At 43.1% G+C, this 57,671-nt stretch carries 41 protein-coding genes and 1 pseudogene (1 of these 42 running past the window's edge); 20 read left to right on the top strand and 22 right to left on the bottom strand.

The window, feature by feature from the left end; genetic code table 11:
• From ACO1R6_RS23035 to ACO1R6_RS23025, 3 genes are all read left to right on the top strand, one after another.
• On the top strand, window positions 1-220 hold the 3' portion of the coding sequence (locus ACO1R6_RS23035) for a hypothetical protein (protein WP_486267749.1). The gene continues 26 nt to the left of window position 1, outside the view; only the last 220 of its 246 coding nucleotides appear in the window; the start codon falls outside the window, past its left edge; the stop codon is at window positions 218-220.
• A 328-nt stretch (window positions 221-548) separates the two neighbouring features.
• The gene (locus ACO1R6_RS23030; protein ID WP_486267747.1) at window positions 549-3,125 is read left to right on the top strand and encodes a phosphoenolpyruvate carboxylase; all 2,577 of its coding nucleotides are present in this window, start codon (window positions 549-551) and stop codon (window positions 3,123-3,125) included.
• Between the two features lie 963 nt (window positions 3,126-4,088).
• Entirely contained in the window at window positions 4,089-5,096 is a 1,008-nt protein-coding gene (locus ACO1R6_RS23025) for a hypothetical protein (protein WP_486267745.1), read from the top strand.
• Window positions 5,097-5,439: 343 nt separating this feature from the next.
• Here ACO1R6_RS23025 and ACO1R6_RS23020 read toward each other — a convergent pair whose 3' ends face one another.
• The 4 genes from ACO1R6_RS23020 to ACO1R6_RS23005 all read right to left on the bottom strand — a co-directional run bounded on the left by ACO1R6_RS23020 (window position 5,440) and on the right by ACO1R6_RS23005 (window position 10,858).
• Entirely contained in the window at window positions 5,440-7,215 is a 1,776-nt protein-coding gene (locus ACO1R6_RS23020; protein WP_486267743.1) for a thiamine pyrophosphate-requiring protein, read from the bottom strand.
• Between the two features lie 209 nt (window positions 7,216-7,424).
• Window positions 7,425-7,940 carry an FKBP-type peptidyl-prolyl cis-trans isomerase gene (locus ACO1R6_RS23015; RefSeq protein WP_486267741.1) on the bottom strand — a complete coding sequence of 172 codons (516 nt, stop codon included), beginning with the start codon at window positions 7,938-7,940 and terminating at the stop codon, window positions 7,425-7,427.
• A gap of 240 nt (window positions 7,941-8,180) precedes the next feature.
• Window positions 8,181-10,142, bottom strand: coding sequence for an AAA domain-containing protein (locus ACO1R6_RS23010; RefSeq protein ID WP_486267739.1), 1,962 nt, complete (start codon window positions 10,140-10,142; stop codon window positions 8,181-8,183).
• 164 nt (window positions 10,143-10,306) lie between these two features.
• Window positions 10,307-10,858 carry a hypothetical protein gene (locus ACO1R6_RS23005; protein WP_486267737.1) on the bottom strand — a complete coding sequence of 184 codons (552 nt, stop codon included), beginning with the start codon at window positions 10,856-10,858 and terminating at the stop codon, window positions 10,307-10,309.
• Window positions 10,859-11,156: 298 nt separating this feature from the next.
• Between ACO1R6_RS23005 and ACO1R6_RS23000 the strand changes: the two genes are divergently transcribed.
• Window positions 11,157-11,951 (top strand): thymidylate synthase, encoded by a 795-nt coding sequence (locus ACO1R6_RS23000; protein ID WP_486267735.1) that lies wholly within the window; start codon window positions 11,157-11,159, stop codon window positions 11,949-11,951.
• 8 nt (window positions 11,952-11,959) lie between these two features.
• Entirely contained in the window at window positions 11,960-13,408 is a 1,449-nt protein-coding gene (locus tag ACO1R6_RS22995; RefSeq protein WP_486267734.1) for a hypothetical protein, read from the top strand.
• Between the two features lie 147 nt (window positions 13,409-13,555).
• Here ACO1R6_RS22995 and ACO1R6_RS22990 read toward each other — a convergent pair whose 3' ends face one another.
• The 5 genes from ACO1R6_RS22990 to ACO1R6_RS22970 form a co-directional block, all read right to left on the bottom strand.
• Window positions 13,556-16,498 (bottom strand): FAD-binding and (Fe-S)-binding domain-containing protein, encoded by a 2,943-nt coding sequence (locus ACO1R6_RS22990; RefSeq protein WP_486267732.1) that lies wholly within the window; start codon window positions 16,496-16,498, stop codon window positions 13,556-13,558.
• Between the two features lie 292 nt (window positions 16,499-16,790).
• On the bottom strand, window positions 16,791-17,615 hold the full coding sequence (locus ACO1R6_RS22985; RefSeq protein WP_486267730.1) for an aminotransferase class IV: 825 nt from the start codon (window positions 17,613-17,615) through the stop codon (window positions 16,791-16,793).
• Window positions 17,616-17,848: 233 nt separating this feature from the next.
• Complete coding sequence (locus ACO1R6_RS22980) at window positions 17,849-18,367, bottom strand: hypothetical protein (protein ID WP_486267728.1); 519 nt, start codon at window positions 18,365-18,367, stop codon at window positions 17,849-17,851.
• A gap of 317 nt (window positions 18,368-18,684) precedes the next feature.
• On the bottom strand, window positions 18,685-19,806 hold the full coding sequence (gene dprA / locus ACO1R6_RS22975) for a DNA-processing protein DprA (RefSeq protein ID WP_486267726.1): 1,122 nt from the start codon (window positions 19,804-19,806) through the stop codon (window positions 18,685-18,687).
• Between the two features lie 120 nt (window positions 19,807-19,926).
• A complete protein-coding gene (locus ACO1R6_RS22970) occupies window positions 19,927-20,265 on the bottom strand; it encodes a MerR family transcriptional regulator (protein ID WP_486267724.1) in 339 nt (112 codons plus the stop codon).
• A 212-nt stretch (window positions 20,266-20,477) separates the two neighbouring features.
• Here ACO1R6_RS22970 and alaS point away from each other — a divergent pair, with 212 nt between their 5' ends.
• The 3 genes from alaS to ACO1R6_RS22955 all read left to right on the top strand — a co-directional run bounded on the left by alaS (window position 20,478) and on the right by ACO1R6_RS22955 (window position 26,008).
• A complete protein-coding gene (gene alaS, locus ACO1R6_RS22965; protein WP_486267722.1) occupies window positions 20,478-23,207 on the top strand; it encodes an alanine--tRNA ligase in 2,730 nt (909 codons plus the stop codon).
• Between the two features lie 113 nt (window positions 23,208-23,320).
• Window positions 23,321-24,781 carry an Asp-tRNA(Asn)/Glu-tRNA(Gln) amidotransferase subunit GatB gene (gatB, locus tag ACO1R6_RS22960; RefSeq protein WP_486267720.1) on the top strand — a complete coding sequence of 487 codons (1,461 nt, stop codon included), beginning with the start codon at window positions 23,321-23,323 and terminating at the stop codon, window positions 24,779-24,781.
• 99 nt (window positions 24,782-24,880) lie between these two features.
• A complete protein-coding gene (locus ACO1R6_RS22955) occupies window positions 24,881-26,008 on the top strand; it encodes a redoxin domain-containing protein (protein ID WP_486267718.1) in 1,128 nt (375 codons plus the stop codon).
• A 458-nt stretch (window positions 26,009-26,466) separates the two neighbouring features.
• On the opposite strand, the gene ACO1R6_RS22950 is transcribed toward ACO1R6_RS22955, so the two are convergent.
• From ACO1R6_RS22950 to ACO1R6_RS22940, 3 genes are all read right to left on the bottom strand, one after another.
• Window positions 26,467-27,036: a hypothetical protein gene (locus tag ACO1R6_RS22950; protein ID WP_486267716.1), complete on the bottom strand. Its 570-nt coding sequence runs from the start codon at window positions 27,034-27,036 to the stop codon at window positions 26,467-26,469.
• Window positions 27,037-27,039: 3 nt separating this feature from the next.
• Window positions 27,040-27,564 carry an acyl-CoA thioesterase gene (locus ACO1R6_RS22945; protein WP_486267714.1) on the bottom strand — a complete coding sequence of 175 codons (525 nt, stop codon included), beginning with the start codon at window positions 27,562-27,564 and terminating at the stop codon, window positions 27,040-27,042.
• 184 nt (window positions 27,565-27,748) lie between these two features.
• Entirely contained in the window at window positions 27,749-28,402 is a 654-nt protein-coding gene (locus tag ACO1R6_RS22940) for a protein-L-isoaspartate(D-aspartate) O-methyltransferase (RefSeq protein WP_486267712.1), read from the bottom strand.
• 332 nt (window positions 28,403-28,734) lie between these two features.
• Between ACO1R6_RS22940 and ACO1R6_RS22935 the strand changes: the two genes are divergently transcribed.
• The gene (locus ACO1R6_RS22935; RefSeq protein ID WP_486267710.1) at window positions 28,735-29,319 is read left to right on the top strand and encodes a riboflavin synthase; all 585 of its coding nucleotides are present in this window, start codon (window positions 28,735-28,737) and stop codon (window positions 29,317-29,319) included.
• 101 nt (window positions 29,320-29,420) lie between these two features.
• On the opposite strand, the gene ACO1R6_RS22930 is transcribed toward ACO1R6_RS22935, so the two are convergent.
• From ACO1R6_RS22930 to hemF, 3 genes are all read right to left on the bottom strand, one after another.
• Window positions 29,421-29,687, bottom strand: a complete 267-nt coding sequence (locus tag ACO1R6_RS22930) for a hypothetical protein (protein ID WP_486267708.1) — start codon at window positions 29,685-29,687, stop codon at window positions 29,421-29,423.
• A gap of 120 nt (window positions 29,688-29,807) precedes the next feature.
• Window positions 29,808-30,392: a phosphatase PAP2 family protein gene (locus ACO1R6_RS22925; RefSeq protein WP_486267706.1), complete on the bottom strand. Its 585-nt coding sequence runs from the start codon at window positions 30,390-30,392 to the stop codon at window positions 29,808-29,810.
• Window positions 30,393-30,394: 2 nt separating this feature from the next.
• On the bottom strand, window positions 30,395-31,294 hold the full coding sequence (gene hemF, locus ACO1R6_RS22920) for an oxygen-dependent coproporphyrinogen oxidase (RefSeq protein WP_486267704.1): 900 nt from the start codon (window positions 31,292-31,294) through the stop codon (window positions 30,395-30,397).
• A gap of 441 nt (window positions 31,295-31,735) precedes the next feature.
• Here hemF and ACO1R6_RS22915 point away from each other — a divergent pair, with 441 nt between their 5' ends.
• From ACO1R6_RS22915 to ACO1R6_RS22890, 6 genes are all read left to right on the top strand, one after another.
• Window positions 31,736-32,350 carry an RNA polymerase sigma factor gene (locus tag ACO1R6_RS22915; protein ID WP_486267702.1) on the top strand — a complete coding sequence of 205 codons (615 nt, stop codon included), beginning with the start codon at window positions 31,736-31,738 and terminating at the stop codon, window positions 32,348-32,350.
• Window positions 32,351-32,749: 399 nt separating this feature from the next.
• Window positions 32,750-33,865, top strand: coding sequence for a FecR family protein (locus ACO1R6_RS22910; protein ID WP_486267700.1), 1,116 nt, complete (start codon window positions 32,750-32,752; stop codon window positions 33,863-33,865).
• A gap of 70 nt (window positions 33,866-33,935) precedes the next feature.
• Complete coding sequence (locus tag ACO1R6_RS22905; protein WP_486267698.1) at window positions 33,936-37,259, top strand: SusC/RagA family TonB-linked outer membrane protein; 3,324 nt, start codon at window positions 33,936-33,938, stop codon at window positions 37,257-37,259.
• Window positions 37,260-37,289: 30 nt separating this feature from the next.
• On the top strand, window positions 37,290-38,918 hold the full coding sequence (locus ACO1R6_RS22900) for a RagB/SusD family nutrient uptake outer membrane protein (RefSeq protein ID WP_486267696.1): 1,629 nt from the start codon (window positions 37,290-37,292) through the stop codon (window positions 38,916-38,918).
• Between the two features lie 63 nt (window positions 38,919-38,981).
• Window positions 38,982-40,328 carry a polysaccharide pyruvyl transferase family protein gene (locus ACO1R6_RS22895; RefSeq protein WP_486267694.1) on the top strand — a complete coding sequence of 449 codons (1,347 nt, stop codon included), beginning with the start codon at window positions 38,982-38,984 and terminating at the stop codon, window positions 40,326-40,328.
• Between the two features lie 93 nt (window positions 40,329-40,421).
• The gene (locus ACO1R6_RS22890) at window positions 40,422-41,690 is read left to right on the top strand and encodes a polysaccharide pyruvyl transferase family protein (RefSeq protein ID WP_486267692.1); all 1,269 of its coding nucleotides are present in this window, start codon (window positions 40,422-40,424) and stop codon (window positions 41,688-41,690) included.
• Between the two features lie 120 nt (window positions 41,691-41,810).
• On the opposite strand, the gene tamL is transcribed toward ACO1R6_RS22890, so the two are convergent.
• Window positions 41,811-44,261 (bottom strand): translocation and assembly module lipoprotein TamL, encoded by a 2,451-nt coding sequence (gene tamL / locus ACO1R6_RS22885; protein WP_486267690.1) that lies wholly within the window; start codon window positions 44,259-44,261, stop codon window positions 41,811-41,813.
• Window positions 44,262-44,275: 14 nt separating this feature from the next.
• Here tamL and ACO1R6_RS22880 point away from each other — a divergent pair, with 14 nt between their 5' ends.
• Window positions 44,276-45,028, top strand: coding sequence for a TrmH family RNA methyltransferase (locus tag ACO1R6_RS22880; protein ID WP_486267688.1), 753 nt, complete (start codon window positions 44,276-44,278; stop codon window positions 45,026-45,028).
• Between the two features lie 112 nt (window positions 45,029-45,140).
• On the opposite strand, the gene ACO1R6_RS22875 is transcribed toward ACO1R6_RS22880, so the two are convergent.
• Genes ACO1R6_RS22875 through ACO1R6_RS22865 form a run of 3 tightly spaced genes read right to left on the bottom strand, consistent with a single transcriptional unit; the run spans window position 45,141 to window position 47,630 of the window.
• The gene (locus ACO1R6_RS22875; protein WP_486267686.1) at window positions 45,141-46,247 is read right to left on the bottom strand and encodes an outer membrane beta-barrel protein; all 1,107 of its coding nucleotides are present in this window, start codon (window positions 46,245-46,247) and stop codon (window positions 45,141-45,143) included.
• 13 nt (window positions 46,248-46,260) lie between these two features.
• Complete coding sequence (locus ACO1R6_RS22870; protein WP_486267684.1) at window positions 46,261-47,085, bottom strand: hypothetical protein; 825 nt, start codon at window positions 47,083-47,085, stop codon at window positions 46,261-46,263.
• Between the two features lie 14 nt (window positions 47,086-47,099).
• Window positions 47,100-47,630, bottom strand: coding sequence for an RNA polymerase sigma factor (locus ACO1R6_RS22865; RefSeq protein ID WP_486267682.1), 531 nt, complete (start codon window positions 47,628-47,630; stop codon window positions 47,100-47,102).
• Window positions 47,631-48,007: 377 nt separating this feature from the next.
• On the opposite strand from ACO1R6_RS22865, the gene nrfH reads away from it, so the two are divergent.
• Genes nrfH through ACO1R6_RS22845 form a run of 4 tightly spaced genes read left to right on the top strand, consistent with a single transcriptional unit; the run spans window position 48,008 to window position 54,635 of the window.
• Window positions 48,008-48,661 carry a cytochrome c nitrite reductase small subunit gene (gene nrfH, locus ACO1R6_RS22860; protein WP_486267680.1) on the top strand — a complete coding sequence of 218 codons (654 nt, stop codon included), beginning with the start codon at window positions 48,008-48,010 and terminating at the stop codon, window positions 48,659-48,661.
• A 6-nt stretch (window positions 48,662-48,667) separates the two neighbouring features.
• Window positions 48,668-50,155, top strand: coding sequence for an ammonia-forming cytochrome c nitrite reductase (nrfA, locus tag ACO1R6_RS22855; protein WP_486267678.1), 1,488 nt, complete (start codon window positions 48,668-48,670; stop codon window positions 50,153-50,155).
• 28 nt (window positions 50,156-50,183) lie between these two features.
• A complete protein-coding gene (locus ACO1R6_RS22850) occupies window positions 50,184-51,500 on the top strand; it encodes an alginate export family protein (RefSeq protein WP_486267676.1) in 1,317 nt (438 codons plus the stop codon).
• Between the two features lie 3 nt (window positions 51,501-51,503).
• Window positions 51,504-54,635 carry a cytochrome c biogenesis protein gene (locus ACO1R6_RS22845; RefSeq protein WP_486267674.1) on the top strand — a complete coding sequence of 1,044 codons (3,132 nt, stop codon included), beginning with the start codon at window positions 51,504-51,506 and terminating at the stop codon, window positions 54,633-54,635.
• A gap of 343 nt (window positions 54,636-54,978) precedes the next feature.
• On the opposite strand, the gene ACO1R6_RS22840 is transcribed toward ACO1R6_RS22845, so the two are convergent.
• The 3 genes and pseudogenes from ACO1R6_RS22840 to ACO1R6_RS22830 form a co-directional block, all read right to left on the bottom strand.
• Window positions 54,979-55,338: a CoA-binding protein gene (locus tag ACO1R6_RS22840; protein WP_486267672.1), complete on the bottom strand. Its 360-nt coding sequence runs from the start codon at window positions 55,336-55,338 to the stop codon at window positions 54,979-54,981.
• Between the two features lie 154 nt (window positions 55,339-55,492).
• A complete protein-coding gene (locus ACO1R6_RS22835) occupies window positions 55,493-57,061 on the bottom strand; it encodes an NAD(P)/FAD-dependent oxidoreductase (protein ID WP_486267670.1) in 1,569 nt (522 codons plus the stop codon).
• 398 nt (window positions 57,062-57,459) lie between these two features.
• Window positions 57,460-57,671 (bottom strand): annotated as a pseudogene (locus ACO1R6_RS22830) (tryptophan 2,3-dioxygenase family protein); the annotation flags it as partial.

Here is a 57,671-nt window from a genome sequence, read left to right as displayed (position 1 = left end):
TTACCTGATTCAGCCATCGCACTTGTTTTTAAAACAAGTGGTTAAGATTGTTGAAACAAAACGGTATATTCTGGTTCTGGATTTACGTAAAACTAAAAAGCTCGTAATTCCCGACAATGTTATTACTAATTTTGAATACCGGCTAAATACCCTTAAAACGTTTGCTCATAAAAGCAGCGAATACGATGGTGTAAACTACTTTCTGGTACCTAAAAGTTAGTCTGTTTTCTTCAATACCGCTATTGCCCACTTTGCACCTCTTTGGTATTAGATTAGCTCAAAGCTATTACCCCCTTCATTTCTAATCAGCTACAATGGCTTATTTACTTTTTAGGTTTATCCTGAACAGGTAAATGTTTTGTGCTTATAAATTTACCTTTATAGCCGGCCTGCTTTTATTTAAAGCTTTTAAATAAATCTTAGATTGTAATGCTCTGTAATTTCAGACTTAGGTATAAATCTTTCATTTTTATTTAAAAAATATTTTTATTCCCTTCGTTAATTCTAAGAATAAGGTAGTTTTGTTCCGATAATTATAAATACAGCTCATGAGTGCTTATAATAATAACCCTTTGCAGGTATTCCGGACTTTAGTAGGGTTTAAATACGAGATGTACAATAGCCTCTTCTCGTCGTTGCCTTTTTACCGGATGGAAAAAACCGGGGTGTTCTTATCGTTGTTTTTGTTACATTGCGAAGAAGGCTTGCCCAAAGAAGCCAGTCCCGAAGAAATTATCCAGTCGTTCTTTAAGCAATATACCTCGTACGGCACCGAGAAAGAGCAGATAGATTTGCTTTTCCGGTTTGTGCAGTTTGCCGAGCGCCAGGTAGTACTGTTTGATGCCTTGGAAGATGCTGCTTTTAACCAGATTAACGATATGCAGGGAATTGGTACTTTAAAACACTTAAGTACCAATGTTGTGCATAACCGGGCACAGCCTGCTTTAACCAATAAACTTAAAGATTTTGCGGTACGGTTGGTTTTAACGGCGCATCCCACGCAATTTTATCCCAGCGAAGTTTTAGGTATTATTAATGATTTAGCTAAAGCTTTAACCAACGATAATACCGCGCTGGCCAACTCGTACTTACAGCAATTGGGTAAAACGCCTTTCTTTAAAAAAGAAAAGCCTACGCCTTACGACGAAGCGGTAAACCTCATCTGGTTTCTGGAAAACGTATTTTACAGTGCCGCCGGTCAAATAATTGCTTACCTCAAAAATCAGTTTCCGGGTGCTGTAAGCCTGAATAATCCTTTGATTCGGATGGGTTTTTGGCCGGGCGGCGACCGGGATGGTAACCCGTATGTAAATGCCGAAACTACCCTGCGGGTTTCAGAAGCTTTACGGGGCAGTATTGTAAAATCGTACTATGGAGAAGTTAGACGCCTGAAAAAACGGTTAACCTTTAAAGGCGTAGCGCAAATTCTGGCTGATCTCGAACAACGCCTGTATAACAATTTGTTTGTGCCAGGGTACAAAGCCGATTTGTATAAAGATGAAATAAAAAATACCCTGAATGAGATTAAAGAACTTATAACCAAGTATCATAACGGCTTATTTATAAACCAGGTAGAAAACCTGATAAACAAAGTCGATTTATTTGGTTTATACTTTGCTTCTTTGGATATCCGGCAGGATAGTTCGGTGCATAACCAGTTGCTGGAAACCATGGCCGATAAGACATCTATTCTGCCTAAAAACTACAAAGAACTGAATGAAAACGAAAAAATTGAAGCGCTTCTTAAAATAAATGAACGGGTTGATCCGGCAATTTTTGAAGATTCTTTGCTGCGCGATACCCTGGAAACCATTGGGGTAATTAAAACCATTCAGAAGTGCAATGGCCCCGAAGGTTGTCACCGGTATATTATTAGCCATAGTACCTCGGCCCTTAATGTAATTGAAGTTTACGCCTTGTTTTTACTAAGTGGCTGGAAACTCGACCGGCTGAATATTGATATTGTTCCGCTTTTCGAAACCATAGAAGATTTAAAAAATGCGGCTCCGGTAATGGCGGCATTGTACCAGAACGAAACCTACCGCCGGCACCTGCATAATCGCAGAAATCTTCAGACCATTATGTTGGGCTTCTCTGATGGCACCAAAGATGGTGGGTACCTGATGGCCAACTGGAGTATTTATAAAGCCAAAGAAACCTTAACCGCTATTTCGCAAGAATACGGCATAGAAGTTATATTCTTTGATGGCCGCGGCGGACCACCCGCCAGGGGTGGTGGCAAAACCCACCAGTTTTATGCCTCTATGGGACAAAACATTTCGAATAAAGAAATTCAGTTAACCATCCAGGGGCAAACCATCAGTTCTAATTTCGGAACCGTCGAGTCGGCGCGTTTTAACATAGAACAGTTAATGAATGCCGGTATTACCAATGGGGTATTTAATATCCGGAAAAATACCTTAACGGGTCCGGAAGAAGATTTACTGCAAAGTTTGGCTCAGCAAGCGTACGATGCCTATAATGAGCTTAAAAACCATCCGGATTTTCTAGAATACTTAAACTACGTAAGTCCGTTGCGCTATTATGCCGAAGCAAATATTGGTAGCCGGCCGGCCAAACGTAAATCCGGGCAGTTAAACCTGGATGATTTAAGAGCTGTTCCTTACGTAGGTGCCTGGAGCCAGTTAAAACAAAATGTACCGGGTTATTATGGCGTGGGTACCGCCTTAGAAAAGTTAGAAGCTGCTGGCCAATGGACTGCTGTGAAAAACCTCTACGAAGAATCTTTATTCTTTAAAACCCTGCTGGACAACTGTGAAATGGCCATGAATAAATGCTTTTTCCCGGCTACGGCTTACTTATCTAAGCATCCTCAATACGGTGTGCTCTGGAATATTATGTGCGATGAATACGAACGTACCAAGAAATATTTACTAAAGCTTTCGGGTGCGAATGAATTGATGGCCGATAAGCCCATTGAACAATTATCTATTCAGTTGCGCCAGCGCATAGAATTACCCTTAATTACCATTCAGCAGTATGCCTTGTCTAAAATCCGGGAAATGGAAGAAAAAGGTTTAAATGGCGACGATAAAAAGATATACGAGAAATTAGTTATTCGTTGTTCGTTCGGAATAATAAACGCGGAGCGGAATTCTGCTTAAAGTAAAGGATTACATTATCTAAAAGCTTTGGTTCTTAAATGGGCCAAAGCTTTTTTTATGCTCACGTTTGGGTTTATAAATGAAGAAATATTCAAGATATTCTGTTAAAGGCAATGCAGGTATTGAGGGCAATGCCGGCCAGTACTAGAAATGAAATAATTTGCAATTTGCTCATATTGAGTTAGTTGTAATTTTTAATTACCTTCATTGGGGTTTAAGGAATAAGCTAAAAAAGGTAATTTATTAAAAGCGGTAGGGTAGGGGAGAGGTATACTGCTTTTAATGAAAATAGTTGCAGTGGCTTGTAATAGGTGAAATATTCATCCTGTTCTTTATACAAGTATTATTCTTAAAGCAAGAAAATCCCACAAGATATATGAAGCCGGAAAGAAACATTATCTCTTCCATAATCTTTCCTAAAGCCATATTTCTACTTATACAGTTTATACGAAATCAATGACAATACAAATACCATTATAAATCTACGATAAATTATTAACATATATTATGAAGCATTTATTTATAAGGATTTATAAGATACTTAAGATTGTTACCGTATATAATGATTTAAGAAATAAATTTATAAGATTAATATTTAGAAGATTATAAGGAACTTTCCTTTCTATTTTTAGTTTGTGGATTGTAGAGAGTTATCCATATTTATCTACATTGTGGATAAGTAGTAGTTATCCATAATTGTTATATTAAGTAACACTTTCTTATATTTTAAAATTTATTATCTTATATTTAATTAGCCTTGATAGCTATCTGATTAATAATATGGAAGCCGGAATATGTAATGCTTGTAATGCTCCTGTGCTTGAGCAGGCTGTTTTTTGCTATAATTGTGGGGAGCAGGTAAAATGTACCCAATGCCGCGAATTGCTAATTCCCGGAGCAAAGCATTGTATTTCTTGTGGGGCTGCTGTAACGAGTGTAAAAAAGCCAGAACAGGAGTTAAATTTGAATAAGATCAAATTCCGGGAAAACAAAGATGAAAGATGGTATGAGATTACCTTTACCAATGATGTGGGTAAAGAAATAAAAGAAGTAGTTGCTGATATTCTAAAAAATAAAATTGGACCGGAAGTAAAAGCTGAATCGCTGGAGGAAAATTTAAGTGTACCTCAGGAAGAGAATAAAACATTTAAATTACAGGAAACTTTGCTCCAGAAGCCGCTATCAGCTACCAGCCTGCCAAATGTTAACTCCCCTACTGCTGTAGATTCTCCGGAAGAGATTATTCCCTACCCGCATCTGAATGATTTAGATGTAAGACTAAGTTGTACGGAAAATGAGTGGCTCTTAATATATGCGTTTTATTTTTCTGGCTACGGTAACAATACATTTGCAAAAGAACCGATCTGGCAAATGTATAAAGACAAAAGACTTACCGAAACCAGGTTTAAAAACTTAGGGACCAACTGGAAAAGCTTGTTTAAAAAATATTTAAGCACGGTTAAAGACAACGAGTTTACATTTACTTCCCAAGGCTTGGCTAAAGTAAAAAGTTTATTATTCTCAGAACCAGAAAAACAAAAATTTACCCGTTTGGCCGCCCGGCCCGCGGTGGTAAACGGAAGAGAACCGCTAACACGCCGTAACCCGGTAAATAACCGCAAGGTGATTACCGGCAATCATGCCCCCGATGAATTTGATGTTTACCGAAATAACTTAAAAATTTCATTAGAAGAATTTTTTAATCAAAAGCAGCCGGGTAATAGTAATCCCAACCGGATTGCAACTATTGCTTATTATATTACCAAAATAAATCATCAGGAATATTTTACCGAAGGCAATATTGATTTTGCTTACCGTATTTTAAACTTGGGCGGTAAACCAGCGCATTTAAGGCAAATAATTATTAACCTGAAAAATGAGCGCATTTGGTTTAAAAAGGTTATAGACCAAAATACTACTGCTTGGCGCCTTACCAGGCAAGGTGAGATTTTTGTTGAAGAAAAACTTTAGAAGTTTGGAATTTAGAACGTATATTATATATGAACTTGTTTCGTATTTTCTTAAATGAGCTAACCATTGCCATTAGTGGTGTTATCACCGCCAATCTTTAAACTATTGCCCGACTGCTTGCCGGTGAAAACACGCGGCAAGGGCAAACGTTAATGCTTTTCCCAAAATACTAAACAGTCTCATTTTAAAAACTTTTAATATAAACCAACAGGGCTAATTGTTGAGCATGCCCTGGTGGTTTAATATTAGCCTTTAATTACATTAATTTATCAGGAAAAGTAGCTTGCTGATTTTGCCAGAGTTTACATGAAAAAACCAGTTTAACATAATTAGTAAAATAAAGTTAAATTTTATTTTGCACTTGATCCGTCAAAATTTCTGGTAATTGGGTTCCGGCTGCTTTATCGCCTTTGGCTATGGCCTGGCCTAACTCTTCGGCAAACTGGGCGGCTACCTGTGGAGTAAAAACAACTACTTCCGGATCTGTAACGGCGTCAATTACTATCGGACGATCAGCTTTTAATGCTTCTTCCCAGGCGGCTTTTACTTGTTCTGGCTTTTCTATCCTTATTCCTATAAAGCCCAAAGATTTAGCGTATTCGGCATAATTAAAATCTGGTAATTCTTGCGACTCTTTAAATTTAGGTTCGCCTTGCATCAGGCGTTGTTCCCAAGTAACAAAATTTAAATCGCGGTTATTCAGCACCAGTACAATCAAGCGCGGATCCTCCCACTGTCGCCAGTATTTTTGTACCGTCAGCAATTCGCTGTTGCCTAACATTTGCATTGCCCCGTCGCCGATAAAAGCTAAGGCCAAACGGTTGGGGTAAGCAAATTTGGCGGCAATGGCGTAGGGAAGGGCGCACCCCATGGTTGCCAAAGTGCCCGATACCGAAAATTGCATACCTTGCCGAATGCGCAGGTGCTGGGCGGTCCAGCTGGAAGAAGAACCAGAGTCGGAGGCCAGGAGGCAATCAGAAGGCAGCAGCGGCGAAAGTTCTTCGAACACTAACCGGGGATTCAAAAATTTTACTTTTTGATGCGCCATTTCGGTAACTTGTTGCCACCAGTTTTTTACTTGCTTTTGAATATTTTCTTGCCAACTTCGTTCAGTTTTTCGCTGCAGCAATGGAATAAGTTCCCGCAAGGTTTCGGCGCTATCGCCGGTTAAACTTATTTCCATGGGATAACGGATACTTTGCATGCGACCATCCAGTTCTATTTGTACCCCACGGGCCTGGCCTTCGGGTGGTAAAAATTCAGCGTACGGGAAACTGGAACCAACCATTAATAAGGTATCGCAGTTTTCCATCATTTGGTGCGAAGCCGTAGAACCAAAATAACCAATGTGGCCGGTAACATAAGGCAAATCGTCGGGTAGAGCGGCTTTACCCAAAAAGGCTTTAGCAACACCAGCCCCTAATATATCGGCTACCGTTTTAATTTCTTCGGTGGCATGCAATGCGCCGGCCCCTACCAACATAGCCACTTTTTTACCCGCATTTAATATAGTAGCGGCTTTTTCCAAATCACTTGGGTGCGGAATTACGCGCGGAGCCGCAAAACCAAGCCCAGAATGAATGGTTTGTTCTTCGTGCGGCGGATCCTGGGCGTCTTCAGTTTGTAAATCATTCGGGATAATGATGCAGGTAACGGTGCGTTGCGAAATAGCAATCCGGAATGCCCGGTCAATTAGATGACGGATTTGGGCCGGATCGGTAGCCATTTGAATATATTCGCTGGCTACATCTTTATACAAAGATAATAAATCTATTTCCTGCTGGCTGTTGCCGCCTAAAGCTTTGCGCGCTTTTTGGCCCACCAAGGCTACTACTGGTTGGTGGTCGAGTTTGGCATCGTACAGTCCGTTTAACAAATGAATAGCCCCGGGGCCGGAGGTTGCCAGGCACACGCCCACTTGCTTCGTATATTTGGCGTGGGCACACGCCATTAAAGAAGCTGCTTCTTCGTGTCGAACCTGTACAAACTCAATTTGATTATCAGCCCGGTTTAAGGCACCCATTATGCCGTTAATCCCGTCGCCAGGATACCCGAAAATCCGGTTTACTCCCCACGCATTTAAGCGCTTTACTATATAGTCACTTACGTTTTCTTTCATGCTGGTAAAATATTGCTGAAGTAGTTAAAACGTAATTAGACCAACAGGGTAATAGTTAAAGCTGGTTTTTTTAATGGTTATACCATTCCGGGCTACGTGGGCAGATAGAAAGAAGCAGTTTATATATGCAAAAACCTCCGGCTAAGGAGGTTTTTGCATATATTAATTTTTTTCAGGGCTTAATGAAATAGCTCTATAGCCTAGCCGAATTAATGGTGATGTCCGCCTTCGCCGTGCACGTGGCCGTGAGAAATTTCTTCGGCGGTTGCTTCGCGTACCGAAATAACCTGACCATCAAAAAACATTTTCATACCGGCTAAAGGATGGTTAAAATCCATAATAACTTCGGTTTCGCCAATTTGCATTACCCGGCCTTGCATGTGGTTACCCTCATTATCGGCCATTGGTATGTAATTCCCTTCCTGCAGCATTTCATCATCAATCTTGCCATCTATCTCAAATACATTTTTAGGAATTGGTACCAGGTTTTGCTCATCGTACTCGCCGTAACCTTCTTCGGCCTCCAGGGAAAAAGAAAAAGCTTCGCCTTCTTCTTTGCCGGCTAAAAGTTCTTCAAATTTTTCGGGTAACCCACTCACACCATATAAAAAAACCATTGGGTGGTCACTATCGGCGGTTTCTACGAGGGTTTGTTCCCCATTTTCGTCCAGAACTTTTAGCTCGTAGGTGAGCGAAACCACTTTGTTTTGGCTGATTGCTGTCATATTTATTTTGTTTTAGGTTGTGAGCCAACAGGCTTTAAAGCCGGTAATACGTACAAATTACCCGGATCTAGTTAAAAAAGTTTTAAAAAGCTGGTAAATCTAAAAACTTTATCTGGTTTAAAAAGGATTGTTTCGGGTTAAATTATTTACTAGTTACCTTTAAATACGCTTCCCCGATAAATAGCAAACGGCAGATAATGGCCCTATTAAGCTAATTATCTGCCGTTTGATAAAGGTATTTTATGAAATATTGAGGACTTCCATAAGTTCCCAGGCGCTCCGGTAAGCATTAATACTTTCGGTATAAGCCAGAAAGTCCAGGTAAAACGGATGTTGGGTTAAGGTAGCACTATCGCCAATAACCACTAGCTTTTTCCGGGCGCGGGTCATGGCTACGTTCATGCGCCGGATATCGCTTAAAAAACCAATATCACCGGCATCGTTGCTGCGCACCATACTGATATAAATAATATCCCTTTCCTGACCCTGAAAACTATCTACGGTGCCTACACTCAAAAGCCTTTTGTTTTGCAAATCGTGCAACCAGGGGTTATGTTCTACTTCGTCTTTCAGGTAATTTATCTGTGCCCGATACGGCGAAATAATGCCTACTTTAAGCGGCCTCTCGTTTTCCGGTGAATATTCTTTAAGCAGGTGTTGCAAATGACGAAGTAAAAGATCGGCTTCTTCCGGGTTAGCGGTACTGGCGCCTTCGGCAAAAGATTTTTCGGTGTAACCACAACCGGCAGTGTCTACAAATTCAACGGCTAACTCCGGCGGGAAAACCGGGTTGAAGGCATTTAAATCGGTATTTACCACACTGGCATGGGCCTCTAACTGGCCATTATAAAATTGCTGATTAGAGAACTGCATAATGTGGTGGTGCATGCGGTATTGTGTGCGCAGCATAACGGCTACCTGGGGTTGGCGCTGAATACATTTCTCGAATAGCGTAACTTCTAAACCGCCTTTTTCTGCAACCAATGATTTTACGGTGGGTGGCAACTGGCAATGGTCGCCGGCCAGTACTACCCGGTTAGCGCGGGTTATAGGAATCCAGCAGGCGGGTTCCAGGGCTTGCGCCGCTTCGTCAATAAAAACGGTATCGTAAGTCAGATGCCGGATTACCCGGTTAGCCGAACCCACCAAAGTGCACGTAATTACCTGCACCCGATCGAGTAAATCATCGGTAATATAATGCTCTACTAAATCTGCTTCGGCCAGCAAGGCCCGACTTTGCTCTTTAAACATACGCCGTTGTTCCCGTTCTTCCGGTCCAAACTTGCGTTTGTATTGCCCAGCCATCGATTTATATTCTTCGGCATTTTTACGCAATTCTTTTACCTCTTTGTACGATTTGTGCTCCATAATCTGGGCATCGAGGGTGTGGTGCAGCAAAATATCCGATACCCGCGAAGGATTACCAATCCGGATTACGTTTACGCCCTGCGCCGCTAATTTTTCGGTGAGTAAATCTACGGCCGTGTTACTGGGGGCACAAACCAGTAAGCGCCGCTCGCGCTGCAAAGTGCGTAAAATGGCTTGTACCAGGGTAGTAGTTTTACCCGTGCCCGGCGGACCGTGAATAATGGCTACATCTTTGGCCGATTGAATATTTTTTATGGCCTCATTCTGTGATTCGTTTAATTCCGGAATAGGCTCAAATTTTGCCGACGGATAAAAAACCGCGGGTTGGGCACCATATAAAATATTACGTAATTGCTCCAGGCGGTTCTCAGAAGCTTCAGTTACCTTGCGCATGGCAATTTCAATTTCGCGGTAACTCATTTCGTCAAAAGTCAGGTCTATGCCTAATTTGCCGTCGTCTATCCAGTCGGGTAGGTCTTCTTTGGTAGTAGCCAGCGTCAGTTTGTTGCGTTTCAGGGTCATAATCACCCCGTTTAGCTGTTGCGAGTCGTGGCCCTGACTACCTTGGGCGTTACTGAAAATGGCCGCGCCTTTACCGGTTTGGAACAGGTGTAATTGGTCGCGGCTGCCGGTACGCTCTATTTCTACTACTACTTTGTTGCCAAAGCCAATTTCGGTTTTGGTAATGGTAACAGGGTACCAGCACAAGCCGTTTTGTTTCCGTTCCTGAATGGTGCTGCGGGTACTTTTTAATTTATATTGGGCCAGGTCTTCTTCCTGCTCCAGTTTTAAAAGTTTACTTACTTTATTTAATTCGTCTTGTATTTCTAACATGAAAATCCTCTATGCCGGTGCAAGGTATACAATATTCCTGCTTTACCGCTTTTCTAATAATAAGGCTAGCATTGTATAAGGTTACACACACCAAAAAAGTTTCAGTAAATCAGGTATTATCTTTTAAAATAGTTGGTAAATGGCCATTGGGTATTTAGTTTAAATTACCGCTTTTTTGCCGGGCGTTTACCCCGGCCACTAAACGTGTAAACTACCAACCCCAAGAAGGCAACCACACCAATAGCCAAGATTTTTTGTAAATCCAGGTTCTTTTCCCGGGCTTCCTGAAGTTTTTCTTCCATTAAGTTTACTTGTCGCTGCTTTACTTTCTGCCGGTTTTCTAAATTTTGCAGTTGCCGTTTCAAGTCGTAAAAGTTATCGTTGGCTACCCGATTATCATCTACCACCTGGGTTTCTATTTTCTTTTTCTCCACAGTTATTTCGGCCTGTTTTTGCAAGTGCGACAGATTGATGGTGTTTATCTCGTTAATAATTTCTGAGTCTTTATTGATGATATTTTTTAACGCATCAATTATATGTAATAAATCTTTTTTAGATTTTTTACCCCAGAAGTTGCTGTTTTGCGCATTGTAGTACTCGTATTCTTTAATAATCTGTTGGCGCTCTTTCATTAAACGGTTCAGGTTTTCGGTTTGGCCAAAACTGAAGAAGTGGAAGCAGGAAAGAAATAAGAAGACGAGAATAAATTTGTACATGGTAAGCAGATAATATTTTTTTTAATATGCCGGCAACTAACTTAAAAAGGCAAGTATGTTTTAAACGTTAAAAATAGTTTTTTTTAGATTAGCAGCCTTTTGTTTTTTGTTGGCTTGCTTTACCGGGCCTATAATATTAATCTTTTTCAGTAAAGCTATAGCTTTGTTAATAAGCAAATAAACAAAACAGACCCGTTTAACATGATAGGTTACCGGAACCAGAATAATTTATTTAGATTAAATTTCGGTATTTTAATGCCGGATTGTTCTTATTTTTGAAATCCTTAAAGCAGAAGTTATGCAGCAATACCAAGACCTGCTCCGGCATATATTGACCCACGGAGCCCAAAAAGAAGACCGTACCGGCACCGGCACGCTAAGCGTTTTTGGATACCAGATGCGGTTTAACTTAGCGGCCGGTTTTCCGTTGGTTACTACCAAAAAGGTTCACCTTAAATCTATTATACACGAACTGCTGTGGTTTTTACAGGGCGAAACAAATATCCGGTATTTAAAGGAAAACGGGGTTAGTATCTGGGATGAGTGGGCCGATGAAAATGGCAATTTGGGTCCGGTATACGGCTCACAGTGGCGGAACTGGCCCACGCCCGACGGGGGCCACATTGATCAGATTGCGCAGGTGGTTCATCAGTTGCAGCACAACCCCGATTCGCGCCGTATTATTGTGAGTGCCTGGAACGTAGCTGAAATAAACCAAATGAAGCTGCCGCCTTGCCACGCTTTTTTCCAGTTTTACGTAGCCGACGGTAAATTATCTTGTCAGTTGTATCAGCGCAGCGCCGATGTTTTTTTGGGGGTGCCATTTAATATTGCGTCTTATGCCTTATTAACCTTAATGATGGCGCAGGTTTGCGGATTAGAACCCGGCGAATTTATCTGGACTGGCGGCGACACGCATTTGTACCTGAACCACCTGGAGCAAACGCAACTGCAATTAACGCGCGAGCCCCGGCCTTTGCCGCAAATGCGGTTGAACCCGGAAGTAAAATCGATTTTTGGGTTTAAATACGAAGATTTTAAACTGGAAAATTACGACCCGCACCCAGCCATAAAAGCACCGGTAGCGGTATAGCCGGTTAAATGGAGGAAGTAAACGTTAGCCAGTGGGGCGTAAAGCCGGGTAATTCTCCCTCCGAGAATACCCGCCTGTTTACCCTTCATTTTAATAAAATTTTTACTAAATCTACTGATTTACATCCCAGCGCAATTGTATTTGGAGCCGGCAACTTTGATTTTGATATATTAGAGGTAGGTATAAACCAGAAAATAACCAATGGTTTACACTTGAAAGGAGCCGGCATTGGTAAAACTATTTTTGGCTTTTCCGGAAACGAACATACTTTTATTTACCTGCACCACTTAACTAATTTTTATATTTCAGATTTTTCGGTTAACGGCGCTAAAGCCAAATTCGAGGGAGGTTTATGGGTAAGAGAAGGTTGCCACCAGGGCTTGGTAGAGCGAGTAGAGGTTTACGATGCCCATGATGTATCGTGCGTGGTTTCAGGTCCGGATACTTCACATATTACCGTAAGAGACTGTACCGTTTATCACCAGCGTAATTTCACCGGCAATTCCAAAGCCATGTTTCTGGCCGGTGATGCCGCCGAATACGTGACTTTTCAGAATTGCCATACCTTTAGCCACAACAAGGCAAAAACGCAGTTTTCCATTGCTGATCATTTCGATACAGATAATGCCAAATACGTAAATTATTTTAATTGTACGGCTAACGGCGAAGGCTCCCAAGCCGGCGTTGGATTCTGGAACGAAGGAGAGGGTGATGATATAAAAGCCATTTCTAATTATTACGGTTGTACGGCTTACAAAACACATGGCGGTTTAGCTACTTCTGAAAACGCTATTGCCAAGGCTTACGGCATGAATTTTATTCAGTGTAGTGCCTTTGGCTGGACGGTCTGGTCGAAAGGAGCGCACCCGTTAAGTTCTTTGCACCTGGATGGTGCTCATTTTAAAGGTTGCGGCAGTACTGTAACGAATAACCGATTGGGCGGCATTCACATAGAAGCCAATGCCTCTATTACCAACTGTGTTTTTGAAGATACCCCACCCGGTTGTTTTAATATTTCTTTTTATAAGTTTGGTAAACCCCTTTCACCCGAAACCTATACCTATATAAATAATTGTGTATTTGACAAAGGAGTTCAGGTAATTTGCCCTTTTCCTGAGGACGGGCCAGCAGTTCGCTATTTAAATATTCAAAATTCCATCTTTAAGGCGGGTACCCATTTTGCAGCTTATCCCAACCCTTCTTATTACCGGATACTAATTTCCGGTTGTACTTTCTTTGGAACTGGTTTAGTATTGGTAAATGTAGATAAAATTAAAATTTTGGCTAATACTTTTACGAGTGTACCGGAAGAAGGCCTAAATCCCATTAAAACGAATGGTGTAGTGAGCGGCATCATTCAGGATAATTTATTTTCCGGTTATCAAGATGGTTTTTTGGTTTTAAATACCGTTTCTGCCGACAATCGTTTGAATATTTATTTTAATGACTTTGAATAAGTAGCCTTACGACTTTAATAGAAAAGATCTTTTCTATTAAAGTCGTAATGCTACAGGACTCAGTAAATTCTGTAGTATTATAACTGTGATAGAGTATTACTTTTATAGTTTAAAATCTGCAAACATTATTGCAGTTTAAAAATACCTCTACTTTTCTAAAGCATCCCACAAAACTTCTAGCGTATGTAAAGCTTTGCGGCCGGTGCCGTCTTTAATCTGGTGCCGGCAACTGGTACCAGGCGCGGCAATAATTACTTCTTCGGGCGTTTTCCGGATAGTGGGGAACAGTACCAGTTCACCTACCTGCATCGATACTTCGTAATGTTCGGTTTCGTAGCCAAAAGAGCCCGCCATACCGCAACAGCCCGACGGAATAATATCGATGGTGTAATTAGCCGGAAGCGTAAGCATTTTTTGCGTGTGCACCAACGACGACAATGCTTTCTGGTGGCAATGACCGTGCAGTTTAATGTGGCGTTTCTCGGTGGTAAAAGCACTTGGCTCTATATTCCCTTTAAAGCGTTCCATGGCGATAAACTCATCGAAGAGCCAACTGTTGGCGGCAATTTGTTTTGCAGCCGGTAATTGGTCGTCGTTTACCAGGTCTAAATATTCGTCCCGTAAAGTCAGAATGGCCGATGGTTCTATGCCGATAAGAGGCGCATCGCCGTTTACCTGGTCTTTTAACAATGCTACATTGCGTTGGGCTAATTTTTTGGCATCCCGCACCATACCTTTAGAAAGCAAAGTACGGCCACTTTCTTCGTGTTGTGGCAAGCGCACCTCATAACCCAATCTTTCCAGCAGCAGCACGGCTTTAATGCCAATATCGGTATCGTTAAAATTAGTAAACTCATCGCAAAATAAATTTACCACGCCTTTGGTGGGCACTGCTGTTTTGGTTTGTTTCTGATGCTTTTTAAACCAACTCCGCAATGTGGTTTTCTGTAGCAGCGGAATAGAGCGTTGTGGGGCAAAGCCCATTACTTTTTTGGCTATGCCGGCGGTAAAATCCGTCCGGAATAAATAGTTGTATACGCCCGGCGCTAAAGCCGCCAAATTATTCGCGTTGGTAAAATTGGCTACCAGGCGGGTCCGGAAAGGAACGCCGTTGGCATCGTAGTAGTGCTGCAGGAACTCAGCTTTTAGTTTGGCTACATCTACATTCGACGGGCATTCGGATTTGCAGCCTTTGCAGCTTAAGCACAAGTCCATCGCATCCATAATTTCTTTATGGTCGAAGCGATTGGTTTTGGGAGAACGGGTTAAAAATTCGCGGAGCATGTTGGCGCGCCCGCGGGTAGTATCTTTTTCGTTGCGCGTAACCATGTAGCTGGGGCACATGGTACCGCCGGTTAAATGGGTTTTGCGGCAATCGCCGGAGCCGTTGCAAAGTTCGGCGGCCCGTAAAATACCTTGTTCCTGCCGGAATTTAAAAGCCGTATCGAACGCCGGCGTTTCCTGGCCCGGTTCGTAACGCAGGTACGTGTGCATGGCCGGGGTTTGCACAATTTTACCCGGATTAAAAATATTGTCGGGATCCCAGGTGCGCTTAATTTCTTCCAGCAACTGGTAATTTTTTTCGCCGATCATCCATGGAATAAATTCGCCCCGCAAACGGCCATCGCCGTGCTCGCCGCTAAGTGAGCCCCGGTACTTTTTTACCAGCCGGGCAATTTCTTCGGCAATGGTCCGGAATAATTTATTCCCTTCGGCGGTTTTTAAATTGATGATGGGGCGGAGGTGCAATTCCCCGGAGCCAGCGTGTGCGTAGTGCACACAATATAAATCGTGTTGCTTTAAAATTAAATTAAACTCCGCGATAAAATCCGGCAAATCCTGTACGTCTACGGCGGTGTCCTCAATTACGGCCACAGGTTTCGCATCGCCCGGAATATTCGATAGCAAACCTAAACCGGCTTTGCGTAAGGTCCATACTTTTTTGGTATCGGGGCCGGTTACCAGTGGAAAATGGTAGCCCAAACCGGCGGCCTGCAACGCCGTTTGTAAGGCGGCGGCATCGGTTTGTACTTCGGCTAAAGTCTGGCGGGCCATTTCTACGACCAGAATAGCGCCCGGATCGCCTTGCACAAAAAAGCGGTTTTGCCGTTGTTCAATATTTACTTTGGTACATTCCAGTACGTAGTGATCCATGAGTTCGCAGGCGCTGGGGTTGTGCTGCAAAGCAATTAAATTGGCCCGCAAAGCTTCGTCTACGGTATTGGTGTGCACGCACAATAAGCCAATTTCTTTCGGCGGCAATGGTACTACGTTTAATTTAATTTCCGTCAGAAAAGCCAACGTACCTTCGGAGCCGGAAATTAATTTACAAAAGTTAAAATCTTCGGTTTTGGGCGTAAACGGATTGGTTTCCAGTAATAAATCTACGGCGTAACCGGTGTTCCGGCGCTCTACCGTTTTTTTGGGGAATTCCTGCCGTATTTCGGTTTGCGTACCGGGGTGCGACAACATGGCTTTGATGCCTTGGTACAAACGCGTTTCTAAATCAGAGGCGGTACCTTCGCCCTGGCATTTGGCCTGAAACTGCGCAGGCGTTAAACTTTTAAACTCCGTTTCGGAGCCATCACTTAATATAGCTTTAACCGATAATACGTGTTCGCGCGTACTCCTATATATAATAGAGTTGGAACCGCAGGAATTATTGCCCACCATGCCACCAATCATGGCCCGGTTGGCCGTAGAGGTTTCGGGGCCAAAATACAAACCATAAGGTTTTAAAAAATAATTTAACTCATCCCGAATGACGCCCGGTTGTACCCGCACCCAACCTTCAGCCTCGTTAAGTTCCAGAATTTGGGTAAAAGTACGCGAAACGTCTACCACAATGCCATTGCCAACTACCTGACCGGCCAGAGAGGTACCGGCTGTACGTGGTATTAACGAGGTTTTGTTTTGGCGGGCAAAGGCGATTAATTTTTTTATATCACTAATATTCTTGGGAAAAGCCACAGCCAAAGGCATTTCGCGGTACGCCGAAGCATCGGTGGCATAAAGGGTGCGCATGGTGCTATCGGTGTGGAATTCGCCTTCGAGGGTAGCGGCTAAATCATGTAGTAATTCAGGATTCATGTTTTGTAAGCAATATTAAAAAAGGCCGTTGCGGGTAAATACCGGGTAGGTGCCAAAGCCTTTGGAAAACGGAATTATAAAAGTAATTATTAGACCTTCAATTAACCGGTTAAATTTTTATAACAAATTTAATCTATCGGTTTAAAACAAAGATAAGTAAAGGTAAATCTTGTTTTGCCTTTGCCGGTAATAACGTTGTAAAGAAAGAATATTTTATTTAGAAATTAATCTTTTAAGGAACAGCCAAAATCAAAATAAATTTAGCTTGCCCGCAATTTACCGGGAAAGAGGGTTAGTGGGGCAATAAATCCTGAATAGCCGTAATAAGCGGGTGCCCGGTGGCATATGGCCGACCATTAATTTCCTGAAGAAAACGTAAGCCCGTTACGTTTGAGGTAAATATTACTTCGGCGGAGTTTAAATCGGTGGGTTTAAAAAAGCCTTCCTGCACCGGCATATTTAGCTGTTGGGCAATTCGTAAAATATTCAAACGCATAATGCCGGCAATACAGCCGGTTTCTAAAGTCGGGGTAAATAACTGGTTATCTTTTACCCAAAAAATATTCGCCACTGAACTTTCCGACACATTACCTTTTTCATCGAGCAAAATAATTTCGTCGAGGAAGGCCTTTTTTTTGGCGATACCTGCCTGCACATAATGCAAGGCATACGGCCCTTTAAAAAAAGAAAGCGGCGTAAGGCGGTTCGGGATGTCGTGGTAAAAGCCTGCTTTTTGTATAATGGCCGGATAAGCATTTTGCGGCTGCACTGTAATTAATATTTCGGCCTCGTCAGTTTCCGGGGTAAACAAGCCACCGGATTTTCGCCAGATATTTATTTTTATCCGGATGGTTTCAGCCGTAATATTATTTTGGGACGCTAAATTTAGGATTGCTTTTTCTAAAACGTCAGCCGCTAATAATTGCGGCAACGCTTTTAACCCCAGCGCCTGCATGGCCCGGCGCATCCGGTCGAGATGGTCGGTCAGGAATTGGATTTTCTTTTTGCGGATAATTAAGGTATCGAAAAAGCCATCGTTGTACTGAAAGCCCCGGTTGTTGGGGCCAAGATTAAATTCTTTTTCCGAGATTAAAGTAAAGTTATATAGCAGTTGCACTTTCTTCGGCCTCTGGCCATTTTTAATATTTTTGTTTTTTTACTCCAGCGGCAGAGGAAGAAATCAGGCCAATAGCTGCATTGGATAGCCCTTGTGCCAAATTTTCTATCAGAATATATTTCTGAATCTCTAGCTGATGTAAAGAATGGCCGGAATCTTTTTTACTGAGCAAATCTTTTATAACATACTTGGCTAAGGCACGCTTTGGTATGCTTTAAATGTTATCTAAAATTTTATGACATTGCCCATAAAGTAAATATTAAATTATTGAACATATGTTTAGGTGGTTCTATGAGCATGCTTGTTCTCTGCCTCTGAAACTTTATTCTAAACCTATCGCTCGAGTATACCGACGTAATTTCTTCTACTTGCTGTGCTGAAATTTCAAACTTTAAATTTTCATTGTCTAATTCTAAAAAATTACCTGAATAAGGTAGTAATCTAAACTGGTCTACTTTATAATCATATTCATTCATGTTAAGAATCAAAGTAACTTTATTAGTTTCACCAACTTCAACAAAAGTGTTTCCTATAAGATAAAGTGCAATTGCGCTAGCTAAACCGGATAGAAGTGGTAAAATACTGCCTAATAGTAAATAAGTTAATATACAATCTAAAAGAGTGAACTGAGCAATTTCTGAAATGTAATTTCCAATAAAGATAAACATCCAGATTAAAGTAAATAATACCATTGAGCCATTAACAGCTTTATAGTATAATTTTCTTTTTTCATCTATTATCTCTACTATCATTTCCTTTAGATTATGGTTAACTTAACTATATCTTCTTAAGAATATATATCTACTGCAAACTTCCTCATAATATTATACATTAAATAGACAGGCATTACAAAAATTTTACTCGGCCGTATAGATTGGAAGATAAATCGTAACTAACCCAAATATTCGCCCGGTTAGAAGTCGTGAAATTAGGCAAGTTAATAAATTTACTTATCAAAGGCAGGTATAATTCCCAGCAATATTTTCGGTCTATCAGGGAACAGGATAGGCCGAGGAGAATTAAAACCCACTACTTATAACGTAAAATGTACCACATAAAACCTAAAATCTTACAACAACTGGTATTTTTTCCCGGGTAAAGCTTTAATAACACCTTTAAATTCCAGGCCTAACAGGAGGGAGGCAACTTGGCTAATGGCTACCCGGGCTTTCCAGCAAATATTGTCAATGACTTCTTCGTTGGTTTCCTGCAGCACCTGAATAATGCGGTATTCTTCCGGCGAAAAATCACTTTCGGGGTATTTATTTTGAGAGAATAAAGAAAGACTGCGCCCCACGCCCATGTTTTCCAAATCCCAGTTCAGGAGTTCTTCTAAATCGCGGAGGTTTGTGTACATGGCTGCTTTGTTCGTTTTAATGAGCATATTGCAACCTTCCGAAACCGGTGCATTAATATTGCCCGGCACGGCCATTACATCTTTATTATAGCTGTGCGCAATGTCGGCGGTAATCAGGGCCCCGCCTTTTATGGCGGCTTCCACTACAATGGTGGCATCGGCTAAACCGGCAATAATCCGGTTGCGGGCCGGAAAACGGGGTGCATCGGGTTTGGTGCCAAACGGATTTTCGGTGAGCAAGCCACCGTTTTGTATCATTTTTTCGGCTATTTTCCGGTGCACCGCCGGATAAATAATATCTAAACCGCTGGCCATTACGCCCACAGTTGGTAAGTTGGCCTGTATAGCCGCCCGGTGAGCCGTTATATCTATGCCGTAAGCAAGTCCGCTTAATATTAATACATTGTGCTTGGCCAGGTCCTGTACAATTTTTTCGGTTACTTCTTTGCCGTACGGGGTACATTGGCGGGTACCCACTATACTTATTATTTTGGCATGATTTAAATTGGCCGTACCCCGGTAGTAAAGCAGCGGAGGAGCATCGGCAATTTGTTTTAAACGAGTAGGAAAATCGGGCTGGGTATAAAACAGGATTTGGGCTTCTTCTTTTTCGGCTTGTTTCAGAATGGCCTCGGCCTGGGTTAAATAATTTTTACTTATAATATTTTTTACGTGGGTTTGCCCAATACCCGGAATTTTAAGGAGTTTGCCGGGTGGCGTAGAAAATACCTGTTGCGCCGAACCACAATAGCTTACCAGATGGCGGGTAAGGGTACCGCCAATGCCCGGCAATAAATTAATCGCCACCTCGTAAAGCCGCGACTCCTTACCCATGCCGTAACTTTAATAAATAAAAATTTATAACTGAATAGCTCAGGTCTGGCCGCATAAACCTAATTATTTTTGGTTTGTGCCTAAACCATACGCAAATATCCTTCCGAAAGATACTTTCCTTTAGTCTAACTGGTTTTTAATGCTGATCAAAAAATTACGTACTTTCTCCAGCGACTGAATTACTTCAAATTTATCTTTGGTTTGGGGGCCTTTGTTTTTAAGAACTTCACGCGCACCCTGAATGGTAAAACCACGCTCTTTTACCAGGTGGTACACAATGCGCAGGTTTTCAATATCTTTGGGCGTAAATAAACGATTGCCTTTTTTGCTCTTTTTAGGCTTAAGCACTTCAAATTCTGTTTCCCAGAACCTAATCAAAGACGGCGCTACGTCAAACATGGCGGCCACTTCTCCAATACTATAATACTGTTTCTCTATTTCTCGTTCTTTAAAAGGCATACTGGCAGATTAACTATTTAGCGATGCCGGCAAATTTTTCGGACCGGCAGGCATTTAATTTAAACAGATATTACAGTTTATTTTAAAATATGCTACTTTTGCCCTTAGTCCGAAAACGGGCAACCTTTACATTAAATAAAATACAATAATTCGCTAATTTTTTAAGATTTCCAAAGAAGCCGATTTTGTATTTTAAAGATAGAAAAGTATTTATGACTGCAGCAGACATACGGCAAAAATTTTTAGACTTTTTCGCTTCCAAAGGCCACCATGTTGTGCCTTCGGCACCCATTGTGGTAAAAGACGACCCGACCCTGATGTTTACCAACGCGGGTATGAACCAGTTTAAGGATTATTTTTTGGGTAACAAACCCGCCCCGTATGCCCGCGTAGCCGACACGCAAAAATGTTTACGCGTATCGGGTAAGCACAACGACTTAGAGGAGGTTGGTTACGATACCTACCACCACACCATGTTCGAGATGTTGGGCAACTGGTCGTTTGGCGATTATTTTAAACAAGATGCCCTGGATTGGGCTTGGGAATTGCTTACCAAAGTGTACGGCTTACCCCAAGATAGACTGTACGTGAGTGTTTTTGGCGGCGACGAAAAAGATAATTTACCTCCCGACGAAGATGCCTTTAACATCTGGAAAAAAATATTAGGCGGCAAAGACCGCATTCTGTTTGGTTCTAAGAAAGATAATTTCTGGGAAATGGGCGATACCGGCCCGTGCGGCCCTTGCTCCGAAATTCACATTGATTTACGCTCCGAAGAAGAAATTGCCCAAAAATCGGGTTACGAGTTGGTAAACAACGACCACCCGCAGGTAGTGGAAATCTGGAACAATGTATTTATGGAGTTTAACCGCCTGGCCGACGGCTCTTTGGTAAAGCTGCCGGCCCAGCACGTAGATACCGGTATGGGTTTCGAGCGGTTGTGCATGGCCATCCAGCAAAAAAGATCGAACTACGATACCGATGTGTTTCAGCCGCTGATCCAGTTTATTTCCGCTGAAGCCGGTTATACCTACGGCACCGACGAAAAGAAAGACATTGCCACCCGCGTATTAGCCGACCACATTCGGGCCATTGCTTTTACCATTGCCGATGGCCAGTTGCCTTCTAACAACAAAGCCGGTTACGTAATCCGGCGCATATTGCGGCGGGCGGTGCGTTATGCGTTTACTTTCCTTAACTTTAAAAAGACTTTTTTACATAAATTGGTACCAGTTTTAGCTGACCAGTTACAAACCGTTTTCCCGGAACTCAAAGCCCAGCAAAACTTTGTGGTGCGGGTAATTGAAGAAGAAGAACTAAGCTTTTTGCGGACATTAGAGAATGGCTTAAAACGGCTGGATAATTTAGAAGAAGAATATAAATTATTTTCTAAAAACGATCCTTGGGATGACTTTCCAGAAGATGGAGTTGCAGGAAATTCTGAGTATGCAGTTTGGATGAATCGGCAAAATCGTTATAGAACAATTTCAGGTAAAACTGCTTTTGAATTATATGATACCTTTGGTTTTCCTATTGACTTAACCGCTTTAATTGCGAAAGAAAAAGGAATGCTTTTAGATGAAGAAGGCTTTAAGCTGGAAATGCAGGAGCAAAAAAAACGGTCGCGGCAGGCAGCGCAAGCCGAGCAAAGTGATTGGGTAATTCTGAACGACGAAGCCGAAACTACTTTTATTGGTTACGACCAGGTTACCGCCAGCGCCCAGATTATTAAGTACCGGCAGGTAAAAACCAAAAATAAAACCGAGTACCACCTGGTACTGGACCAAACGCCTTTTTACGCCGAGAGCGGCGGTCAGGTAGGCGACACCGGCTTTTTAGAATCGACTTTAAGCCAGGTGCGCGTACTGGATACCCGGAAAGAAAACGACCTGATTATTCATATCACCTACGATTTGCCCGAAGATGTGGCGGCAACTTTTACCTGTAAGGTAGATACTGCCCGCCGCGCTTTAATCCAGAAAAACCACTCGGCTACGCACTTGCTGCACGCCGCTTTAAAGCAAGTACTGGGCGAGCACGTAAACCAGAAGGGTTCTTTGGTAAACGAAAAATTATTACGTTTCGACTTTTCGCATTTTACCAAAGTAACCGACGACCAGTTGCGCGAGGTAGAAAATATTGTGAACGAGCATATCCGGAAAAATATTCCTTTAAACGAACAGCGCCACGTACCCATTGCCGAAGCCAAAGCTATGGGCGCCATGGCTTTGTTCGGCGAAAAGTACGGCGACTTGGTGCGGGTAATTACCTTTGATAAAGATTTTTCGGTGGAGCTTTGCGGCGGTATTCACGTATCCAACACCGGCGAAATAGGATTTTTTAAAATAGTATCGGAGAGCTCGGTAGCTGCCGGGGTGCGCCGCATCGAGGCCTTAACCGCTATTTCGGCCGAAGAATACGTGCAGGAGCAATTGCAGCAACTGGCCGCCGTAAAAGAACTGGTAGGTCAGCAAGGCAACCTAAACAAGAATATTGAACGCCTGCTCGAAGAAAACAGCCAGTTAAAAAAACAATTGGAAAGCTTTGAATTAAAAGGGCTCACTACGCAAAAGAACAGCCTGATTAATAATGCCCGGAAAATAAATGACCTTACTTTAATTGCGGCCAAAGCCGAAGTAAGCACTGCAGATTACCTGAAAAAACTAGCCTTTGATATCCGGAATGCCATTCCGGAAAATTTGGTTTTGGTTTTAACCGCCGAAATTGACAGCAAACCCCAGTTAGCGGTAATGTTATCGGATAATTTAGCTGCCGGCGGTAGTTTAAACGCAGTAGCCTTGGTTAAAGAACTGGCTAAAGAAATAAAAGGCGGCGGCGGCGGGCAACCGTTTTACGCTACAGCGGGCGGTAAAGATGTGGCGGGCTTAGGCGCTATTCCGGTCAAAGCCGAAGAATTAATAGCCAAAGCAGTTAGCGTTTAAAAATATATTATTGTTGTCGGGATATACTTGCTCCTTTAAAAAATATCCCGGCGGCCAAAACAGAAAAGCAAAAGCCACATAAGGCTATTTAAATTAACATAAATTATCCCCCCATGGATAAAGAAATTTTAGACAAATACCAACCCATTATTGGTTTAGAAGTACACGCGCAGTTACTTACCAACAGTAAAGCCTTTGCCGCCGATACTACGGAATATGGTTCTTTGCCTAACACCAATATCAGCGCCATTACTTTGGGGCATCCGGGTACTTTGCCGCGGCTAAACAAACAAGCGGTAGATTATGCCATAAAAATGGGATTGGCCACCAATTGCCAGATTACGCGCCAGAATATTTTTGCCCGGAAAAATTATTTCTATCCCGATCTACCAAAAGGTTATCAGATTACGCAGGATAAAACCCCGATTTGCCAAAAAGGCCACGTAGATATTTTACTGGCCGATGATACCGAGAAGCAAATTGGTATTACCCGCATTCACATGGAAGAAGATGCCGGTAAATCGATGCACCTGGCTGGCGAAACCGAAACTTTGGTAGATTTTAACCGGGCGGGCGTACCTTTAATTGAGATTGTATCGGAGCCGGATATTCACAATTCGGATGAGGCTTATGCTTACTTGGTAGAAATTAAAAAGCTGGTGCGCTACCTTGATATTTGCGACGGCAACATGGAAGAAGGCTCTCTGCGCTGCGATGCCAACGTATCGGTAATGCTGAAAGGTGCCGATAAATTTGGCACCAAGGTAGAGGTAAAAAACATGAACTCTTTCCGGAATGTGCAGCGCGCTATTGACCACGAAATTGAGCGGCAGATTGCCATGCTCGAAGCCGGTGAAATTATTGAGTCGGAAACCCGGGGTTTTGATGCGAATACCGGCCTTACCTCCGGTCAGCGCTCAAAAGAATCGATGAACGATTACCGGTATTTTCCGGAGCCAGACTTAACACCGCTGGTAATTTCGGATGAGTGGCTAAACCGCATCCAAAGCCAGATGCCCAGCTTGCCGCACGAGTTGTACGCCCGGTTTACGAAAGAATTTGGTTTACCCGAGTACGATGCCAACGTTTTAACCGATACTAAAGAAATAGCCGAATATTTTAACCTGGTTTGCGAACACACCACCAATTACAAAGCCGCATCTAACTGGGTAATGGGTCCGGTAAAATCGCACCTGAACGAAATGGCCCTGCACGTATCGGAGTTCCGGCTGCAGCCTAACCAGATTGCCGAAATTATTTCGCTGGTAGATAGTAACCAAGTAAGCCACACGGCCGCATCGCGCAATATTTTTCCGCACCTGATTCAGAACCCGGACAAAACTGCCTTAGCTGCTGCCGAAGAACTTAACTTAATTCAGGAATCCGACGACAACGCTTTGGCTGGTTTTATTGACCAGGTGTTGGAAAACAACCCGAAAAAAGTAGCCGAGTACAAAGCCGGTAAAACTTCTTTGGTGGGCATGTTTATGGGCGAAATCATGAAACTTACCAAAGGCAAAGCCGACCCTAAAGCCACAAATAAATTGCTGCAGGAGAAACTAAAAGCCTTGTAAAAGCCTTGTTTGCTTGAGTTTAAAGCTAACCTGAATAATAAATTTCTATTTTTACAGTTGGTTATTACGTTGGCTCCGGGCATTTAAATAAGTATAATAATGAGTAGTAAATATTTTTTGGCGCTGGCCATTACGTTTGGCGTATTAAGTGGTTGTAATAAAATCGGGTCGAAGAACGATGCGGCGCAAGATGGTTTTACCATTGAGGGAAAGCTGCAAAACGCGACGCCCGGCAATATTTACCTGAGCGAATTAGGCGAGCAACAGTTTGTAATGCGGGATACCGCCCAGGTGAGCAGCGAAGGTACTTTTACTTTTACCGGCAAGGCCGAAGAGCCGGGTATTTATCGCATATCGCTGAACGACCAAAACATGATGTTACTGGTAATTGATACCCAACGGATTGAAGTAGCCGGCGATGCAAAAGATTTGCGCAATACCTTTAGCGTTAAAGGTTCTAAAGAATCGACGCAACTAAAAGGCATTTTAACCCAGATGGATAAAATGCAGGCGGCGGCGGGTAGGTTGCAGCAGCGTTTTGCCACGGCGCAAAATGCCGGGCATGCCGATTCGCTACCGGTTTTGCAAAACCAATTCATGGATTTACAAAAGCAAAATGCCCAAGCCATTAAGCAGCTTATCCGGAATAATCCCAAATCCGTTGTTTCGGCTTTTGCCACGCTTAGCTTATTAAACCCCGACGAAGATTTCTCTTTTGCCGATAGTATGTCGGTGGTATTTAATAAAGAAATTCCTAATTCTCAATATACAAAAGCTTTAAGCTCACGGCTGGGCCCTTTGCGCAATTTAGCGGTGGGGCAAGCCGCACCAGACATAAACTTACCCGCTCCCGACGGCAGTTCAGTGGCTTTATCGTCGTTGCGCGGTAAATACGTTTTAATCGATTTCTGGGCGAGTTGGTGTGGACCTTGTCGGCAGGAAAACCCCAACGTAGTGCGCATGTATAACCAGTACAAAGATAAAGGTTTTGAAATTTACGGCGTTTCGCTGGATGAGTCGAAGGAGAAATGGTTAAAAGCCATTGCTGCCGATAAGCTTACCTGGCCGCATGTTTCGGACCTGAAAGGCTGGGAGAGTAGCGCCGCCAAGCTGTATAGTGTAACGGCCATTCCGCAAACTTTGCTGCTGGATAAAGAAGGAAAAATTATTGCCAAAAACCTGCGGGGACCTTCATTAGAAGAAAAACTGGCTTCTTTACTGAAGTAATAAATTTGACGTTAAGCAATAAAAAAGCGCTTGCTACTCAATAGCAAGCGCTTTTTTATTTGAACCTGTTTTGTATTTTGGCAATGGTATTACCGTTTGCCCTTGACGTGTGTTTTTACCGGCAAGTAGTCGGGCAAAAGCTAAATAATTGGAGGTGATAACACCACCAATGGCAGCGGTTCCTACTATTTAATAAAACCCCGAGCTGGCACAAGTTTAGCGAAGTGTAACTTGTGTCTAGAAGTTAAGGCCAGTTTTCAACTGGCAGGAAGTGAAAAAACTTCCTTTTATAACAACACACCGGCTACAAGCTGGCGCGAGCAAACGTGAATTATTCTAAAATATTTCTTAGCCTGACGGGTATGATGAAAACACCACCAATGGCAACGGTTCCTACTATTTTCTAAAACACTAAACAAGTTCTTTGTTTAGTACCTAAAGATAGTACAATATCATAGTTATTTTACAAAAATGGCTTGTAAGCCGCTCCACAGCATTTTCTTGCGGTTTACATCATTTTCAATATTCTCCAGCGGATCAATAATTAAAAGCGGTGTATCGCCAATACCGGCCGGTTTGTAGGGATTAATTTTAAATCCAGAAGCCAGATCTAATAAGCCGTTACCAAAAGCTACTACTTGTTTTACTTGCGTAGCTTTAGATAAATCAAATAAATTTAGTTTAGAAGCGGGCTGTAAATTTACATAAACCACGTCGGCGGGCGTACGGCCAATGGCAGCTAATATTTTAGTTAAAAAGTTATTCCGGGGCAACGCTTCAAATTCGGCCGGAAGTACTGAAAAAATTAAAGCCAGGCCTTGCCGGTTCTCTCCGGCCAGAATAAATTTTTTAGCCGAAGTGGTGTCACCATTAACCGGTTCTTCATCAGGCATTACCGGCACCGGTATTGATTTAGGAGCCACCGGAGTTGGTTCCTGGGCTTTTACAGCCGTTCCTTTTTCCGGAATAATAAATAAATTCTCGGAATAAAATTGCTGGTAAAACGGAAGTAATTCTGTTTCCGACACGGTTTATAGTTGGTCCAGTTTAAAAATAGATCTTAATTCTACGGCATCTTCGGGTTTCATGCGGCCGGCCAAGACCAACCGTAATTGCCGCCGCCGCAAGGCGCCATCGTATAAACTAATTTCTTCTTCCGTTTCGGGTATAGCTTCGGGCACATCAATGGGGTTGCCCGACTGATCTACCGCGACAAAGGTTAAAAATGCTTCGTTCGATTTTACCCGGGTACCAGACGGAATATCTTCGGCCCATACGTTTACGTGTACTTCCATCGATGAATTGAAAGCGCGGGTAACCTGGGCTTCCATGGTAACCACATTGCCTAATTTAATGCTGGTTTTAAAGGAAACGTTGTCGACGGAGGCAGTTACCACAATGCGGTTGGAGTGCTTTTGCGCCGAAATAGCCGAAACGATATCGAGCCAATGCATCATGCGCCCACCCATTAAATTATTTAGGGTATTGGTATCGTTAGGTAAAACCAGTTCCGTCATGGTAGTGAAGGAGGTCTTAACACTTTTTTGTTTTTTCATGCAGGTATTTAAATCCGGTAAACAAAGGTAAGCCTTAAAACCAATGTTCCAGCGGCCCATGCTTAAATTATTAGAGGTAGGCGGGCTAACTATTTTATTAGTTTAGAATTTCAGCCGTTATATGAGTTTTGTAAAAAATAAATCAGAACAAAATATTTCAGAATAAAAATTAAAATAAAGTTGGTTATAAATTCCAGCCGGATTTACCCAATAATGGCACAAATTTAAAATTATCCAGTTCTTCGCGGGTAAATTCGTCGGCGTTTACCCGGGTTACTTTTACCATTTTCTGGTTATTAGCGTCGCCTACCGGAATAACCAAAATACCGCCTACTTTTAACTGGGAAAGTAAATTTTTAGGAATATTAGGCGCCCCCGCGGTAACCAATATTTTATCGAAGGGTGCGTGCGCAGGCAAACCCAGCGAGCCATCGCCCTGGAATATTTTAGGACTCAAATTCATAGCTTTAAAAAAATGAGCGCCCCGGTTAAATAATACTTTGTTATACTCAATGGTATACACATGGGGAGTAATTTTTAAAAGCACCCAACATTGGTAACCCGAGCCGGTACCTATTTCCAGTACTTTATCGGTGGGTTTAAGCTCCAGCAGTTCGGTTTGGTAAGCTACCGTATAAGGCTGCGAAATGGTTTGGCCTTCTCCAATCGGAAAAGCTTTGTCCTGGTAAGCATGCTCCATAAAAGCTTTTTCGAAGAAAAAATGCCGGGGTATTTCTGCAATGGCTTGTAGTACCCGCTCGTCGCGGATGCTTTTTGCCCGCAGTAACTTTACCAAGGCATTGCGCTGGCCTTTGTGTTTGTAGCTATCGGTGTACATGGTTCGGGAATAAATAAAACTATTTTAAACCTGGCTAACTTACGGGCCTAGCATTATTTTACGAAATATATAGGCCAACCAGATAAAACCAGGGCGCGAAATTAACAACTTAGCCCGAAAGATTCTAAGCAGATTAAGGTAAACTGCGCACTACCCATTAAGCGGATATAATAATTAAGCTATTACAATTGCCGGAAAATGCGGCAGGAGGAGGGGGCTTACCTCTTCAGGAGTTAATTTATTACCCTTACTCTAAAATATTTAATTTAATTTTACGCTTAAATAACAGTTCAACATTTGAGTCTGAATTTTAATTATAAATAAAAGAGACAATGTTTACCGGCATAATAGAAGCAGCGGGTACGCTACTGGCAGTACAGACAGAAGGCACCAATAAACATTTTACCTTTACCTGCCCTTTTGTAAAAGAATTAAAAATAGACCAAAGTTTGGCCCACAACGGTGTTTGCTTAACGGTGGTAAATATTCAGGAAACAACTTACACGGTTACGGCCATTCAGGAAACTTTGCATAAAACAAATTTAAATTATTTGCAAATCAACGACGAAGTAAACCTGGAGCGGTGTATGACAGCCAACGGCCGCTTTGATGGGCACGTGGTGCAAGGGCACGTAGACCAGATTGCTACTTGTACTGCCGTAGAAGACCAAAATGGCAGCTGGCTTTTTACGTTTAGTTATGAACCTGGCTCCGGCCATGTTACTGTCGAGAAAGGATCGATTTGTGTTAACGGTATTAGTTTAACGGTGGTAAATTCGCAGGTCAATCGTTTTTCGGTAGCCATTATTCCGTATACTTACGAACACACCAACCTAAAAGCTGTTAAGCCCGGCAGTATTGTAAATCTGGAGTTTGATATAATCGGGAAATACGTAGCCCGGTTATTGGGAAAATAAAATTTTTAGACTTTATATTAAAGCAAATTTAGCCGGAAGAATTACTAAAAATGTAAGGCGCTTTTAGTAATTCTTCCGGCTAAATAGTATAATTAAAAAATTTAGTCGCGGTTTACCAGTTTATTAAAATTGCTTTTGGGATCATGCAGCAAAGCCAGTTTGCTGTGCTCAAATTCTTTAAAGAAATCCTCCCAGCTTATTTCTTCAAAACTGTCGTCGTTGTCGCTTTTAGCCGGAAAATGGATGCGCAATAAACCTTCGCCTTTGCCTTTTTTGTCGGTTCCTTTTATAATGGCCGGTACGCCGCCGTGACTTTCGGCCCATTCTTTAATTTCTTTCTGATCGGTGGTTTTCTTCGATTCGCTCATAGCTTTATGCTGGTTTTAATTTCCTTTAAAAGCATACGCACGAAGTAAAATAATGTAAACAGGATTTTAGATTTTGTTTACACCGCTGAACGGAAGGGCCAATCAGCCAAAAAGACCCAGTTAACTGTTTTCGGTTTTGACCGGGTAATATTTTTGCACCACCCAATGGTATAACCAGCCAAACAGGTAACCCAAACCAAGCCCCAATAGTGCGCCGCCCAAAATATCGCCGGGGTAATGAACACCCAGGTAAATGCGGCTATAAGAAATTGTAATGGCCCAGATAAATAAAAAGGATTTAAAATAGAAGTACCGCTTATCCAGAATCATGGCGGCAATCATGGCTAAACCAAAGGTGTTGGCCGCGTGCGAAGATACAAACCCAAACTGGCCGCCGCACCGGTCAATAATCACAATCAGTTCGGCTAAACTGGCATCGTGACAAGGCCGTAAGCGCCCCACCAGAGGTTTGATTACGGCTGCCGAGATGGTATCAGCCGCTACAATGGTTAAAATAATGGTTAATAATTTTAATACACTTCGGCGCCGGAAGGTATAAATCAGGTAAAAAATAAGAAACGCATACAACGGAAACCAGAACTTCCGCTCCGAAATGGTAATCATAAAGGCATCCCAAAAAGGACTTTGGTGCCCATTAAGCGCAACAAACAAGCTGCGGTCTAGTTCTTGCAGGTTTTCCAGCACAATTATTTTAAGTTAACCCAATCTATATTTTTTTTCAGATAACCCAAAGTCTGGGCTTCGGCCGAATCTGGGGCAGGCGCGAAATTATATTCCCAGGCAGCCAGCGCCGGTAAACTCATCAGGATAGATTCGGTGCGGCCACCGGTTTCCAGGCCAAACTTGGTACCCCGGTCAAAAGCTAAATTAAACTCTACGTAACGGCCCCGGCGGAGCAATTGCCATTGTTTTTCTTCCGGGGTATAGGGCAAGTTGCGGTTCTGATTTACAATGTGGGTGTAAACGGGAGCAAACGTTTCGGCAACTGATTTTACAAAAGCAAACCGCTCCTGAATATTTATTGTTGCATTGGCTTGTAACCGGTCGAAAAATATGCCGCCTACGCCCCGCGTTTCCTGCCGGTGTGGCAAGTAAAAATAATCGTCGGCCCATTTTTTAAAATCGGGGTAATAACTGGCGTGATGCTGGTCGCAGGCTGTTTTAAGGTTTTGGTGAAAATAGACCGCTTGTTCGGGCACTACGTAAATAGGCGTGAGATCAATGCCGCCGCCAAACCATGCTTCGCCGTTGCCGGCTTCAAAATACCGTACGTTCATGTGAATAATGGGTACCTGCGGGTTTTCGGGGTGCAGCACTACTGATACCCCGGTGGCAAAAAAATTAGGGTCCGGCAGCAACAAGGCGCGGGCCGCCGGCTCCGACAAAGTACCGGTAACCGCTGAGAAAAGGACGCCGCCTTTTTCGAGTACCTGGCCTTTTTGAATAATCCGGGTCCGGCCACCACCACCGCCATCTTCTTTCGTCCAGGCATCTTCGGTAAAATATGCCCCACCATCGCAGGTTTCCAGAGCGTGGCACAAATTATCCTGAAAAGTCCGGAACCAGGCTTCTACTTCTTCTCTCATAGTTCTATTTTTCTTGGGCTACAAATTTAGCCGATAATTGCGGGTAATCAATTAAAGCCGTTATTTCTTCGTTGGCCCTTGGTTGGTATTTTCTTTAATTAAAAAGTATAACCACATTTCAAATCATTTATACAAATAAAGAATGTAACACTTTAAAAAAGACCTATCAGCTGTTAAGAACGGCTAGCATCATGTCTGATTTATACGTAGCTAATAAATAAGCTGTAAACGCCAACCTCTAACTGGCTGTTGCTTTAAGTATAAGACTAGAAAATAAAATGCTGCCAAATGTTTTAAAGTAGCTGCTGCTATAGGTAAGCTACTGGCCGAGTAAATTTTATCTTTTGCTAAAATTGCTCGCCTGGTTAAGTAGGAGTGAATAGGTTTTGTATTTATATTAATTTCTTTTAATTTGAAGGAGTAAGCAACTTAATTTAAACCATGCCGCTCACCGACCAGGTTGACGAACAATTGATTTGGCATAATTTCCGGAACGGAGATGAGAAGGCATACGCTAATTTATTTAGCTCTTACTTTCAGCCGCTTTACCAATACGGATTAAATATTCACCCGGACCCTAGTTTGGTAAAAGATTGCCTGCAGGAATTATTTATTAAAATATGGCGGCTAAAAGAGAATTTAATTCAGCCGACTTCGGTACAAGGTTATTTGCAAACGTCCTTGCGCCGCACCATACTAACCGAACTGGCCCGGAAGCATTACAAATTACATAACCATTTAGCCGAAGATTATCATTTTGAGGTGGTTCTGTCGCATGAGTGGCAATTGATAAATAAGCAGGTAAGCGAAGAACGCTTGTTAAACCTGGAGCAAGCCCTGAAAAAACTAACCAAACGCCAGCGCGATGCCATTCATTTAAAGTTTTTTGGTAAATTAAGCTACGAAGAAATTGCCGAAATTATGGAGCTGAATGTTCGGTCGGTATATAATTTAATATCCAAAGCGTTAGATATTCTTTACCAGGAGATAAAGCAATACAACGATTTACAAGCCATTATTGCCTTATTATTGGGTAGTTCCTTCGTCACCGCCTGATTTAAGAAGAACTTAATATGCGTCAGAGAATATCAATATTAAGTTTTATGCATTCTGCTATTTAATAGTAATAAGTGCGCATTTTAATAAAAATTTAGGCATCAAGGTTTGCCGCAGAAGCTCAAAGTAATGGATAGAACTTTCAAGCAGCATTGCCGCACCTTTAATCATGCGTACTTCTAATTTTTACCTGGTATGGGTATGTCGGAAAGTTGGCAACTGTTAAAATTATAATATAAATATTATATTGTTTAATTTTTACTAATCGTTTATTTATTCATTTACAATAAAGATAATTGTTGGTGATTTTAAAAAAAATTTAGTGAAGTATTGGTAAAGCGCTGGTCTTTAAGGTAGAGGCAAAAATAATTTATTAACCTCTGGTAAGTGAAAGCCCGCATGAAATACCAAGATTATAGCAAGAAAGACTTTATCCTCGACGAGCGCTTTCAGGAGTGGGTATTTAATCCGGAATCAGATAATAATTTATTCTGGATTAATTTTATGCGCCAAAACCCTAAAAAGGAAAAAACATTACATGAAGCGCGACAGGCAGTTTTAGAGCTTTATGCAATTGGCCAGAAAAAAGAAATAAAATCAGAGCCAGCTCAGCTAAATTTAAATATTTCGGCACCGGGAGCCGCCGAGATGGCTGCCATCTGGGAAAATATAGCACTAGCCACCCACCAGCCAGCAAAATTTGCAGCATCTGTATTAACTACTCAGAAAAGCCGTTTCGGAGCTCCTTTTCTGATTTGGGCCCGGATTGCGGCGGCTGTAGTTCTTTTAATAGCCGTAAGTTTCGTTTTCTGGAGCCGGACTGCCCACCAGGGAACTAGCAGTTACGTAACCTTTGCCACCACCTACGGCGAAGTCAAAAAAATAACTTTACCCGATAATTCTACTGTTTTCCTGAATGCTAATTCAAAACTGGTTATTCCTGCAAACTGGTCTGAACAGTTAGAAAGGCAAGTACAATTAACCGGAGAAGCTTTCTTTAAAGTGGTGCATACCCAAAATCACCTGCCTTTTAAAGTAAGTTTTGCGCACAAGGCCCAGGTGCAGGTGCTGGGCACTGAGTTTACCATAACCGACCGGCCAACTTTAAGCCGGGTAATTTTAACGCAGGGCAAGGTTAAAGTTGGTTTAGCTGCCGAAGGAGAAAACCCGGCGGGCGACTACCAAAGCCAAGCTGTAATGGTGCCGGGCGAAATGGTAGAAATAAATTTCAGAGAAAATAAATTAACTAAAGCACAAATCCAGAATGCCCACATATTTGCTGCTTTCACCCAGAATAAAATTGAATTTAATAATACGCCACTAGCCGAAGTAGCGCGGGTTTTAGAAGATAATTACGGGTATAAAGTAACTTTTGTGCCTGCCACCCTCGCAGAAAAACGCTTTACCAGTTCCAGTCCGGGTAACCGGATTGATTTACTTTTATTTGCCTTGGAAAAATCTTTTAACCTGCAGGTTACCCAAAGAGGGAAAAATATTACTATTAAAGCCAAATAAACCAGGCCGGCCAAGCCGGTTTATGCGGTTAATGTCTGCCATACAAGTATTCACCACAAATTTAAAATTTATGTTACACGTATTACACCCTTTTAAATGGCTGTTCCTGGCCTTTGTCTGTATGGGCAGTTTACCGCCGGCACAGGGGCAAATTTTAGCCGCATTCCATAAAACCCAAAGTCCTAAAGAAACAACCGGCAAAAAAAAGCACGTTAAAGCTTTAGTAACTATTTTAGCCGAGGTAAAAGCGCATCACGGCGTAAATTTTCATTACGATAGCGAATTATTGGCTCCACAGGAAGGGAATGCCAGTATTCTGGAAGAAAATAAAGGCAATCTGGATCTTGCTTTAACCAAATTGCTGGAGCCTTTAAAACTTACTTACATTAAAGCCAGCACCGATTCTTACATTATTGTACCACTTCCTAAATCAGCTGCGCAGCCGGCTACAATTAACCAGCACACTAAAGTAGCCGAGATGGGTATCTCAGGAAAAGTAAGTGATGCCAATGGTGAGCCTTTGCCGGGTGTTACGGTTATATTAAAAGGCAGCTCAATTGGTACTACCACAGCTACTGATGGTACTTATTCCTTAGCTATTCCAGATGCACCGGGCACTTTGGTGGTTTCTTTTATTGGCTATGTTACAAAAGAAATTCCGGTTAGCCGGGCCGGCACTTTTAATATTGTGCTGGAACCCGATGCCAAAGCACTAGAAGAAGTAGTGGTGGTAGGGTATGGTACCCAATCGAAAAGAAATGTAACGGGCGCAGTGAGCAAGGTTGATTTAACGCAAACCGAAACTTTTACCAATACCAATGTAGCCCAGGCCATGCGGGGCAGGGTAGCGGGGGTGCAGTTTACCGACAATGGCCGGCCCGGCCAGAATGGTAACATTGTGGTAAGGGGCAGCCGTTCTTTAACGGCCGGTAATAATCCGCTGGTGGTATTAGATGGTATTATTTTCGGCGGTAATTTATCGGATATTAACCCCGGTGATATAGAGTCGATGGAAGTATTAAAAGACGCCAGCGCGGCGGCTATTTACGGTTCCAGGGCGGCAAATGGCGTAATATTGGTAACTTCTAAAAAAGGCAAAACCGAAAAACCCAGCATTCGTGCAAATACTTTTTACGGATTATCAGACTGGAGCTATAAAACCAAGTTGCTGAGCCCCGAAAGATACGTAGAAATGCTTTTGGACTGGCGCGAACAAAGTGGTTTACCTGCCGATCCGGCCAAGATAGAAGAATATTTGCAGGTATCGGAAGTAGAAAATTACCGCAACAACCGCACCGTAGATCCTTGGGATGCTATTTCGCAGCAAGGTAAAATTGCTTCTTACGATGTAAATATTTCGGGCCGCAGCGAAAAAACCAATTACTTTATTTCCGGGGCTTATGCCGATGAGAAGGGCTTAATTTACAACGATAATTTTAATCGCTTATCGCTCCGCACCAATATCGAAAATACAGTTGCCAACTGGCTGACCATTGGTATCAATTCTAATTACAGTCGCCGCAACCTATCCGGAACCGAAGCCAATATCAGCAATGCTTATAAAGTAAGCCCGTTTGGTACCATGTATTATCCCGATGGTACTCCCACCCGGTACGTGGTTCCCGAAGAAACTTTGTCGGCTAACCCCATGCGTACGGCTCTGTTAACCCAAAACGAAGAAATCTATAATAATTTATTCGCCAATTTCTACACAATTATTACGGCACCGTTTCTCGAAGGGCTGAGCTACCGCTTAAATTTTTCGCCTAATTATCGGTGGCAAAATACTTATAACTTTATAAAGCAAGATATTAACTTAAATTTTAATAATACCGAGGCCAGCAAATTTAACCGCCAGGATTATAGTTGGGTTTGGGAAAATATTATAACCTACAACAAGCAAATAAATCAAAACCACGCCGTAGATGTAACCCTGCTGTATGGCCAGAACCATAGCCAGTACGAAAGTACCACTGCCCGGGCCGAGCAATTAGCCAATGCTACTAATGGCTGGAACGACTTAGCTTTGGGCTTCTTGCAAACGAATACATCTACGGGGCAGGCCTCCGACGGGGTTTCGTCCATGTTTAGGTTAAACTACCGCTTAATGGATAAGTATTTAGCCACCTTTACAGTGCGGCGCGACGGCAGCTCGGTATTTGCCAAAAACAATAAGTTTGCTACTTTTCCATCGGTTGCCCTAGCCTGGATTGCCTCGGAAGAGCCTTTTTTACAGGATTTAACATTTTTAAATAACCTTAAACTGCGGCTTTCTTACGGAGCGGTAGGTAACCAGGCCATTGCACCTTACCAATCTTTAAGCTTAGCCAGCACTACCCAGTACGTTTTTGGCGATGGCGGTTCTACTTCTACGGGCATTTATCCGTCCAGTATGGCCAATCCCAATCTTAAATGGGAAACCACCAAAACCGCCAATGCTGCCCTCGACTTCGATTTATTTAACAACCGGCTGGGCGGTACCATTGAGGTGTATAATATGAATACCAGCGATTTAATTGTAGAACGCTTGATTCCGGCCATGACGGGTTTTAGCCGCGTGTATTCTAATCTGGGCGCAACGAACAACAAAGGCATCGAAATCAGCCTGAATAGTTTAAACGTAACAGCCGGTAAATTTGAGTGGAGCAGCAACCTGGCTTTTTCAACCAACAAAAGCAAAATAGTACACCTGTATAATTCCGATACGAACAACGACGGCAAAGAAGACGATGATTTAGGCAATAAATGGATTATTGGTCAGCCGGTAAGTGTAGCCTACGATTTTGTTTTTGACGGCATTTACCAGGAAGGCGATGATTTGCCTACGGGCTATAAACCGGGTTTTGTGCGCCTCAAAGATTTAAACAACGACGGCAAAATTGATGCCGCCAACGACCGGGCAGTAATCGGACAGTTAGACCCTAAGCACCGCTGGGGCCTAACCAATACCTTTAAGTACGGTAATCTTTCTTTAACTTTATTTGTAAATGCCATGACCGGCTGGACCAGAGGCATCAACAACCTCGATTTTACCGGTAGCTCTTTGGGCCAGAATTATCCGGGCCGGCCCGTAAATTTACTGGATGCCGGCTGGTGGACACCGGAAAACAAATCGAATACCCGGCCTTCTTTGCTTTACACCAATCCATTTTTGCACAGCTATTATGTAAGCCGCGATTTTGTGCGCCTGCAGGATGTTTCTTTGGCTTATGAATTTCCAAAAAGTATGCTAAATGCGCTAAAACTAAGTAACCTGCGGGTTTATTTAAGCGGCAAAAACCTGTACACCATTACCAACTGGATTGGCCCCGATCCCGAGAGTGGTTATAATTCCCAAAGTTCTTATTACCCAACGCCCCGCACCTTTACGGTGGGGTTAAACTTAGGCTTTTAAGAAATTTCACCGGCATTAAATTAATCTAACATGAAAAGATACTTAATCAAAATATCGCTTTTCTCTTGCTTAATTACTTTCCAGGCCTGCGACCTGGAACTGGAAGAAATTCCTGTTTCGGATTTATCAAACGAAGGTGTTTTGCGCGACTCTATTGGCTTTGAAGCTTATATTATTGGTTTACACCAGGCCGCCCGCGACGAGTTTACCAATACCGACGGTATAAACCATAATTTTAATATGCACTTTGGTACCGATATTGCCACTACCGGCAGCGAAACTATTGCGCCTTTCCGGAATTACCAGACGTTTTTAACGCCCAACCAGGTGGTGGTAAACTTTTACTGGAACTGGGCATACCAGAAAATGATTTTACGGGCAAATACCATTATTGAGTACATTAATAAACCCGAAGCCGCCGGTTATTACAAAAAAGAGGCCAGCCGTAATGCTGTTTTGGCCGAAGCTAGATTTTTCCGGGCTTATGCATATAATGTACTGGCCAATTTGTACGGCGGGGTGCCCATAGTAGACCAGGTGTATGCCGTGCCCAAAACCGATTTTGTGCGTAGCACCCGTCAGGAAGTATATGAATTTGCAAAAGAAGATTTAGAATTTGCAAATAAATGGCTGCCCCAAACGGTAGATAAAGCCAAAGAAGGTCGTATTGTGCGAGCAGCGGCCGATCATTTATTAAGTGAGGTTTACCTGAGCCTGGGTCAGAACGACAAAGCCATTGAAGCTGCCAGCCGGGTAATAAATTCAGGTTTGTATAATTTAATGACCAACCGGTTTGGCTCGGTAAGTGATAAACCCGGCGATGTATTTTCAGATTTATTCCGGAACGGCAATCAAAACCGCAGCTCGGGCAACCGCGAAAGCATTTATGTGCTCCAGATAGAAGACCAAACACCCGGCGGGCAAGGTGGTACAGCTGGAAATAACAATTTAAGAGCATGGGGGCCTTTTATTTCTACCTTAAAAGATCCGGCCGGCAAAAATGGTTTTGTGGTTTCGGATAGTTTGGGTAGAGGCGTGGGGTGGGTAAGGCCCAACAATTATTTTAATTACACCATCTGGAAAGAAAATTTTACAAACGACATCCGCAATTCCCGGTTTAATATCCGCCGGTCGTATAAATACAACAACTCGGCCTCGGCCTACTTTAACCAAACCGTAGAAAAAAGAACCAACCGTATAGATACCTTATACCTGATTTATCCCACCATTCGCAAGATTGAAGGCAATGTGCCCAAGAGCGGCGATAACTCAACCGGCCGGGTGTTTACCGATTTGTACGTTTACCGTCTGGCCGAAACATATTTATTGCGCGCCGAGGCTTACCTGAAAAGCGGCAACACCCAAAAAGCCGCTGAAGATCTAAATATAGTCCGGAACCGGGCCAAAGCCAAACCGGTTACCGCCGCCGAAGTAACCCTGGATTATATTCTGGATGAGCGCGCCCGCGAACTTACTGTAGAAGAACCCCGCCGGCGGACTTTGGTGCGCATGGGTAATTTGGTAGAACGGGTAAAAAAATATAATATAAGAGAAGATACCCGCAACAGCATCCAGGATAAACACCTTTTCTTTCCCATTCCGCAATCGGCGATTGATGCCAACTTTAGCGTGCAACTGGAGCAGAACAATGGATATTAATTTATCAGGCATAATCTACTCTTAACTAAAAATAAAATTGTACTAAGTTTTAACGATAGAAAAATGACTTTTAACCGTCGTGATTTTTTATTTAATACCGGGTGTTTATTAGCCGGCAGCATGATTGCACCCCAGGTAGCGGCTGCCATACCCGCTTCTGTTAAGAATTTACGGGCACCCAAAATATTCCTGAAATCGGGTTGGGCAGTGGCTAATATTGGTGATATCGGCCATACGCCCGGTACCCTGCGCATTTTAGAAGAGCACTTACCCGAGGCCGAAGTTACTTTGTGGGCTGCTAATGTAAACCAGGAAGTAGAAGCCATGCTGCGCAAGCGTTTCCCCAAGGTAAAAATTATAAAAGGTAGCCTGCAATTGCCGAATAGTGAAACATTAAACCCGGTAATTATGCAGGAGTTTGCCAACACCGATATGTTTATTTACAACTCGGGCATGCACTTTAATTTTGGATTATTTAACTACGACTGGAACAGCAAGGTAGGCTTGTTAACGCATTTTTTAATTTGCCAGGACATGGGCAAACCCTACGGTTTGTACGGCCACTCATTCGATAAATTTGCCCAACCCAGTCCGTATGTGTTCCGGGAGGTTTTAAATAAAGCAGCTTTTATTTATTGCCGCGACTCCGCCTCTTTGGAATATTTAAAAGAACACAAAGTAAAAGCGCCCATTATGGAATTTGGTCCGGATGGCTGCTTTGGCATTGATACTTTAGATGAACAAAAAGGGCTGGCTTACCTCAAAAAGAATAATTTAAAAGAAAAAGAGTTTTTAACCGTAATTATCCGGAGCCATACGCCTAAACCCAATACCGCGCCTGATACCGCCGATAAACTGAATCCGCCCCAGGCCACACCAGAACAAATTGCCCAGGATAAAGTGCGGTTCGCCAAAATGAATGCTTTAATTACTACTTGGGTGCGCGAAACAAAGAAAAAAGTACTTATTGCCCCCGAGGCTTTTAAAGAAATGGCTGCCGCTAAAACCATGATTTACGACCAGCAACCCGCGGACGTCCAGAAGAATATTATTGTACGGGATACTTTCTGGAATGCCGATGAAGCTTTGTCGGTATATAAGCGGGCGCACACCGTAGTGGGCATGGAACCCCATTCTTTGATTATGGCTTTGGCCGTGGGCGTGCCCATTATGCATACTTGCCCCTTTACCTATGGCAAGAAAGGTTGGATGTTTAAAGATATTGGTCTGGAAGAATGGCTTTTTGATATTGATAAAGCTCCGCAGGAAGCCATTATAAAAACGTTACTGGATATACACCAGAACTACAAAGGTGCCCGGCAAAAAGCTGCCCAGGCCATGGCTTTTGTAAAACAGAGACAAAAAGAAACTATCCAAACGGTAAAGAAAAGCCTGACTGATTTAGGTTGAGCAATAGCTAGAGAAAAATAATTAACCAACAACCCAGGCTTTGCATCTTATTTTATTTATACAAACTTTATTTACCGCAACAAAACCTAAACGATGAACAGAAGGCAATTTGTAACTAACACCAGTTTACTAACGGCGGCCGCTTTGTTAAGTCCGGAAATTATAAATGCTACCGCCAAACAAAATCCCGTAATCTTGGTCGTGTCGGGTTGGCAAGATGTAAATATTGGGGATATTGCCCATACACCCGGTTTAATTGGTTTATTTAAAAAGCGCTTGCCCCAAGCCAGGCTTATTCTCTGGAAAAGAAGCAAAAGTAAATTGGTAGAAGAAATGCTCAAAAAGCATTATCCTGATTTAGAGATTATTCATGGACAGGTTGATGCCGCCTCTGGCCCGCAAACCGAAGAGGTCCGGAAAGCTTTTAGAGAAGCCGATTTATTTATTCATGGTTCGGGGCCGTCGGTAATAGCCGCCGATTATTTAGAAGCCTGGCAGCAGCAAACGCAAAAGCCATTCGGAATTTTTGGGGTAACCATCCAAACCATAACACCCAACCTAAAAAAATTATTAGCCAAGGCCGCATTTATTTTTACCCGCGAAACTGCCTCCATCCAAAAACTTAAAGAAGCTGGTTTGGCCGGGAACCACATTGCCTTTGCCCCGGATGCCACCTTCGATTTAGAAATTCAGGATAACGAAAAAGCAAACCAGTTTATGCAGCAAAACCAACTGTTGCCGCGCCGGTTTATCTGCGTTATTCCGCGGTTACGCGTTACGCCCTATTACCAGATTAAACCCAACAATGCTGGCTGGTCTGAGGCAAGAATAAAGGAAGTAGATGAACTAAACGAGCAGCATAAAGAAAAAGACCACGCTAAACTGCGCGAAGCCATGATAGCCTGGGTGCAGAAAACAAAAAATAAAATTGTGGTTTGCCCCGAAATGACTTACCAGGTAAATATTATGGACGAATTACTCATTAGCCCGCTACCAGCCGAAATAAAACCTTATGTTGTAAAACATGATTATTGGCTACCCGATGAGGCCGCTTCTTTGTACAAAAATGCCCATGCCGTATTAAGTTTTGAGTGTCATTCGCCGATTATTGCTGCGGCCAACGGTACACCTGGTTTTTACCTGCGCCAACCCGAAGACACCATTAAAGGGCAAATGTACTATGACTTGGGTCTGCGCAACTGGACCTTTGAAATTGAACAAACCACCGGTAAGCAAATTACCGACCGGTTGTTAGAAGTGCACGCCAATTACGAAACAGCCCGCCAGAATGTTAAAAAATCCTTGGCCAAAGTAAACCAGCAATACAACGATGCTTTTAAAATTATAGGTAAAAAGGTGTAAATTTAACTGAGCAGAAAAGAGCCTTATGAATAAATAAAAAGCAGTACAACAACCACGCTGGTTAATAATTGGGGGGAACAGGATTTAAGGAACGACAGATAAGCTTCTATTTGGTAAATATTAAAACGGATAACCAATACCCAGGTTAAAGGCCAGGTTGTAATAATTATCAGATTTGCCTATTACCATTTTATCCAGAACAAATCTTTTACCGAGGGGCACCGAAGGGTCATACACTTTGGCGGCAATATCAAAGCGGGCAATCAAAAAGTTAAAATCAAAACGCAAACCAAAGCCGGTGCCTACGGCAAATTCTTTCCAGAAATCTTTTAACTCAAATTTAGACCCAGGCCGGGCGGGGTCGTCGGCAAGCATCCAGATATTGCCGGCATCTACAAAAAAGGCTCCGTTTACAAAACTATACACATTAAACCGGTACTCCAGGTTACCCTCTAACAATAATTCGCCTTGCTGTTCGCTTATCAGGTCCCGGACAACTTTGCCCTCGCGGTTAATGGTAGGATAGTAAGAGCCCGGCCCTAAACGCCGGGGCCGGAAAGCCCGCACGCTGGTACCACCACCCGCATAAAAATATTTATCGTAAGGCAAAAAGTCATTTCTTTCGAAAGCCTTGGCCAAACCAATATTCAGGCGGCTCACCAAAAAAGTGGTGCGGGCCAGTTTAAAGTAGCGCCGGTAATCGGCATTGAGCCGGTAATATTTAAATAATTTAAGGTACGTATTCTGGTTATTAATAGAAATGGAATCGCGGTTCCGGAAAATTGTACTACTTACCAAACCGGCCTCTTCTACAAAAATCCGGAAGAAAGTGGCGTCGAGGGTATGGTTATAATTATTGCTGTTATAAATGCGTGAGTAATTAATGCTGGATACAAAAGAGGGCACCAAACTGTTTTCGTAAGTGGTAGGAATATTGGGGTTGGTGCGGCTGGCATTTAAAAATTGCCGGAATGTTTCGGAAAAATTACGGGTAGAGTTGATGCTTATATCCAGTGGGGTAAATACGTGCTGCAACTGCGGCGATATTTGCCAGATGTAATCAAACGTAGATTCCTGGTTGGTCCGGATAAATTCTTGCCGATTAATGTGGGTATAACTTAAGTTTAAACGGGTGCGCGGACTAAACCGGATAAAGTGCCGATTGGCATTAAAAGGTAATAAAAACTGCGGAAAAATTAAGGCAATATTGCCGCCGTACTCCTGAATGTAAATAGACGGTAGGCGCTGTGTATTTTCGGTACCTTTATTTAACGCAAACTGGCCTTCTAAACCACCGCGTAAACCAATCTGGAACAACTCGGCTCCGCCAAAAATATTCCGGACAGTTAGCCGGAGGTTGGCAAACGGACCCGGTAAATTGGCACTATAGCTAACTCCGGCTTCGGTAGTTTCCTGGAAACGCCGGCTGGGCATGGCATTAATATTGGCCATGAGCAAACCAATGCCGGTAGTATCGGGGGTATAGCCAATATTTACAAACCGGAACATATCCAGGTTGGTAAGCAGGCGTTGGGTAATGCTGGTACGGCGCAAACTATAGCGCTGCCCCGGCCGTACGGCTAATTTTTTTTCAATTACTTTCGGCGAAATCTGATGATTATACGCCATAAATAAAATATTATTAACCACAACGGTATCGCGGTCTATACCAAAGCGGTTCAGGTTGGCATCAGGTTTAAAATTAACCCGGCTGATCCGATAAACTTGGTGGGGTATACTATCCTGGTCGTTGTTAATGCTTATTTCCAGGCGGGCTTGCTGTTTTTCAAAGCTGGTATCAATATCGGCGTAAATAAATTGTTTTTTAAAAGTAAAGTAGCCCAGATTTTTGAGTAACAATTCAATACGGTCCCGTTCGGCCGAAAGTACTTCTTCGTCGTAGTTCTGGTTTACTTTTACCAACGCCTGCTGGGCCGTAGAATCAATAATTGATTTAATAGCTGCATCCGGAATATTGTATTTAACCTGCGAGTAAGTGTAAGGTTTGTTTTCGGTTAGGTGGTAGGTTAAGGTTAATTTTTTATTTTTAACTTCGGTCGTAAAATTTACCCGGTGCCGGAAAAAGCCTTTGGAATTGAGGTAATTTTTTATTTGCTCCAGGGTTGCTTCGGCTTTTAATGAATCGTAAATGACGGGCGGTTCCCCGATTGCCATGATAGAGTTGCCTTGCTCCAGGTGCCGCGTTAAACGGGTAATTTTGCGCTCCCGCTTCCGTAATATTTTGGCTACTTTCAGCGAATCGTTACCAGCCTTTTGTACCTTCCGGTCAAATTCTTCTCTTTTTTCAACGAGCCGTTTTTCTATTTTTTGGGGTTGATAAAACTTCCGGCCAAAGTAGTAAATAGATAAATACGGCGTAGAACCCAGAACTTTACGGTTGGGCTTCTGCTGAAAAAAACCGCTAATACGGGCCGGGTCCGATTTTTCTGCTCCCTGTAGTTTAACTGAGTACAGTAAATTCTCGTTCGGGCCTAAATACCGTGTTGGAACACAGCCGCTTGTAAATATAATTGTGATTGAAAAGATAAATATGTAAAATCGAAGTTTCAAATGGACGTGCCGCTATGTTGTCAAAAGCTGTATTAAAATATATAAACTCTTTGCAAATAAAAAAATATCGCCTTATTCACCAAGCTTTTCTGGTAGAGGGCGCCAAAAGCGTCGGCGAATTATTGCAATCTGATTTTGAAATTCAGAAGCTTTACATAACCGAGCAATTCTATTTATCGCATACCCATTTACTACATAAAGGTTTTTCTTACGAGATATTACCGGAGCAGGAACTGGTAAAAGCCGGTACGTACGCTTCTAATAACGCCGCGCTGGCCATTGCCCATATGAAAGACGCCACATCTTTTAATCCGGCGCAAAACCCATTTACCCTGGCCCTCGACGACATACGCGATCCCGGCAATTTGGGTACCATTATCCGGTTGGCCGATTGGTACGGGATTAAAAATATTATCCTGTCGCAAACCTGCGCCGATTTTTATAACCCGAAAGTAATTGCCGCCACCATGGGTTCATTTTGCCGCGTGGCCGCCACTTACGTAGAATTACCAACTTTTTTAAAAGAACAAACGACCAATTACGCCATTTACGGCGCCGCACTCGAAGGGAAAAATATTCATCGGCAAGAATTAAATCCAGCCGGCGTTTTGGTTATGGGCAACGAGGCCAACGGAATCCGCCCCGAAGTAAGGGCACAGATAAAACACTTGCTTAAAATTCCGGGTTATGGCCATGCCGAATCTTTAAACGTAGCCACCGCTACTGCCATTATGGTAGATAATTTTTACCGGAATGTAAGTGAATAATTAAATTTATAGACCCACAATATTTAATGAATAATTTAGGATGAGAGTACCTTAAACAAAAAAGAGCCGGAAGGCTCTTTTTTAGTTTAATGCTTATGCGTAACCTTTAGGTTTAAATCCGGAACCCAAAGCTGATGGAATTCATTTGTGGGCCGCGGTTTTCTTTAAATAAATCGTTCAGGTTGTATTTGGTGTATAGTTCAAACTTACGGAAGCCAATAACAAAATTTACGCCGTACTGGAAATCTTCGAGGTTATAGCTGCTGCGCTCTTTGTCTTTTTCGGTATCGCCTTCTTCCTGGTATTTAAGTTTGGTGTGGCTGCCCAGGCGGTAACCTACAAAGCCTCCGGCCGCAATTTTAAAGCCTTCTTTACCGTTCTTTTCCCGAAATCTGAGTTCGGGCATTAACGAAGCATTTATGGATGAGGTAGCCAACTTACTTTTCTCAAAAGAGCGGTTGGTTTCTTTTACAAACCGGGTTACACCGTTATCATCTACCAAATAATTATTCTTATCTAACATATAATTGTTAAATGTTAACTCCAGGCCTGGTCTCAAGTAAAAATTGCTTTTTTGGCCACCTATTCTAATCCGGTAATATTGCGCCAGGTTTACAAAACGGGAGCCTAGCGGTTTTAAATCGTACATGTCACCGCTGTTTTTGGGGGCATTTACCAAGGTGTTCAAACCTATATCAAAGTAGCTCTGTACGGTAAAGCGCCGTTCCGCTTTTTCTTTTTTCACTTCGGCTTTAACCGAGTCTCTTTTGGCCGTATTTTTATTTTTTTCCTGGTGTTCTACAAATATTTTAATGCCTTCTATAAAGCCTTTGCTTTTGGCATTTTCGTGCATGCTATTAACGGTAGTAGCCGATAAGGTAACAGTTATTTGTTCGGGAGCGCTGGCGTTTTTCAGGTCTTTAGCCGGGTAAAAAGTCATGGTTAGTTCTTTGCCTTCTTTGTAGCGGTTGGCTTTTTCCATGGCTTCCACTTTCTCGACATATTGGCTGAGAATTTGTACCAGCGAATCTAACTTATAGCTTTTTAAAGATTTAAGTTGTTCGGTATCTTTTACAATCAGGTTCATACCGGCACCATTGGGCAATTTTATAAAAATGGTATCCTGCGTATGAGAGGGGTTATTAATTTTTTCGGCGCGTAAGGGCAAACCGGTAGCGGTGGCCAATAAAATGGCCAAAAGGAGGGTCAGGGATTTCATAATTTTAAGCGGATTAAAGTGAAATGACTTTGTTGATTTTCTGTTTTATGTTTTCCTTTTCGGCATTAATTTTTTCGGTGTTCAGGCCCAGCGTTGCCAGCTCAACCGGTTCTCCGTTTTTAAGATTACGGGCTTGTTTATAGATATTTTTTAGTAATATTCCTTTCCGGCTGATATTTTCGCGGAGGCTCATTTCTTCCGGATTCTCTGTTTCTTTTTCGGCCGAAGCATCTTGTTTAACGAATACCTGTACTACACCCGGGCTACCCGGCATATTTACCGGATTGATAGCTTTATCTATTTTTGGCTCTTTAATCGTATTTTGGGCCACCAGAACCTTATCCTCGGGCGTACTGCTTTCCGTTGGTGCGGCTTGCTTTACCAGGGGCTTAACTTTGGGCTTTACTTCTGTTTTAGTAATGGCTAGCTTTGCCTTTGTATCAGCTTTTGATGGTTTTTGGTTAAACAATGCAGGTGCCTTTTCTGCTGTATTCGCTGGTATTTTCTCTTCTATAGCAACTGTTTCTTCTGTAGATGCAACGGGCGTGTCGGAGGTTGCCTGAACTCCCGGATTTTTTAAATTATTTATTTCGGCCGGCTTTTTAATTTCGTTTTGCGCCACGGTTGCGGCCGGTTCCTGGTTGTAATTCCGGAAAAGTAGCAAGCCCGATACCAGCAAAATAATGACACTGGCCGCCGCGTAATAAATCCACATGGTCCGCTCTTTTTGGGGCGGTTCCATTTTGGCTTGCAGGCGCGCCCAAGCATCGGCCGAAGGCGTGGCGGGTAACCCGTTAAATTTGGTTTTAAATAATTTATCTATTTCTTCTGGTTCCATCTTGTTTTGCTTCATTAATTCCAGATTTCCTGCCCGGTAAGTCTTTTTTGTAAAAGTGCCCGGGCCTTACTTAACTGCGATTTGGAGGTGCCTTCGGTAATATCCAGCATTTCGGCAATTTCTTTATGCGAATAACCTTCTATGGCGTACAGGTTAAAAACGGTGCGGTAACCGGCCGGTAAATCGTGCAGCAGGTTTAATAAATCTTCTACCGCCAAATCGCTTTCGGCATTTTCCTCGGCTACCACCTGAATGTGTTCTTTCTCGATGGCCAAATGCAAAGGTTCCTTTTTCCGCAAAAAGCCTAAGGCTTCGTTAATCACAATCCGTTTCATCCAACCTTCAAAACTTCCTTTGTGCTCAAACTGGTGAATATTCTGGAATATACGTACCAATCCGTTGAGCATGATTTCTTCGGCATCCATTTGGTTTTTCAAATACCGGATGCATATTCCCAGCATAAGAGGCGCATACTTTTCGTACACGTACTTGTGTGCTTTACCATCGCCTTTTTGCAGGCCTTTTATTATCTCGGGTTCGCTCACGTTGCTGGTAAATCTTTATGCAAATAAATAATTTAGGTGTTTTGCTTAAGTAGATGCAAAGTTAAAGGTGGTGGTTGCCTGCCGATGAAAAAAAATATTAAAAAATTTTAAACAAATAATATAGTACTTTTTAAATTTATTTTATTCTCTTAAATTTTCAGTAGTACGGCATTATCTCGCTCTCTTTCATTTGTTTATCATTTTAAGGGTTTCTCCTTGTTTTTGTACTTTAATTTCTCTGAACCTTATATCCGCTGCATAGACCAATATTTGTGTTTATGGTTTATGTAACTATTTAAATAACTATAAGTAAAACCGATTTCAATTCGGTAAGGCTGCCTGCAAAGGTTTTGAAAAAGCGTCTAAATGACTAAATAATGGCGAAATTTCAAAAATTAAAACGCTTCCTTTTTCGGTATAATGTTATACCACCGCACCGGTGGCGGGCGGCTGCCACCATGATGGTAGCCGCGCTGGTAGGCCTGGGGCTTTATTTGTTTAAACTAAGTAATGCGGCCTCTTACCTGTCCGACGACCCGCAGGCCTGCGTTAATTGCCACCTCATGACGCCCCAATATATTACCTGGAACCACAGCTCGCACCGCGAAGTAGCCCATTGCAACGATTGTCATGTACCCCATAATAATATTTTTAATAAATATTTCTTTAAGGCGAAAGATGGTTTATACCACGCTTCCATTTTTACCTTACGAGCCGAGCCCCAGGTAATCAAAGCCAAAGCGCCATCAGTAGAAGTTATTCAGAATAATTGTATCCGCTGCCACTCCGACCAGGTAACCGATGTGAGGACAGCTGCTTTTGTCGAAAATCATCAGGCCAACCGAACCGACAGGCTTTGTTGGGAGTGCCACCGCGAAGTGCCGCACGGCCGGGTAAAAAGTTTATCTTCGGTGGGGCACCAGATAGAGCCCATCCGGGCGCACGCGCCGCCCGATTTAGAAATTATTCCGGCCTGGCTAAAAGCCTCTATGAAAGAAAATAAACAGAAAGCAGCAGCACAAAAAAAATAAATAAAAATGAAAAACTGGATTCTTTTTATCTTAACGGCGGTGGTAGTGTTTCTGGTGGCCATGTTAGCGTATTCTATTATCGACCGGAAAACCGAAGCCCGTTTTGCATATCAGGCCAAGGTTGCCATTGAAGGAATTGAACCCCGCGATTCGCTGTGGGGCTTAAATTATCCGCGGCAATACCAATCTTACCAGAAAACCCAGGACACCACATTTAAGAGTAAATACAATACCAGTGGCTTTAGAGATGCCCTGGAAGAAAATCCGGAAATGATAATTTTGTGGGCCGGCTATGCTTTTAGTAAAGGGTATAACCAACCCCGCGGGCACAACCATGCCGTTAGAGACGTGTTGGCCTCTGTACGGATTGGTGCCCCCGATGAACCCGGTTCCGGGGTAATGCCCAGTACCTGCTGGACCTGTAAAAGCCCCGATGTGCCGCGGCTAATGAGCGAAATAGGTGTAACCGAGTTTTACAGCAAAAAATTATCGGATTTTGGTAGCCAAGTCATTAACCCCATTGGTTGTGCCGATTGCCACGACCCTAAAACCATGAACCTGACCATTACCCGCCCGGCTTTAATCGAAGCTTTTCAGGCCATGGGAAAAGATATTAACCAGGCTTCGCACCAGCAAATGCGGTCGCTGGTATGTGCCCAGTGCCACGTAGAATATTACTTTGATAAAACCAATCCCGAGAAAAAAGGCGCCCAATACCTGACCTTTCCCTGGAAAAACGGCTTTACCGTGGAGGCTATGGAAGCTTATTACGATAGCATTGATTTTGCCGATTGGGTACACCCCTTGAGTAAAGCCAAAATGCTGAAAGCCCAGCACCCCGATAATGAAATATATTCATTTGGGGTACACGCCAAACGGGGCGTTTCCTGCGCCGACTGCCACATGCCTTACGGTACCGAAGGCGGGCAGAAGTTTACCAACCACCACATTGGTTCGCCGCTGAGTAACGTCGAAAACTCTTGCTTTGTCTGCCACCGCGAAAAAGTATCGGATTTGGTATCGGATGTATACGAACGCCAAAGCAAGGTAAAAGAAAGTACCGCCAAACTGCAAAGGCATATTGCCATGGCCCACCTGGAGGCCGAACAAGCCTGGAAATTAGGCGCCACCGAAGACCAGATGAAAGATATTCTGCGGGGTATCCGGCATGCGCAGTGGCGTTGGGATTACGTGGCCGCTTCGCACGGAGCCGGGTTTCACGCGCCGCTGGAGGCCAGCCGCATTATTTCTTCCGGTTCATCAATCATACAAGAGGCAAGGGTAAACCTGGCGCGGGTTTTGGCTTCGCTGGGGCACAACAAACCCGTACAAATGCCCGATTTAAACAATAAAGCGGCTTTGCAGGCGTATATTGGCGTAGACCTGGAAAAAGAAAAAATGGAGAAAGCGAACTTCCTGGAGCAGGTAGTGCCCCGGTGGTTGAAAGAAGGAAAAGCCAGAGAAGCCCAGAAGAAAGTTACCCTGCTACACTAAAGCTATTTTATTACCTAAACCGACCAGGATGGTTAAATATTTACCTATTGGATGGAGCTTATTACTAGCGCTTTCCTGTATCCCGGCGCAGGCCCAGTTTAACCTCGACGGCCAGTTAGTGCAGCGGGCAGAGTTCCGCAACGGGTATAACCGCTTAATAAAAGAAGGCGATGAGCCGGCCGCTTTTATCTCGCAAAGGGCCCGGTTGCAGGCCGGTTACAAAACCGAAAAATTTAACTTTTACGCCAGCCTCCAGGATATCCGGACTTGGGGCAATACCTCCCAGACAAAGTTAACCGATAATTTTTTGTCGGTGCACGAGGCCTGGCTGGAAACCAATTTGGGAACCAACTGGAAAGTAAAACTGGGGCGGCAGGAGCTAAATTACGACAATGCCCGTTTTTTAGGTAACCTGGATTGGGCTTTACAAGGGCGGGCGCACGATTTTGGCTTAGTTAAGTACGAGAAGGAAAATTTAAAACTGCATCTCGGCGGGGGCTATAACCAGGACGGTCAGCTGTTAGCCGGCAATATTTTTACCGTTGCTAATCAATACAAAGTAGCCCAACTGGCCCGCTTCGAAAACAAGTTAGGTAACTTAAATTATGCGGTTTTATTCTGGAACGATGGCCGGCAAAATATAGAAAACACCGGTTCGGGTACTACCTTAACCAAAGGTGTGCGATACCGTCAAACCATTGGTTTACCCACTTTTAAATACCAGGCAGGCAATACCTTGTTCTCGGGTTTTTATTACTACCAGTTAGGTAAACTACCAGCCGGCCGCAAATTAAATGCTTTTGATGTAAGTGCCCAGGTAACGCAGTTAATCGAGATTGACAGTACTGCTACAAATAATATTTATCTGGCCGGTGGTTTGGAAATATTGAGCGGTACGGCCAGCAACAGTGCTGGTATCAGCCGGTCTTTTAGCCCGCTTTATGGCACCAACCATGCGTATAACGGCTACATGGATTTGTTTTATGTAGGCGGAGCCCACGAAAATAATATTGGCTTGCAAGATTATTACCTGAGAACCCGGCGCGAGTTTGGTCCGAAATTTTTTATGCAGCTTGACGGTCATTTATTTTTTTCGCAGGCCAATCCTTATCGTACCACCGGCGAAAAGATGGATAAATACCTGGGTACCGAACTGGACCTTTCGTTGGGCTTTCTGGCTCATGATGCTATATCGCTCCAGGGTGGCTACAGCCAGTTTTTTCATTCAGATACCTTTGCGGCCATTCAAAACAATGGATCTTTAAAAAATAACCAGAACTGGGCTTATTTAATGTTAATCTTCCGGCCCAATATGAAAAACAAATTTATTGGCATTTTACTCTAGCGCATGAGGCACTTACAATTGTTGCTTTCCACCCGGATTACCTTAGTTTTATTAATCGCGTTTGCGACGGCCATGGCCGTCGCCACTTTTATTGAAAACGACCACGGCACAGCTGTTGCCCGCAATTTGGTGTACGAGGCCTGGTGGTTCGAAATAATTATGCTTTGGCTGGCTGTTAATTTCCTGAGCCATATCGGGCATTACAAACTGTTTCATAAAAACCGGTGGCCTATTGGTTTGTTTCACCTGGCCTTTGTTATTATTATCGTGGGTGCCGGCGTTACCCGGTATTTTGGCCGGGAAGGGGTTATTCACATCCGGGAGGGGAGTACCGAAAATACCTTTTATACCGCTACCCGCTACCTGCAGGTAAAACAAATAGGCGAAAAATCCGGCAAACATTTCGAGAAACCCATAACGCTTATCAGCCACAATTTTAAACCCGTTACAACTACTGCCCAGTTTAATCAACCGGAATTTAAAATAACCCTGGAAAAATATATTACCGGAGCGAAAGAGAAATTTGTACGCGGCGAGGAAACTTACCTGGATATAGCCGTTACGGATGGTTCCGGCCGGGAAGATTTCCTGATAACCCAAGGCAATTCTTTAAAAATGGCTAATATTTCGCTGGGTACTACGGCCGATGCAACCAATCCCATCCGCATTTTTAAAAAAGATAGTACCTGGGTTATTAAATCGGAGGTACACCTGCAGGTAATGGAAATGGCTACCCAGAATATGGGGGTGTTGCACGCCGGTGAAACACAAACTTTAAAACAGCGATCGCTTTACCAATGGGAGGGCGGTGCTTTCATTATTAAATCTATTCAGGAAAATGCCGCGCTGGTGTACATAGCCGAAAAAGATGAGAAAGAAGCGAAAAACCTGCCCGATGTAGTAAAAGTTAAAGTACAGGACCAGCAGGCTAAACTGGTTACCGAAGGTTATATAAAACTGGTTACGTATAAACCAGCCTGGCACGCTTTTACCTACGCCGGCAAGAATTACACTTTAACGTATGGCCCCCGCGCCGAAATATTGCCATTTAGCCTGCGCCTGAATGCTTTTGAACTGGAACGGTACCCGGGGAGCCAGAGCCCCGCGAGTTACGCCAGCGAGTTACAGGTAATCGATGGCAAAACTGATTTTCCGTACCGCGTGTTTATGAATAATGTGCTTGATTATGCCGGTTACCGTTTTTACCAATCTTCGTACGACACCGACGAAAAGGGCACGGTTTTATCCGTAAACCAGGACCGGCCGGGCACTTACCTGACGTATTTGGGGTATACTTTATTGGCCTTGGGGATGTTTTTAACCCTCTTTGCCAAAGGTAGCCGGTTCCGGTTATTAAATAAAAAATTAAAAACCATCCGCCAAAAAACAGTGGCCGTAAAGGTGGCCGCCATGCTGGCTTTAAGCTTTAGTTTAATCCTTCCGGCCCAGGCTTCCGACAGTTTAATGGTGGTTCCGGTAGAGAAAGCCGATGCGTACGGCCGTTTAATAGTGCAGGATTTGGATGGCCGGATGAAGCCGCTGAATACCCTGGCCAACGAGATTGTGCGGAAACTCAATGGTAAATCTACTATCAAAATCCCGACTAAAACCGGAGGGTTAAAATTAACGTCCGAACAGTTTTTGCTGGCCGTTCAGCTAGACCCGGTTACTTTTAGTCAATTGCCAATCATCAAGATCGATCCGGAAAAATCGCACCCGGCTTTTGCGGCCTTGGGTATAAAACCCCAGGAACGGATCAGTTTCCGGCAATTTTTAAACCAAGACGGCGATTATTTACTCCACGATTTGGTAGAAGAAGCGAATAAATTAAAACCCGCCGAAAGAAATGAAGCGCATAAAGAATTGCTGAAAACCGATGAGCGGTTCAATATTTTTTATGCCTTGCTAACCGGCGATTTTTTAAGAGTATTTCCGAATAAAAAAGACCAGAATAATACCTGGTTTACTAGTCAGCAATCGCAGCAAGGCTTTGAAGAAGAAGATGGCCGGTTTGTAGAAAATATTACTTCTTTTTACCTGGCCGGGCTGCAAAAAGGTGTCCGGGAAGGTAACTGGCAGCAGGCCGATGAAGCTTTGAGTTACATGCATTTGTTTCAGCAGAAAGCCGGCAACCAGGTTTACCCCGCTGAAAACTTGATTGAGGCCGAACTGCTCTATAACCGTTTAAACCTGGGCAATAATCTTTTTGGTCCGTTTTGGTTAACCGGTATATTAATGCTGGTGCTGGGCATAACCATGTTGTTTAAAGAAGCTAAACCCATCCAATGGGCTTGGAATGCAGGCAAAGTTTTAAGCTGGTTCGGGTTCTTTATTTTTACCTGCCACCTGGTTTTGCGCTGGTATATTGCCAAACATCCGCCCTGGAGCGACGGTTTCGAGATGCTGGTTTTTGTGGCTTGGGGCGTCTTATTTTTTGGATTGGTTTTTTCGGGTAAATCAAAGTTTACCGTACCGTTGGGTTTGTTGTTTTCGGGTACGTTATTATTCGTCGGGTTTTTAGATTGGCTCAATCCCGAAATTACCAACCTGATGCCGGTGCTTCATTCTTATTGGCTAAAAATACACGTGGCCATTATTGTGAGTGGCTACGCACCTTTGGCTTTGGCCGCTATTCTGGCTTTACTCAGTTTACTACTGCTCATTTTTAAGCCGGCCACGCCTAAAGCCCAATGGTGGATTAGTATGCAGGAACTGAATATTGTAAACGAGCTGTCCATTACCATTGGTCTGTTTTTATTAACCATTGGCACCTTTTTAGGCGGGGTATGGGCCAACGAAAGTTGGGGCCGTTACTGGGCCTGGGACCCTAAAGAAACCTGGGCATTGATTTCGGTAATTGTTTATGCCTTTGTGTTGCACCTGCGGCTCATTCCGGCTTTAAAAAATTCGCTGGTTTATAACCTGGCCAGCCTTTGGGGGTTTTCTTCTATTATCATGACCTCCTTTGGCGTAAATTATTACTTGTCGGGTTTACATTCTTACGCGGCCGGCGATCCGGTGCCCATCCCGGTTTGGGTATATTGGGTGGTAGCTATTTTGCTCTTTATTTCGGTATTGGCAGTGCTTAAATACCGGCAGTTAAAAGAGAAAGAAAAGAAAGCGTTGGTGGTGTAGAAAACTCGTTATTGAATCGAATAACTATTTAACATCTTATAAATTAGAAGAAACCGCTGCCCTTGCTGCGTGTTTTCACCAGCAAGTAGTTTAGCCAAAGCTTATAATAAGCCATCTTTATTGTTCGTACACGTTAATATATAGGTGAATCAATTTTCTATTTTTAAAAATTTATTTTTAGTCAACAGTGGCCTTAAATTGAATCTAACTACAATCACTAATAATATCAGAATGGCTGTTATTCTTTAAATGTGTGTTAACTCAATATATTCCTGCTGCTTAACATGTATTTGGAAAACCGGCACTAAAGCCAGTATAGCTAAGGGCATAAAAAAGGGGATTATTAATAATCCCCCATTGATAACATAACCAGCGTACAACCATGAATGGTTTTAATATTGGCATCCTGGGCCATTTTCTCCAACTCGTGGTTTTCGGTGCCCGGATTAAATATAATACGCTTGGGCTTTAAAGATAAAATATAATCGTACCAGCTCGGTAAATTATTCGTGCCTACGTATAAGGTAACCGTATCTACATCTGTAACGGGAGTTTTTTCGGTAATAATTTGCTCGCCGGCTACTTCTCCTTTCCGGATTCCTACGGGCACAATTGGGTGGCCGTACCGCTTTAATTTATTGGCCGCCAAATAAGCGTACCGCGAGGGGTTATCGCTAGCACCCAAAACAACTGTTTTTTTCATATTTTTAGTTTTTAGTGGTTAGTTATTAGTTGTTAGTTCTAAATGATCTTTGATCAATTAAAAAGATGAATCAATTAAAAAGAATCTAAACTTGCCGAACACTAACCATACTGTATAAAATTTAACTCTTAACTTTCAACTCTTAACTCCAGGCTTACTTACGTATTTTTTCAAAAACCTTTTCGGCGCAACGCTCGCCGTCCATGGCCGCCGAAACAATGCCGCCGGCGTAACCGGCTCCTTCGGCGCAGGGGTACAGGTTTTTAATTTGTACGTGTTCCAGCGTTTCTTTATCGCGGGGAATACGCACCGGCGACGAGGTTCTGCTTTCTACGCCAATTATCTGGGCATCGTTGGTCAAATAACCTTTCATCTTCGCGCCAAAGCTTTTAAACCCTTCCTGCAGCCGGTACCCAATGTGCTTGGGCAACAATTCGTGCATATCTACCGAAGTTAAACCGGGCTGGTAAGAAGTCTCTAACAAACTACCGGATGTTTTACGGCGCGTAAAATCCAGGAGCCGCTGGGCCGGGGCTACCTGCGTGCCGCCGCCCATTTGCCAGGCCTTTTGTTCCAGGGCTTGTTGCATCCGTAAGCCAGCCAAAGGTCCGTATTTTTGCAGGTCTAAATCTTCTAAATCGATGGCTACCACAATACCGGAGTTGGCAAATTTAGAATCGCGGCGGCTCGGCGACATGCCGTTTACCACCACCTCGCCGGGAGCCGTTGCCGATGGTACAATAAAGCCGCCCGGACACATACAGAAAGAAAATATTCCCCGCTGCTTGTTATCCAGCACCACCTGGTGCACCAGGGCATAAGACGAAGCCGGTAGATATGGCCCGCGGTCGGCACATTTGTACTGCACCTGATCAATTAAAGCTTGCTGATGCTCTACGCGCACGCCCATGGCAAAAGGCTTGGCTTCAATCAGAATATTTTTGGCGTGCAGCAACTCGTAAATATCGCGGGCCGAATGGCCGGTAGCCAGAATCACAGCTTCGCCTTCCAACTGAGCGCCGGCTGCCGTAACCACGCCGGTCATGGTATCGCCTTTTAAAATGAAATCGGTAACGCGGGTATCAAAATAAATTTCGCCGCCGGCCTGTAATATCGTTTCGCGGATGTTAGCGATAATTACCGGTAATTTATTTGTGCCAATATGCGGATGCGCATCAAATAATATGTCGGGCGTAGCGCCGTGCTGCACAAATATTTGCAACACCCGGTTAATATCGCCGCGCTTTTTAGAGCGGGTATACAATTTGCCATCCGAATACGTACCCGCACCGCCTTCACCGAAACAATAATTAGAGTCGGGGTTAACAATATGTTCTTTGTTGATGGCGGCTAAATCGCGCCGACGCGTTCGTACATCTTTGCCGCGCTCCAGAATAATGGGTTTTAAACCTAGTTCCACGCACCGCAAGGCCGCGAACAAACCAGCCGGACCAGCACCCACAATTATTACCGGTCGCGCATTTCGCACATCCGGGTAGCGGTAAACCGGGCTCAGAATATCTGTAGGGGGAGTAGCGGTATAAACATCGGCTTTAATGCGCAGAACCACTTGCTGGCCGCGGGCATCAATCGAACGTTTAAGTTTATGGATAGCAGTGGCCTCGGTTTGGGGAATACGGGCTGCTTTTAGTATTTCCTGGTCTAGCAGCTCGGCATTATAAGCTACTTCTGGTGTTACCACCAGTTCAATTTCTTTTTTCATGTGTTAATCGTGTAAGGCAGTTAACCTTAAAAAGATTATTTGATATTCGTAAAGCCTTTAAAAGGCAGGCAGATTATTACCAGCAGTTTAAATATAATATTACCTCTGGTATGCTTTTAAACATATACAGGTAAAAATAAATTCCAAGCGAATGAATCTCCTTAGTTATTGCCTTTGGTATTGAATGGGTTTAAAGTTTTGCAAATCTCTTAAAATTCTGCCCTTACCGGGTGTTTTCACCGGCAAGTAGTCGGATGAAAGCTAATAGATTGGCGGTGATAACACCACCAATGGCGGCCGGAAGCACTTTTGAAGAAACGCTAAACAGGTTCATTCTTTAAAACCTGATTGGTTAGTTTTTCAAACAATATTTTTAAAATAAAACAGAGAGGATTCATTTATAAATCTTCCAGCACTTTTTCTACCCAGCCTTTACCCCAGTCGTCTATTTCCTGCTCCGACCAGATTTCGGGGTAAAATATTCTTTTCTGGAATTTGGGGGGTAAATATTGGCGCCAGTTGGTGCCGCCGGTAGCGGGTAAAGCGCCCGCCTGGCTTTGCAGGTAGCGCACCGCCGATTTATAGTGCATCAAAGGCCAGTTTACATTGA

It is taken from the genome of Adhaeribacter sp., assembly GCF_057359045.1.
Note: the sequence above shows the minus strand (reverse complement) of the source record. Positions and strands in the feature narration are given on the sequence as shown.

Coding starts and splice junctions, on each gene's coding strand:
- gatB (WP_486267720.1), top strand. CDS start 23,321: ATGGATAAAGAAATTTTAGACAAATACCAACCCATTATTGGTTTAGAA.
- ACO1R6_RS22980 (WP_486267728.1), bottom strand. CDS start 18,367: ATGATAGTAGAGATAATAGATGAAAAAAGAAAATTATACTATAAAGCT.
- ACO1R6_RS22955 (WP_486267718.1), top strand. CDS start 24,881: ATGAGTAGTAAATATTTTTTGGCGCTGGCCATTACGTTTGGCGTATTA.
- ACO1R6_RS22910 (WP_486267700.1), top strand. CDS start 32,750: ATGAAATACCAAGATTATAGCAAGAAAGACTTTATCCTCGACGAGCGC.
- nrfA (WP_486267678.1), top strand. CDS start 48,668: ATGAAAAACTGGATTCTTTTTATCTTAACGGCGGTGGTAGTGTTTCTG.
- ACO1R6_RS22895 (WP_486267694.1), top strand. CDS start 38,982: ATGACTTTTAACCGTCGTGATTTTTTATTTAATACCGGGTGTTTATTA.
- ACO1R6_RS22990 (WP_486267732.1), bottom strand. CDS start 16,498: ATGAATCCTGAATTACTACATGATTTAGCCGCTACCCTCGAAGGCGAA.
- ACO1R6_RS22835 (WP_486267670.1), bottom strand. CDS start 57,061: ATGAAAAAAGAAATTGAACTGGTGGTAACACCAGAAGTAGCTTATAAT.
- ACO1R6_RS23000 (WP_486267735.1), top strand. CDS start 11,157: ATGCAGCAATACCAAGACCTGCTCCGGCATATATTGACCCACGGAGCC.
- ACO1R6_RS23020 (WP_486267743.1), bottom strand. CDS start 7,215: ATGAAAGAAAACGTAAGTGACTATATAGTAAAGCGCTTAAATGCGTGG.
- hemF (WP_486267704.1), bottom strand. CDS start 31,294: ATGAGAGAAGAAGTAGAAGCCTGGTTCCGGACTTTTCAGGATAATTTG.
- alaS (WP_486267722.1), top strand. CDS start 20,478: ATGACTGCAGCAGACATACGGCAAAAATTTTTAGACTTTTTCGCTTCC.
- ACO1R6_RS22870 (WP_486267684.1), bottom strand. CDS start 47,085: ATGGAACCAGAAGAAATAGATAAATTATTTAAAACCAAATTTAACGGG.
- ACO1R6_RS22845 (WP_486267674.1), top strand. CDS start 51,504: ATGAGGCACTTACAATTGTTGCTTTCCACCCGGATTACCTTAGTTTTA.
- ACO1R6_RS22905 (WP_486267698.1), top strand. CDS start 33,936: ATGTTACACGTATTACACCCTTTTAAATGGCTGTTCCTGGCCTTTGTC.
- ACO1R6_RS22940 (WP_486267712.1), bottom strand. CDS start 28,402: ATGTACACCGATAGCTACAAACACAAAGGCCAGCGCAATGCCTTGGTA.
- ACO1R6_RS23010 (WP_486267739.1), bottom strand. CDS start 10,142: ATGTTAGAAATACAAGACGAATTAAATAAAGTAAGTAAACTTTTAAAA.
- ACO1R6_RS22995 (WP_486267734.1), top strand. CDS start 11,960: ATGGAGGAAGTAAACGTTAGCCAGTGGGGCGTAAAGCCGGGTAATTCT.
- ACO1R6_RS22875 (WP_486267686.1), bottom strand. CDS start 46,247: ATGAAATCCCTGACCCTCCTTTTGGCCATTTTATTGGCCACCGCTACC.
- ACO1R6_RS22970 (WP_486267724.1), bottom strand. CDS start 20,265: ATGCCTTTTAAAGAACGAGAAATAGAGAAACAGTATTATAGTATTGGA.
- ACO1R6_RS22840 (WP_486267672.1), bottom strand. CDS start 55,338: ATGAAAAAAACAGTTGTTTTGGGTGCTAGCGATAACCCCTCGCGGTAC.
- ACO1R6_RS22930 (WP_486267708.1), bottom strand. CDS start 29,687: ATGAGCGAATCGAAGAAAACCACCGATCAGAAAGAAATTAAAGAATGG.
- ACO1R6_RS22915 (WP_486267702.1), top strand. CDS start 31,736: ATGCCGCTCACCGACCAGGTTGACGAACAATTGATTTGGCATAATTTC.
- ACO1R6_RS22850 (WP_486267676.1), top strand. CDS start 50,184: ATGGTTAAATATTTACCTATTGGATGGAGCTTATTACTAGCGCTTTCC.
- ACO1R6_RS22935 (WP_486267710.1), top strand. CDS start 28,735: ATGTTTACCGGCATAATAGAAGCAGCGGGTACGCTACTGGCAGTACAG.
- ACO1R6_RS22880 (WP_486267688.1), top strand. CDS start 44,276: ATGTTGTCAAAAGCTGTATTAAAATATATAAACTCTTTGCAAATAAAA.
- ACO1R6_RS23030 (WP_486267747.1), top strand. CDS start 549: ATGAGTGCTTATAATAATAACCCTTTGCAGGTATTCCGGACTTTAGTA.
- ACO1R6_RS23005 (WP_486267737.1), bottom strand. CDS start 10,858: ATGTACAAATTTATTCTCGTCTTCTTATTTCTTTCCTGCTTCCACTTC.
- ACO1R6_RS22900 (WP_486267696.1), top strand. CDS start 37,290: ATGAAAAGATACTTAATCAAAATATCGCTTTTCTCTTGCTTAATTACT.
- ACO1R6_RS22890 (WP_486267692.1), top strand. CDS start 40,422: ATGAACAGAAGGCAATTTGTAACTAACACCAGTTTACTAACGGCGGCC.
- nrfH (WP_486267680.1), top strand. CDS start 48,008: ATGGCGAAATTTCAAAAATTAAAACGCTTCCTTTTTCGGTATAATGTT.
- ACO1R6_RS23015 (WP_486267741.1), bottom strand. CDS start 7,940: ATGACAGCAATCAGCCAAAACAAAGTGGTTTCGCTCACCTACGAGCTA.
- ACO1R6_RS22945 (WP_486267714.1), bottom strand. CDS start 27,564: ATGAAAAAACAAAAAAGTGTTAAGACCTCCTTCACTACCATGACGGAA.
- dprA (WP_486267726.1), bottom strand. CDS start 19,806: ATGGGTAAGGAGTCGCGGCTTTACGAGGTGGCGATTAATTTATTGCCG.